Origin of the sequence: Pantoea sp. FN0305, from assembly GCF_050113845.1 — a bacterium.
GTDB lineage: Bacteria > Pseudomonadota > Gammaproteobacteria > Enterobacterales > Enterobacteriaceae > Mixta > Mixta alhagi.
In genome coordinates this window covers 1-55331 of record NZ_JBNJSN010000007.1, presented here as the reverse complement: position 1 = coordinate 55331, position 55331 = coordinate 1, and the positions used below count along the sequence as shown (strand labels likewise).

The following is a 55331-nucleotide window of genomic DNA, read 5'->3' as shown; positions in this document are numbered from 1 at the left end:
GACCGGCGCTGATTCCGGTATTGGCCGTGCCGCCGCTATTGCCTATGCACGTGAAGGTGCGGATGTGGCGATTAACTACCTGCCCGCTGAACAGCGTGACGCAGAAGAAGTGGCCAACTATATCCGCGAGGCAGGCCGCAAAGTTGTGCTGATTCCGGGCGATATCAGTGAAGAGGCGTTTTGTAAACAGCTGGTCGCGCAGGCGCATGAAGAACTGGGCGGGCTGGATATCCTGGCGCTGGTAGCGGGTAAACAGGTGGCGGTTGAACAGATTGCTGAGCTGACCACTGAGCAGTTCCGTAAAACCTATGAGACCAACGTGTTCTCTCTGTTCTGGATCACTCAGGCCGCTATTCCGTTACTGCCGGAAGGCGCCTCAATTATTACCACGTCATCCATTCAGGCTTACCAGCCAAGCCCGCATCTGCTGGACTACGCTTCCACCAAGGCGGCAATCCTTGCCTATACCCGCGCGCTGGCGAAGCAGGTTGCAGAGAAAGGCATTCGCGTTAACAGCGTAGCGCCAGGCCCCATCTGGACCGCATTGCAGATCGCCGGCGGCCAGCCGCAGGAGAAACTACCGGAGTTTGGTAAGCAGACGCCGATGAAGCGAGCTGGTCAGCCAGCCGAGCTGGCAGGCGTTTATGTCTACCTGGCCTCGCAGGAATCCAGCTATGTGACGGCGGAAGTGCATGGCGTGACCGGTGGTGAACATCTGGGCTAAGATTTGATTGGCCTGTGCTCTGGAGGTTTATCTCCAGCGTAGCGAGAGTGCCGCAGCGGATAACGCTGCGGCATTTTTTATGCGCCAACAACCCTTTGGTCTCATATTTGCGCGTAGAGTCACCATAACCATAGCCATAGCCATAGCCATAGCCATAGCCATAGCCATAGCCATAATAGTTTCCTTTCTTTGAAGGTTTTGGCTTATTTTACAGCGACGTTGGTGCAGGCGGGTTTAAAGTGCAGTGGGTTGAAAGCTTAGCGCTATTCATGCGCGTAACAAACAAGCGCGACAAAAAACAGAGGGTGTTTACCGGGGCATACTGCCCCGGTCGGTTACTTTTGCGCGGTTTCCATGCCCATCAGGCCAATCTTGAGATAGCCTGCGCCGCGTAACGCATCCATGGCGCTCATCAGCGTTTCATAATCCACAGACTTATCGGCCTGGAAAAAGATAGTGGTATCTTTTTTGCCTTCGGTCTGTGCATTTAGCACCTCAATTAATTTATCTTTGGTCACTGCTTCATTGCCGATATACATCTGTTTATCTGCCTTAATTGAAAGATAAACCGGCTTTTCGGGACGCGGCTGCGGCGCGCTGGTCGAGGCGGGCAGGTTAACCCGCACATCTACCGTGGCCAGCGGCGCGGCTACCATGAAAATAATCAGCAGCACCAACATCACGTCGATAAACGGCGTCACGTTGATTTCGTGCATTTCGCCGTTACTGTCTAAGTCGTCATTTAACCGCATCGCCATAACGCTTAACCTACCCGCAGTTTATGCGCACTCTGTACCGGCTGCGCGTCGTTTTTGCTGCGCGCCAGGTCAAGATCGCGGCTTTGCAGCAGCAGAACCTGCGCCGCGACATCGCCCAGGCCCGCTTTGTAGCTGGCGATCATGCGCGCAAAGATATTGTAGATGACTACCGCCGGGATAGCGGCAATCAGGCCGATAGCCGTTGCCAGCAGCGCTTCAGCGATGCCCGGCGCGACAACCGCCAGGTTGGTAGTTTGCGTTTGAGCGATGCCGATAAAGCTGTTCATGATGCCCCAGACGGTGCCGAACAGGCCGATAAAGGGTGCCACAGAGCCGATAGTCGCCAGGAAGCCGTTGCCGCGACCGGCGTGACGGCTGATAGCCGCAACGCGTCGTTCCAGGCGGAAACCGGTGCGCTCTTTGATGCCTTCGTTATCATCTGAACCAGCTGAAAGCTCCAGTTCATTCTGCGCTTCCTGTAGCAGCAGCGCGCTCTGGCTGCGTGCATGAAAACTGTCGCTGAGCTCGGCTGCCTGACGCAGCGAACGCGCTTCCGCCAGCGTCTGCTGTTCCTGTTTCAGACGCCGACGCGCTGAGGTCAGTTCAGTGAATTTGCCGAAGAAGATGGTCCAGGTGACAACGGACGCCATAAGCAACCCAATCATTACCGTTTTTACTACGATGTCCGCATGTTCATACATGCCCCAGACAGAGAGATCCGTCTGCATCAGTTCATTGGTCACCACGCTATTTCTCCAACCTTAAGATGAGTCATTCAAACAGTTCCGGATCATACCAAAACAAAAGCGAATTGATACTAGTTCTCATTACTATTTACAAACATTTCTCGCGCTTTTGTGGTTTCCCGGGCGGTGTGGCGGAATGATGTAAGCGGTTAGTTTTTAAATTGTGACGCTGCGTATAAATTTATTAAAACATCGTTTTAATTATGTGATGGGATTCATCCAATTCATCTGCGCCAATTTTTCACCTGCGCAATTTATTTATAGTGAATCAGCCCTGCTGGCCTCTGACCTTTACTCTCCCCTCTTTCAGACCAGAAACCGGGCTCCCTTTAAGCGCAGGAGAACATCATATGAAAATGAAAAAACTGTTGCTGGCATTGTCGCTGGCATCCACCGCGCTGTTTGCTTCTACAGTCGCCTCGGCAAAGGTACTGAAGGTAGCGGAAGTCCAGCCTGCCGGTTATCCCACCGTTGTTGCACTTGAACATATGGGGGAAAAGCTGAAGCAGGCAACCAATGGTCGGCTGGAAATGCGAATTTATGCTGGCGGTACGCTGGGCGATGAAGAGCAAACGCTGCAGCAGGTGCAGCTCGGCGCGATAGATATGATCCGCGTCTCGCTGGCACCGGTCTCGACTATCGCACCGGAAACCGGCGTGTTGACGCTGCCCTATATTTTCCGTGATGAAAATCATATGCACCAGGTGTTGGACGGCGAACCCGGCAAAGCGATTGTGGAAAAGTTTGAGCAGAATCCCCGCTCGCGCATGGTGTTCCTTGGCTGGACCGACGCGGGCGTACGCAACATGATCACCAAAGATCCGGTAACGAAGCCGGAGGATCTGAAAGGGATGAAGATCCGCGTACAGAATAGCGCCATTTCGCTGGCAACGCTGAAGGCGATGGGCGCTAACCCGGTAGCGATGGGCGTCAGCGAAGTATTCAGCGCGATGCAAACTGGCGTGGTGGACGGCACGGAAAATAACCCGCCCACCTTTGTCGCCCATAACTATCTGCCGGTGGCGAAGTATTACACCCTGACCGGGCACTTTATCCAGCCGGAAATGATCCTGTTCTCTAAACGCAGCTGGGACAAACTTTCAGCTGAGGATCAGGCCCTGTTGCGCAAGCTGGGCAAAGAAGCACAGGAAGATGAGCGTAAGCTGTGGGCTGAATATAACCAGCAATCGCTGGATAAAATGAAAGCGGCCGGCGTGACCTTCCAGCAGATCGATCGCGACGGATTTATGAAGGCGACGCAGCCGGTCCGCGATCAATACGGTAAAGACTACCAGGATCTAATGCAGCAAATCGCTGCGGTGAAATAACCTTTTCCTTGCGCCACGTCTCCTCGTGGCGCTGCTAATCAGGTAACACACTATGTCTGCATATTCACGTTTGATGGATGCGGTCTACCTGCTGTGCATGATGATTGCCGCCGTTTCTTTATTATTAATGGTGACCGTGATCCCCATCGGCATTTTTGCCCGCTATGTAATGAACGATTCCCTCTCCTGGCCAGAGCCGGTCGCCATTGTTTGCATGATTATTTTCACCTTTATTGGCGCGCCGGTAGGATTTCGGGCAGGCACCCATATTAGCGTAACAATGGTGACCGATCGTCTTTCAGCGCACGGGCAAAAAATAGCGACGCTGCTCAGTAATCTGCTCATGCTGGTCGCCTGCCTGGTTATTTTTCAGGCCAGCTATGCCCTGTGCGAAGCGATGTGGTATCAGCCTCAGGCTTCGCTGCCCGCTATCACCTTTGGTCAGATGTATCTGCCCATTCCGGTCGGCGCACTGCTGACTATTCTGTTTGTGATTGAACGCCTGCTGTGCGGCGATCAGTCCGAGCGCCCGCTGGTCAGCCTTGGCGGCACCCACTGATTCGGAGCTTATAATGGACGCACTGATCTTAATTGGCAGTCTGATGATCCTGTTGCTGATGGGCTTTCCGGTCGCTTTTGCCGTCGGACTCAGCGCTTTTATTGGCGCGTGGTGGATCGATCTGCCGCTGGAGGCGGTCGTTATCCAGATTACTAATGGCGTTAATAAATTCTCTTTGCTGACCATCCCGTTTTTTATCCTGGCGGGGGCGATTATGGCTGAAGGCGGCATCGCCCGACGGCTGGTTAACTTTGCCTATATTTTTGTCGGCTTTATCCGCGGCGGGCTGTCGTTAGTGAATATCGTTGCCTCAACCTTTTTTGGCGCGATTTCCGGCTCTTCGGTGGCGGATACCGCTTCCATCGGCTCGGTAATGATCCCGCAAATGGAAGAGAAAGGCTATCCGCGTGACTTTGCCGCTGCGGTCACTGCCAGCGGTTCCGTGCAGGCAATACTGACCCCGCCCAGCCACAATTCAGTGATCTACTCGCTGGCCACCGGCGGCGTAGTGACTATCTCTTCACTGTTTGTCGCCGGTATCGTGCCCGGTTTGCTGCTGGGATTATGTCTGATGGTGATGTGCCTTGGCTTTGCGCGTAAACGCGGCTATCCGCGCGGTGAACGAATCCCCTTCCCTCAGGCTATAAAAATCTTTCTTGACGCTTTTTGGGGCCTGTTTACCGTGGTGATTATCCTCGGCGGCATTCTATCCGGTATTTTTACCGCGTCGGAATCAGCGGCCATCGCCTGCGTGTGGGCCTTTTTCGTCACCATGTTTATCTACCGTGACTTTAAATGGAGCCAGTTACATATCCTGCTGTTTCGCACCATTAAAACCGTCACCATTGTCATGGTGCTGATTGCCTTTGCTTCCGGCTTCGGCGCGGTAATGACTTTTATGCAACTGCCACAGCTAATTACCGATTTTTTCACCAGCATTTCCGATAATAAATATGTCATTTTGATGTGCATTAATCTGTTGCTGCTGGTGATTGGTACGCTGATGGATATGGCACCGATTATTCTTATCCTGACGCCGGTGCTGCTGCCCGTGACCTCCGCGTTGGGCATTGATCCGGTGCATTTTGGTATGATTATGATGATTAATCTCGGGATCGGTCTGATTACGCCACCGGTGGGTTCGGTGCTGTTTGTCGCCAGCGCGGTCGGCAAGCAGAAAATGGAGCAGGTGGTAAAGGCAATGCTACCGTTTTACTGCGTGCTGTTTGTCGTGCTGCTGCTGATAACCTATGTCCCGGCCATTTCTCTGTGGCTGCCGCATATGATGGGTGTGATGTAACGCGCGCTTGTTTTGCCGCAACGTTTTTTTGCCGTAGCGGTGACAAGAATAATGCCCGGCTGACGATGAAGGATTGTCGTCAGCCTTTCTCTCTCTGGCTACTGTCTGATAGTGGCAATTCGCTCTCAACCCCGACCCGCTAAACGTGGTAAGTTAACGCCTCACTACAGGTAAGGCAGGACCGCTGGCAGCATGTCGAAAAAAAATATTGAAACCGCACTGATTAGCGCAGGACGACAACCACGTTACACGCAGGGCTCCGTTAACAGCGTTATTCAACGCGCCTCTTCGCTGGTATTTGCTACCGTTGCCGATAAGAAACGCGCCACCGCCGGGCGTGCGCAGGGCGAACTGTTTTATGGCCGCCGTGGCACCCTAACGCATTTCTCGCTCCAGGAGGCAATGTGTGAGCTGGAGGGCGGCGCGGGCTGTGCGCTTTATCCTTGCGGAGCGGCAGCGGTATCCAATGCGATACTGGCATTTGTCGAAGCGGGCGACGAGGTCCTGATGGCCGGTTCGGTTTATGAGCCTACCCAGGATTTCTGCAATAAGCTTCTCGCTAAACTGGGTGTGACGACACGCTATTTCGATCATCTTGCCGGTGCTGATATCGCCGATATGGTGCAGCCTCATACCAAAGTGGTTTTCCTCGAATCGCCCGCTTCGATCACTATGGAAGTGCAGGATGTGCCCGCTATTGTGCAGGCGGTACGCAGCAAAGCGCCCGATGCGATTATTATGCTGGATAATACCTGGGCTGCCGGTTTGCTGTTCCGTCCGCTGGATCACGGCGTGGATATCTCTATTCAGGCAGGCACCAAATATCTGGTGGGTCATTCTGATGCGATGATCGGCACCGCCGTCAGCAATGCGCGCTGCTGGGATCGCCTGCGTGAAAATTCCTATCTGATGGGGCAAATGGTGGATGCGGATACCGCGTATGTTACCAGTCGCGGCCTGCGTACGCTGGCGGTGCGCCTACGCCAGCATCAAGAAAGCGCGCTGGCGGTAGCTGAATGGCTGTCGACACGCCCGGAAGTAGCGCGCGTTAATCATCCGGCGTTGCCGCAGTGTCCTGGCCATCAAGCCTGGAAACGCGATTTTAGCGGCAGCAGTGGTCTGTTTTCTTTTGTGCTGGCGCAAAAACTGAGCGATGAAAAGCTGGCAGAATTCCTCGATGGTTTCCATCACTTCAGCATGGCGTACTCCTGGGGCGGATTCGAGTCACTGATCCTGGCCAATCAGCCAGAAGAACTGGCGGCGATTCGTCCGGTGAACGGCGTGGATTTTAGCGGGACCCTGGTGCGGTTGCATATCGGCCTGGAGCATCTCGACGATCTGATTGACGATTTAGCCGCCGGTTTCGCGCGCATCGCCCAACCATAAGCGGTAAACATCACATTAACCTTAAACGGATACTTAACGGGTTGCCCTTTGTCATGCTTCGGCAGAAGACGGGTGTCCCTTTGCAGTTACAATTAAACGATTACCACAGTCAACGAGGAAGCACATGGGTGTGATACATGAGATTGTTCAGGCGCTCTGGCATCAGGATTTTGCCGCGCTGGCCAATCCAGATGTGGTTTGGATCGTTTACGGCATTATGTTTCTTACGCTGTTTCTGGAAAATGGCCTGTTGCCCGCCTCTTTCCTGCCGGGCGACAGCCTGCTGCTGCTGGCGGGCGCGATGATTGCCAAAGGGGTGATGGATTTTATCCCTACGCTGGTCATTCTGACCACTGCCGCCAGTCTCGGCTGTTGGCTAAGCTATTTGCAGGGTCGCTGGCTGGGTAATACCCGACTGGTGAAAAGCTGGCTGATGCATCTGCCCGCGCAATATCATCAACGCGCCTGGCATCTGTTTAACCGCCACGGCCTGATGGCGTTGCTGGTTGGCCGTTTTCTGGCCTTTGTACGTACGCTGTTGCCCACCATGGCGGGCATCTCTGGCCTGCAAAATGGGCGCTTTCAGCTGTTTAATTGGTTGAGCGGCCTGCTGTGGGTGACGATGGTTACCGCTTTCGGCTACGGTATCAGTCAGGTGCCCTTTATTAAGCGTCATGAAGATCAGGTGATGGCGATTCTGATTATTCTGCCCGTCGCCCTGCTGTTTTTGGGTCTGGCAGGCAGCGTTGCGCTTATCTGGAAAAAGCGCCGTCAGCGCGCCTGAGCATTAGCGGCTGGCGGGCCGGTTAGCCTGCCAGCCGCATTCTTGTGATCTCTTCGCCCGGCGTGACGCCGAAGTAGCGCTTAAATTCGCGCGAGAACTGCGAAGCGCTTTCATAACCCACTTTCATTGCCGCCGCGCTGGCTTTTAAGCCCTCCTGCAACATCATGTTGCGCGCCTGATGCAGCCGATAAGTTTTCAGATATTGTAGCGGCGAGGTGCTGGTTACCGCCTTAAAGTTATGATGAAACGCCGAAACGCTCATGTTCACTTCTGCCGCCAGCAGCTCAACGCTAAGGCTGTCGGTATAGCAGCTTTCAATACGCCTCAGCGCTCGCGCTATCTGGCTGAACTGGGTATGGCGGCTAACCAGCGACAGTAGCGCACCGCCGCAGGGACCGGTCAGAACGTAATAGAGGATTTCCCGCACGATTTGCGGCCCGAGCACGCGCGCATCGCGATCTTTTTGCATTACATCCAGTAGCCGTTCGGTCGCACACAGCAGCTCTTCTGAGAGCAGGGCTGAGTGGATCCCCTGGTTTAACGGCTTAGGCTGGAAGCTTTCGTCATTATTAAGTTCGATGAGCAAATCCTGCAGCTTTGGCATATCCACATGCAGCATAATGCCTGCCAGCGGATGTTCCGGCGTGGCGAAAGTTTCGCATTCAAACGGCAACGGAACGGTCAGCATCAGATATTTGCTGGCATCGTAGTTAAAGGTGGTAGTACCGATATAGCCGACTTTTTTGCCCTGAAACAGAATAACAATGCCAGGCCGGTACATGACCGGCGTGCGGCCCAGGGTATTATCAGCATAAAGCAGCTGCACCTCTGGCAGTTCAGGCAAGGCAGCGCGTTCGGCTTTACGCAGCTGAATCACTTTTTGCGCCAGGCCGGCGCAGATCGCTTCCCGATCCATCTTCTCTACTCACGTCAGTTGACCTTTCAGCAAGTTTGCCCCTGGTCAGCAGAATTCTCCAGCGGCCTGGAGAAACAGGCAAGTTTCCGGCAGAAATGAGCATTGGACTTTTTACCACGTCCCGGACGGCTCTGCCGTTACAGCATATCTCGACTAAACTTAAGCGTTATCGGGTCCAACTCACCATTAAGGAGAAGTTATGGCAGACCAACCAATTATTAAACTGCGTGATGGCAATATGATGCCGCAGCTGGGACTCGGCGTCTGGCAGGCCAGCGTAGAGGAAGCGCGCGATGCGGCGCTGAAGGCGCTTGAAGTGGGTTATCGTTCTATCGATACCGCCGCCATTTATAAAAATGAGGAAGGGATAGGTCAGGCGCTGCAACAAACGGATGTGGCGCGTGAAGATATTTTCGTGACGACAAAATTGTGGAATGAGGATCAGTTGAACTGGCAGCAGGCGATGGAAAGCAGCCTGCAAAAATTACAGCTGGAGTATGTCGATCTCTATCTGATGCACTGGCCTTGCCCCGGGAAGGATGATTATGTTGAGGCCTGGCAAGGAATGATCGCGCTGCAGCAGCAAGGGCTGGCGAAAAGCATTGGCGTCTGTAATTTTCAGGAGAAGCATCTGAAGCGGTTAATTGATGAGACGGGCGTTACGCCGGTAGTGAATCAGATTGAGTTGCATCCGCTGCTTCAGCAGCGTGAGCTGCATGCCTGGAATGCCATGCACCAGATCCAAACCGAATCCTGGAGCCCGCTGGCACAGGGCGGCAAAGGCGTGTTCGATCAGGAGGTGATTAAGCAGCTGGCGAAGAAATATGGCAAGACGCCAGCGCAGGTTGTGATCCGCTGGCATCTGGATTGCGGTCTGGTAGTTATTCCGAAATCCGTAACGCCATCGCGCATTGAGGAAAACTTCCACGTGTTTGATTTCCGCCTGGAGAAAACAGAGATCAGCGAGATTGCGAAAATGGATCGCGGTACGCGTCTGGGGCCACACCCGGATGAGCTGAATTGAGGATGATTGATTTAGCGGCTCGCTGCCGCTGACAGTCGCAGTTGATTCTGATAAAAATCGCGGTTGGGTCTAATGAAAATCGCGGTTAGGTCTGGCGCTCCCGCAGGGAGACCGGACCGATCGTAAAGACGCAAACAACGTCATCCCTGACAGCTCGGCCCGCGCCCTCCCTGGCGCGGGACGCTTTACTCTTCTGCCTGGTCTCCCTGCACTTTGGCTTCAGGCATCGCTTTAGAGGGCGTTCACCTGTAGTGCTGAGTGCTTCTTAACGCGCTTTTAAAATCCAACAGGCTATGCAGATATGCGCTTAGCCAACCTGACTCGGCTGCACCAGCAGCTGCCCCGCCGTACCGCGATCCGCCATCTCCAGCGTCTGGCTGTAATACACAAACGGGAAATGTTCAGACGAAGGCTGATTATAAGCCACCAGCAGTTCTACTTCGCCATCCACCCAAACGGTATCTTTCCAGCCGCGATCTTCGCCGAACGGCTGCGCGCCATTGACGCTTTTCACTAAGAAGGTTACGCCCTGAATATGGAACGCCTGCGGCGTATCGGCATGGACGATCCAGCGTTCGTAGCTGCCCTGCTGCGCCTGAATATCAATACGCGACATATCCCACAGCGCGCCGTTAATACCCGGCTGCGCATCGCCCAGACGCAGTTCTCGGGTGCGAATCGGCGTACCGTCGAGCAGTTGATCGGCCAGCAGACGCATAGGCAGATTATCCGTTACCAGCGGCAACAGGCCGGTAGGCCGCAGGGTTAAAATCAGCGTGGAGGTTAAAATACTGGAGGGTTCAAACAGGCCGCGCAACCGATCCATAACGCCCGCCGCCACGCCTGCGGTGATGGAAACTTCCTCACCCTGCGACATATCCAGCAGCACTTCACGTCGCTCACCGGGTGCCAGTGAAAGCTGTTGCACCGCCACCGGCGCTGGCAAAAAGCCCTGATCGCTGGCAATCACATGGAAAGGACGATTATCACTGAGGACCATCTCATAACGGCGGGCGTTAGAGGCGTTCAGCAACCGCAGACGCACCCAGCCGCGCGATACTTCAACAAATGGGTTCTGGACGCCGTTAACCAGCAGCGTATCGCCCATCAGCCCGCCGTTTTCCGGTGGGTTATAGACCGGCGCGCCAAAGTTATCGAGGCGTTTGTCCTGAATAATCAGCGGAAAATCATCCACGCCGTAGTGTTTGGGAATAGGGAGCGATTTGCTCACCTCGTCCTCAATCAGCCACATGCCCGCCAGACCGTTATAGACATGCTGTGCCATCCGGTTCGGCGTGCTGGCATGATACCAGCAGGTGGCGGCGCGCTGGCGCACCGGCAGCACCGGTGCCCAGTCCACGCCCGGCGATATCATCCGCGGCGCTCCGCCGCTCAGCGCGCCCGGCACCAGCAGGCCGCTGACGCTCATCGCGACCGGCTCATTTAGCCGATTATTGTAAATCAGCTTAACGTCATCACCGCTCCAGACGCGCACCGTTGGCCCCAGATAGAGACCATTGATACCCCATACCGGCACCTTGTTATTATCGCCGGAAAAAGACCAGTGGCTGCGCTGCGCCGTAAGAAACAGCGGCTGCCCCCGGCGTGATTCCAGCAGCGGCGGGATCGGTAATGGCGTTTCATTGCCTGCTGCTCGCGCGCTAACTGGCAACGCGCCCGCGCACAGGGCTATGCCCGAAGCCTGTAGAAATTGACGTCGACTGAAAGACATAACGACTCCATAGCGGTGCGCGCGGTGCCTGGCTGACGCGGTCCGTTTTTTATTGTTGTTCAGGAATTGCTGTGGGGCCACGGCTGTGGCCCGTATGAATTATATCTTGCCGCTGGCTTCCCGCTCGGCAACTTCAGCATCCAGCTCGTTAAGCTTGGCCTGCATCAGTTCACGACAGTGTGTAGCCAGCTTACGCACCGACTCTTTCTCAAAGGCGGCAACATCTACCGGTGGCAGCATTTCGATAATCACCAGGCCGTTTTTCCAGCGGTTGAGTTTAATCTTGTTATGCGTTGTCGAGACCACAATCGGGATAATCGGTACGCCTGCGGCAACGGCGGCATGGAAAGCACCGGTTTTAAACGGCAACAGCCCGCGTCCACGACTGCGGGTCCCTTCCGGGAACATCCAAAAAGAGATGCGCTTTCTTTTAAACTCATTCACCACCTTGCCAATGGTGGTATGCGCCCTGGCGCGATTATCGCGGTCAATCAGCAGGTTCCCCGTCAGCCAGTAAAGCAGGCCAAAGAAAGGGATCCAGAGCAGACTTTTTTTGCCTACGGTAACTGTAGATGGCTGCACGATATTCGCCGCGGTAATCATGTCGTAGTTGTTCTGATGGTTGGCAATGTAGATTGCATTGCCGTAATTTTCAGCCCCTTCAGGCTTACGCATCTCAACCTTGACGCCAAACAGCGGCGCCAGCGCGCCAAACAGATGGCCAAACGTGGCGACATGGCGCGGATTACGCGGAGAAAACAGGCACCAGATGCAGCCAAATACACAAACCAGAATTGAATAAATAACAACCAAAAAGACACGTAAAATTAGCAGCATAACGACCTCATTGTGGCTCCCGCCTAAGTATACCGGCTTTATATGAAAACACACCGGTATTACACCGGAGCGCCGCATGATTAACGGGCGTCGCCTCCGGTTTCCCTGCGCTATCAGGCTTCGCTATCGTCCGAAACGACGCGAGCCGGCGCATCCACCTCAACGCGGTCGATACGCTGCAGGCCACGCGGCAGCAGCGTGCCGCGACGCCCGCGCTCGGCGCGGAATTTCTGTAGCTCTTCCGGACGCAGCGTCAGCTTACGTTTGCCGACATAGAGCGTGATGGCGCTGCCTGGTGGTAACAGGTAGAGCCAGGCAAGACGGTCTTCGCCGCTGCTGGCCTGCGCCGACGGAATAGAGATGATCTTATTCCCCTTGCCTTTGGACAGCTGCGGCAGATCGCCTACCGGGAACATCAGCATACGGCCAGCCGCAGTGATCGCCAGCAGCATATCGTCATCGCTGTAAATCGCCATCGGCGTCATTACTTTGGCGTTTTCCGGCAGCGTCAGCAGCGCTTTACCGGCGCGGTTGCGTGATACCAGATCGGCAAAGGTGCAGACAAAACCATAACCCGCATCAGAGGCCATCAGCAGTCGCTGATCGTCCGCCTCCATCAGCACCTGTTCCATTACCGCGCCCGGCGGCGGCGTGAGCTTGCCGGTGAGCGGCTCGCCCTGGCTGCGCGCTGAAGGCAGCGTAGAGGGATCCAACGTATAGCTGCGGCCAGTGGAATCGATAAAGGCCACCGGCTGATTGCTTTTACCACGGGCGGCGGCCAGATAGCTGTCGCCAGCCTTATAGCTCAGTCCGGCAGGATCGATGTCATGCCCTTTGGCACTGCGTACCCAGCCCATTTGCGACAGCACAACGGTAACCGGTTCAGAAGGCACCAGCTCGTTCTCACTGATCGCTTTCGCCTCTTCACGCTCATGCAGCGGCGAACGGCGTTCATCGCCATAGGCTTCGCTATCGGCCTGCAGTTCTTTCTTCAACAGCGTATTCATACGGCGTTCTGAAGCCAGCGTGGCCTGGAGTTGATCGCGCTCTTTTTCCAGCTCGCTCTGCTCGCCGCGAATTTTCATCTCTTCCAGCTTCGCCAGATGGCGCAGCTTTAATTCAAGGATCGCTTCCGCCTGGGTTTCACTGATATCGAAACGCGACATCAGCACCGGCTTCGGCTGATCTTCGCTGCGGATGATCTCGATCACTTCGTCAATATTAAGGAAAGCGACCAGCAGACCTTCAAGGATATGCAGCCGTTTCATCACTTTATCAAGGCGATACTGCAGACGGCGGCGTACCGTATCGCGTCGGAACACCAGCCATTCGCTGAGGATCTCCAGCAGGTTTTTCACCGCCGGACGGTTATCCAGCCCGATCATGTTCAGGTTGATGCGGTAGCTTTTTTCCAGATCGGTGGTAGCAAACAGATGGTTCATGACCTGCTCAAGATCGACACGGTTTGAGCGCGGCACCAGCACCAGACGCGTTGGGTTCTCGTGATCGGACTCATCACGCAGATCCTCGACCATCGGCAGCTTTTTATTGCGCATCTGCGCGGCGATCTGCTCCAGCACGCGCGCGCCGGAAACCTGATGCGGCAGCGCGGTGATCACCACTTCGCCATCTTCTTTTTTCCATACCGCACGCTGGCGTACCGATCCGCGCCCGTTCTGGTAGATCTTACGGATCTCGGCGCGTGGCGTGATAATCTCCGCTTCGGTCGGAAAATCGGGGCCCTGTACGATATCCAGCAGATCGTCGAGACTGGTTTTGGGATTATCAATCAGCGCAATGGTGGCCTGCGCCACTTCACGCAGGTTATGCGGCGGAATATCGGTCGCCATACCCACGGCAATACCGGTGGTGCCGTTCAGCAGAATATTTGGCAGACGCGCCGGCAGCATTTTCGGCTCGTTTAACGTGCCGTCGAAGTTAGGCACAAAATCAACCGTGCCCTGCCCCAGCTCGCCCAGGAGTACTTCAGCGTAGCGCGACAGGCGTGATTCGGTGTAACGCATGGCGGCGAAGGATTTCGGGTCATCCGGCGCACCCCAGTTACCCTGTCCATCCACCAGCGGATAGCGATAGGAGAACGGTTGTGCCATCAATACCATCGCTTCGTAACAGGCGCTGTCGCCGTGCGGATGGTATTTACCCAGCACGTCACCCACGGTACGCGCCGATTTTTTGAATTTTGCGCTGGCGTTCAGGCCCAGCTCCGACATCGCATAGACGATACGGCGCTGCACCGGCTTCAGGCCATCGCCAATATAGGGAAGCGCCCTGTCCATGATGACGTACATGGAATAGTTCAGGTATGCATTCTCAGTAAATTTATGCAGGGCAAGACGCTCTGCACCATCCTGCGTCAAGTCACTCATTATGATTCCTCACGTTGCGGCGGGCATCAGCGCGCCGCGTGGCGATCTGTTTGGCGAGGATAGTACCTTATCTGATGCGGCGATGTCACAGTTTAGTCGCGGCTGCAACAGCGCATTCTGGAGCGCGAACCGCCAGCGGGATTCAGCCAATTTTGTTTCACATTCTTTGCGGATTATTGCGCTATACGCAAAAGTGTTATGATCAATCGTACATTTTTCTTTGCCTGTGCCGCACGTAAACTGGCTCCAGAAATTTCAACGGAGCGACAACGATAATGAGCAAGATTTTGATTCTTGATGCGGGTAAAGAATTTGCCCATTCCAGGGGTGAACTGAACCATACCATGACTGAAGTGGCAGAGACCTTCTTACGCGATCAGGGCCACGAAGTGCAGGTAACGCGCATTGATGATGGCTACGATATTCAGCAGGAAGTGCAGAAGTACCTTGCTAATGATGTGGTGATTTATCAGATGCCGGGCTGGTGGATGGGCGAGCCGTGGATCCTGAAAAAATATATCGATGAAGTCTTTACCGAAGGTCATGGTTCGCTTTATGCCAGCGATGGCCGCACCCGCTCTGACGCCAGCAAAAAATATGGTTCCGGCGGCTTGCTGCAGGGCAAGAAATATATGCTGTCGTTAACCTGGAACGCGCCGCTGGAAGCCTTTATCGATCCGCAGCAGTTCTTTGAAGGCGTTGGCGTGGACGGGCTTTACCTCCATTTCCATAAGGCTAACCAGTTCCTGGGGATGGAAGGCCTGCCGACCTTTATCTGTAATGACGTGATCAAACAACCTGACGTGCCGCGTGATATTGAACGCTATCGTGAGCACCTCGCTAAGATCTTTGCTTAACTTAAAGCTCTGAAACACTTACCAGGGATCTATTATGCTGACAGTTGTAGCTGAAATTTGCGTTAAGCCGGGCCGTCGGGAAGCGGTACTGGCGGCCATTGATGATCTGACGCCGATCGTTTTAGGGGAAGAAGGCTGTCGTAAATATCAGGCGCTGGTCGATCATCAGGCGCAGGTGCCGTGGAAGCAGAATCTGCCCAACTCCATTTTTATGCTGGAATATTGGGAGTCGCTGCGCCATCTGGAGCAGCATCAGCAGCAGGCGCATATGGAAGCCCATCGCGAACGTATTAAAGACGATGTACTGGATGTGAAGATCTTTGTGATGGAAAAACCGGCGGGCGCTGTGACAGAGCCTGACGTTCTGTAAGCAGGATATAAAATAGCCCAGCCCAAATGAAAACCGCCCGGCCATCGCAAGATGCCCGGGCGGGTTTTTATCGCCGGCTGGCAGCAGTGAACAGCGCGAAGTTACACTTCGATCTCTGCCTTATCGCCTTTCTCCTGCAGCCAGTTACGACGATCTTCAGAACGCTTTTTCGCCAGCAGCATATCCATCATCGCCAGCGTCTGTTCAATGTCCTCTTCATCTATCGTAAGCTGAACCAGGCGACGCGTATTGGGATCGAGCGTGGTTTCGCGCAGCTGCATCGGGTTCATTTCGCCCAACCCTTTAAAGCGCTGGACGTTTGGCTTGCCTTTTTTACGCTTCAGCTGTTCGAGAATGCCATCCTTCTCTTCCTCATCCAGCGCGTACCACACCTCTTTACCCAAATCGATGCGGTATAGCGGCGGCATCGCCACATAAACATGGCCGCCTTTCACCAGCGAGCGGAAGTGTTTAACAAACAGCGCGCACAGCAGCGTGGCGATATGCAGGCCGTCGGAGTCCGCATCCGCAAGGATACAGATTTTGCCGTAGCGCAATTGGGTGAGATCTTCGCTGTCCGGATCGATACCGATGGCAACAGAAATATCATGCACTTCCTGTGAGGCTAACACTTCATCCGAGGAGACTTCCCAGGTATTCAGGATCTTCCCTTTCAGCGGCATAATCGCCTGATATTCGCGATCGCGCGCCTGCTTGGCGGATCCGCCTGCGGAATCCCCTTCCACCAGAAACAGCTCGGTTTTACTTAAATCCTGCGCGGTACAGTCGGCCAGCTTACCGGGCAACGCCGGGCCACTGGTCAGTTTTTTACGCACCACTTTTTTGGCGGCGCGCATACGGCGCTGGGCGCTGGAGATCGCCAGCTCTGCCAGCTGCTCTGCCGCCTGCACGTTCTGGTTCAGCCACAGGCTGAAAGCATCCTTAACCACGCCGGAAACAAACGCAGCGCACTGACGTGAAGAGAGGCGCTCTTTGGTCTGACCGGCAAATTGCGGATCCTGCATTTTCACTGACAGCACGTAAGCGCAGCGATCCCAAATATCTTCCGCCGACAGCTTCACGCCGCGCGGCAGAATATTGCGGTATTCGCAAAAATCGCGCATCGCATCAAGCAGTCCCTGACGCAAACCGTTAACGTGCGTGCCGCCCTGCATGGTGGGGATCAGGTTGACATAGCTTTCCGTTAATAGCTCGCCGCCTTCCGGCAGCCACAGCAACGCCCAGTCCACCGCTTCGACATCGCCCGAAAAACTGCCGACAAACGGCGCTTCCGGTAGCGTAATCAGGCCGTTTACCGCCTCGCTCAGATAATCGGTGAGGCCATCCTGATAGCACCAGCTCTGCTCGGTATTATTGACCTTATCTTTGAAAACGATCTCAACGCCCGGGCAAAGCACCGCTTTCGCTTTCAGCAGATGCGACAGACGCGAAACGGAAAAGCGCGGACTGTCAAAGAAACTGCCGTCGGGCCAGAAATGCACGCGCGTCCCGGTATTGCGCTTGGCGACCGTACCGGTAACGGTCAGTTCCTGTACTTTATCGCCGTTTTCAAAGGCCATTTCGTACACTTCGCCGTTGCGTCGTACTGTGACTTCGACACGTGTCGACAGGGCATTGACCACGGAAATCCCGACGCCGTGCAGACCACCGGAAAACTGGTAGTTTTTGTTGGAGAATTTACCGCCAGCATGCAGGCGGCAGAAGATCAGCTCAACCGCCGGAACGCCCTCTTCGGGGTGAATATCAACCGGCATACCGCGTCCGTCATCGATCACTTCCAGTGACTGATCGGCGTGCAGGATTACTTCCACGCGTTTTGCATGGCCGGCCAACGCTTCATCAACACTGTTATCGATAACTTCCTGACCCAGATGGTTAGGGCGCGAGGTATCGGTGTACATTCCCGGACGACGACGAACGGGTTCGAGGCCGCTGAGTACCTCAATGTCTTTAGCGTTATAGCTGGATTGAGTCATCGTATCGTTCTGAATTGGTGGGTGAAAAAAGAGTTATACGATCCTGCGGCATCAGGCGCGATTCAGACCGATAAAGTCAAGAATCGAAGGGAAAAAGCGTTCGAATCCAGTGAAGGCGTGATTACCGCCCTCTTCGACCGTCTGGCGACAGGCCTGGTAGTAATCCAGTGCCTGACGATAATCGAGCACCTCATCACCCGTCTGCTGCAGTAGCCAAAGCAAATCTGGCGACTCAAGCGGGTCAATCTGCATGACCTTCAGATCGTAAATGTGGCGAGACTCTAACACATATTTTTGACCGGTGTATGGATTCTCGTTGGCACCAAGATAATTGAGCAATAGCTCGTAAGGACGCACCGCCGGGTTGATCACCACTGCCGGTAAGGTAAAACACTGCGACAGCCAGGTGGCGTAATAACCACCAAGCGATGAGCCAACAATACCCAGCGGTTCGCCGGCGCGCGCCATCACCATCTCTTCCAGCATCTGCGCCGCCTCGCCCGGAAAGGCAGGCAGCTGCGGCACCAGCATGGTTATCTGCGGATGATGCATTGTCAGCCAGCGTTGCAGCTGCGTCGCTTTCGCTGAAGCGGGAGAGCTATTAAACCCATGCAGATAGAGCAGCGTCGCCATGCTTAGTAACCTTCGGAATCGAGATCGGGCGTAAAAGCGCGCGTTGAGAGACGCTGAACCTGCGTTTGCACCACGCCGCTGTCGCCCAGCTCCAGCCAGCGCCAGCCCGGCGCGACGGCATCAATGGTAAAGTTGGTGCAGTGCGGCTTGAACTGCACGCAGGTTGAAGGCGTGGCTAACAGGCGCCTGCCATGCCACTCCACATCCATCTCCTGATGGATATGCCCGCAAATCAGTGTCTTTGCCAGCGGCCAGTGCTGAAGAACGGCATCAAGAGCGTGTGAATTCCGCAGGCTATGCTGATCCAGCCAGGTGCAGCCCGACGGCAGCGGATGGTGATGCAGCAGCACCAGCGTATGGCGTTCAGGCGTCTGCGCCAGGGTTTTATCCAGCCATTCAAGCTGATAGTCGCTGAGCATACCGTGCGGCACGCCTGCGACCTGGCTGTCGAGCAGCACCAGTTGCCAGTGCTCGCCCAGCAACACCTGCTTCGCTTCAGCAATGCCTGATTGTGCCAGCGTATCGTACATGGTGGGCTGAAAATCGTGATTGCCCGGCAGCCAGACGCAAGGAGCAGGCAGGCGCGCGATACCCTCAGCAAAGTGCTGATAGGCTTCAGGCGAGTGATCCTGCGCCAGATCGCCGGTGGCGATGATCAGGTCGATCGGCTGCTGCTCGGCCTCAATGGCTTCCAGCACCGCATTAAAACTGGCCCAGGTATTAACGCCCAGCAGCGTTTCATTTTTGCCTGAAAAAAGGTGGGTATCCGTGATTTGTAATATCCTGATATTGGCCCCACTCACCACAGGAAGTTTTAGCAGGCTATCCAAAAAATGTCCTTAATCTCCACGCCATATCAAGGTTATTGCGGCTTACCAGGCCGGGACGGCCATGGCTCCGTGCGACAGACAATAACGCAGCCAGTCTGCAAGAAACTGGTTGATTTGATGCTTTTCATCACGCTGGTGCAATTTTTTATTTGGGTAATCATAACGCGCTTTGAAACGATAGATCTGCTGCGTTGAACACACTTCAGCAACCATCGCATCGTGATATAGCCTGACAGACATTGAAGGCAGACTCCAGTAGCTAACGGCAGGCGCGGTCTGACGAATCTCAACCAGTGTGGTGTAGCGCGTAGATTCACTAATGGTAATGCTGTAGCTGGCGCCGTTTACCTGATAGGTCACCGAGGCCCCCGCTTCGTCATCACGCGGCAGCAGACGACGCAACTGGGCGAAGTTGGTTTCGCTCAACCGCATCATTTCGGGAAAATCAGGGACGTAGCGCTTGATCATGTTGGATTCCACTCTTTTCGCAATTTCTCATAGTGCAGCATCAGCCATTGCAGGGCGATGACGGAGGCCGCGTTATCAATTTTCCCCTCTTCCACCCAGCGGTAAGCCTGTTCGCGGCTTACCACATGAACAAGAATATCCTCATTCTCTTCCTCCAGACCGTGGCATCCTTGCGCCACGCTGGCATCCACTTCTCCCACCAGCACCGACAGGCGCTCGCTGGTACCGCCCGGACTGGCCAGGTAGTTAATCACTGGCTCTACACGTTTAACCGTCAGACCCGCTTCTTCCATCGCCTCGCGACGCACGACCTGCTCAACGTTTTCGCCAGGCTCAATAATGCCGGCCACTAATTCCAGTAGCCAGGGCGTTGAGCTGGTATCATAAGCGGGAATGCGGATCTGTTCGATCAGCACCACTTCATCACGCTGGGGATCATAGGGTAGCAGGACTGCGGCATGTCCGCGCTCAAAAACTTCGCGCACGACTTCTTTGCTCATTTCACCGTTAAACAGGCGGTGACGGAAGCGATAGCGAACTAAAGAAAAAAAACCTTCATACAGTGGCTCGCGTGCAATAATTTCTACATCTTTTTTGCTGAAAGTCACAGGGGATTTTGTGTTTTTAACCATAAAACCGGTGTCCTTTACAGTGGGGGATGCGGTAAACGGTTTCAACCAGACGCCGTCCGCAAGGGTGGTTCTTTCTGAATTATTTACGTAAATTAACGGAAGATGGCACGTTCAGCCAACTTACCACTCTGGCACACTCTGCTAGAATCAGCGCATATTTTTTAGCTTATGTCAGCGCTACCATAGCAACTTTGCTGCACTACAAGGAATGCAAATGAAGAAACTGCTCTCTTTACTTATTGGCCTGAGCCTGGGCGGCTTCAGCGTGGCGAGTCAGGCGGAGAACCTGCTGCAGATTTACCAACAGGCTCGTCTGACTAACCCTGATTTGCGCAGCTCTGCGGCGGACCGTGATGCGGCATTTGAAAAGATTAACGAAGCCCGTAGTCCGTTGCTGCCTCAGTTAGGGCTTGGCGTTGATTATACCTATAACAGCGGCTACCGCGACGCGCGTGATACTCATTCCAATACCACCAGCGGATCTTTGCAGTTAACGCAAATCCTCTTTGATATGGGTAAATGGCGTTTGCTGACAATCCAGGAAAAAACAGCGGGCGTGCAGGACGTTACCTATCAGACGGCGCAGCAGAATCTGATGCTGAACACGGCAACGGCCTATTTCAATGTACTGCGCGCAATCGATGCGCTTTCCTATATTGAAGCGCAGAAACAGTCTATTTATCGTCAGCTTGATCAGACCACGCAGCGCTTTAATGTGGGGCTGGTCGCTATCACTGACGTACAAAACGCCCGTGCGCAGTATGACAACGTGCTGGCGAATGAAGTTTCGGCACGCAACGAGCTGGATAACGCGGTAGAAACCCTGCGTCAGGTGACGGGCAACTACTATCCAACTCTGGCCTCGCTGAATATCGATCGTTTCCGTACGAATAGGCCGCAGCCGGTCAGCGTGCTGCTGAAAGAGGCGGAAAGCCGCAACCTGAGCCTGTTATCCGCACGCCTGTCGCAGGATCTGGCGCGTGAGCAGATCCGCTATAGTGAATCGGGACATATGCCGACGCTGGGTTTAAACGCTTCTACCGGCCTGTCCAACAATAAATATGGCGGCAGCCGCGCCACACAAAACGACAATATCACCGGCAGTAATCAGGTTGGCCTGAGCTTTAATCTACCGTTGTATAGCGGCGGCGCGGTGACTTCGCAGGTGAAACAGGCGCAGTACGCCTTCGTCAGCGCCAGCGAGCAGCTGGAAAGTGCGCATCGCTCTACGGTACAAACCGTGCGCTCCTCCTTTAATAACGTGAACGCCTCTATCAGCAGCATTGAAGCTTACAAGCAGGCAGTGGTTTCCGCTCAAAGCTCTCTGGATGCGATGGAAGCGGGCTATCAGGTTGGTACACGTACTATTGTTGACGTGCTGAATGCCACCACGACGCTGTACAACGCCAAACAGCAGCTTTCTGATGCCCGTTACGATTACCTGATCAATCAGCTGAACATCAAATCTGCGCTGGGTACGCTGAACGAACAGGATCTGTCTGAGCTTAATGCCAGCCTGGGCAAAGAAATTCCAACGTCGCCTGAAACGGTAGCGCCAGAAAATGCACAGCAGGATGCAGCCGCCGATCGGGGAACCGGGATGCAGGCAGCAGCCAGCCAGAGCGGCACCAACGCCGCTGCTGCAGCGCGCCCTGCCGCAGCGCGTCAGAACGGTAATCCGTTTAGCCATTAAGTTAAAAACCAGGCCACGAAGTTCATGAATTTCGTGGCCGTAACACCGCGTTTGCAGCTGTTTCCTTCCGCTTTTAATCCTTTCTCGCATTTGAACGTATAGCTAAGTAAATATACAGACACAGCGCTGTGTGTTGCTTCATTTTTAGACCGGTTTCACCTATCCTTTGCGCTACCTTTGGGCAGAGGACTATCCCCATGAAACGGACAAAAAATATCAATCGCGACGCTTTCCGTAAGAGTTGGCGCGCTCGTCACCTGACGCCGGTGGCGTTGGCTGTCACCGCCGTTTTTATGCTGGCCGGCTGTGAACAAGCAGACGAAACGGTTTCGCTTTATCAAAACGCCGACGACTGTACTAAAGCCAATCCGGGCCAGAGCGAACAGTGCACCACCGCTTACAATAACGCGCTGAAAGAGGCGGAAAAAACCGCGCCTAAATATGCCTCGCGTGAAGATTGCGTAGCCGAATTTGGCGAAGCTCAGTGCCAGCAGGCTCCGGCTCAGGCTGGCACCAATGCAGAAGCGCATCAAAGCGGCAGTTTCTGGATGCCGTTGATGGCAGGTTATATGATGGGCCGCATGATGGGCGGCGGCGCAGGGTTTGCCGCGCAGCCGCTGTTTAGCTCGAAAAATCCCGCTAGCCCGATGAACGGTAAGTTCGTTGACGCCAGCGGCCGAAACTATGGCACCGCGACGCCAGGCCGCACCATGACCGTGCCGAAAACGGCGCTGGCGCCGAAACCAGCCACCACCAGCACCGTTACGCGCGGCGGCTTTGGTGAGACCGTAGCGAAGCAGACCAGCATGCAGCGCAGCAGCGCGACCGGCACCAGCAACCGCTCGCTGGGGGGCTAACGCGCCCTATGAAACGTATTGCTATTGCCGAACGTCCTGACTGGCGCGCCCGCGCCACCGAATACGGCTTTGGTTTTCATACCATGTATGACGAGCCGTACTGGTGCGAGGATGCTTATTACCAGTTTACGTTGGCGCAGGTTGATTATCTGGAAGAAACCACCGCTGAACTGCATCAGATGTGTTTGCAGGTGGTGGATAAAGTGGTTAACAGCGAAGAGCTGCTGGCTAAATTCCGTATTCCTAAACATACGTGGGATTTTGTTCGCACTTCGTGGAAAACGTCGCAGCCTTCGCTCTATTCACGTCTCGATTTGGCCTGGGACGGCAGCGGCGACGCCATGCTATTAGAAAACAATGCCGATACGCCAACATCGCTGTATGAAGCCGCTTTCTTTCAGTGGCTCTGGCTGGAAGATCAGCTGAAAGCGGGCAATTTGCCGGCAGGCAGCGATCAGTTCAACAGCCTGCAGGAAAAATTGATTGCGCGTTTCGCCGCACTGCATCAGCAGCATGGTTTTAGTCTGCTGCACTTTACCTGCTATCGGGACAGCATTGAAGATCGCGGCACGGTACAGTATCTGCAGGATTGCGCCAGCGAGGCGGGATTGCCGAGCGAATTCTTGTTTATTGATGATATTGGGCTGGGCGAGCGGGGTCAGTTTACCGATCTCAACGATCAGGTCATCAGTAACCTGTTTAAGCTCTATCCGTGGGAATTTATGCTGCGCGAGATCTTCTCAACCAAGCTGAATGATGCTGGCGTGCGTTGGCTGGAACCAGCCTGGAAGAGCATTCTTTCGAATAAAGCGCTGCTGCCTATGCTCTGGCAGATGTTCCCCAATCACCCTAACCTGCTGCCAGCCTACTTTGCTGAAGACAATGTGCCCGCCATGGAAAAATATGTGGTGAAGCCGCTGTTTTCTCGTGAAGGCGCGAATATCCGTATTGTGGAAAAAGGACAGGAAATCGCACGCGTTGATGGTCCTTATGGCGAAGAAGGCATGATCGTGCAGCAGTTCCATCCGCTGGCGCAGTTTGGCGACAGCTACGCGTTGATCGGCAGCTGGCTGGTGGACGATCAGGCAGCGGGTATTGGTGTACGTGAGGATCGAGCGTTAATCACGCAGGATCTGTCGCGTTTCTATCCGCACGCTTTTATCGATTAACGGAAACGGGCAGCCCACGGCTGCTCTTATTACTCTTCGGGTTTACTCTATCTGTACGGATAACATGCTCAGCACACCCATAACGATGTCCTTTAATCAACATTCAAATTTTTTGAGCGTCAGTCAGACAAAACTTTACCTAATCCCCTCTCGCTTTTTGTCTAAATTTAAATAGTCTTAATAAGAATTATTATCATTCGAGGGTCTGTAATGTCGGTTCCGTTACTTCTGACTATTTTGGCTGGCGCTGCGACTTTTGTCGGCGCGTTTTTAGGCGTAATAGGCCAGAAACCATCCAACCGTATGCTGGCATTTGCGCTGGGATTTGCCGCAGGCATTATGTTGTTAATTTCTCTGATGGAAATGCTGCCTGCCGCCCTGCATACGCCAGGTATGTCGCCGCTATTAGGCTACGGAATGTTTCTGCTGGGCCTGCTCGGTTACTTTGCTCTCGATCGCCTGCTGCCCCATCAGCATCCGCAGGATTTAATGGTGCCTAACCAGCCGCCACGCAGCCTGCGACGTACGGCGATTTTACTGACGCTGGGGATCAGTTTACATAACTTCCCTGAGGGGATTGCTACTTTTGTTACTGCCAGCAGTGATTTAGAACTGGGGCTGGGCATTGCCTTAGCGGTAGCCATTCACAATATTCCGGAAGGTCTGGCGGTTGCCGGTCCCATGTATGCCGCCACCGGTTCGAAAGCGCGCGCCCTCTTCTGGGCCTGTATTTCCGGTATGGCGGAAATTCTTGGCGGCGTACTGGCATTCTTGCTGCTCGGCCCGGCGATTTCACCGGTGTTGATTGCGGCAATTATGGCTGCCGTGGCCGGTATTATGGTTGCGCTTTCTGTTGATGAACTCATGCCGCTGGCGCGTGATATTGATCCACACAGTAACCCAAGCTATGGCGTTTTATGCGGCATGACGGTGATGGGTTTTAGCCTGACATTGCTACAAAGCAGCGGGATTGGCTAATGCTATTTATCTGAAAATATTCATACAGGCATCTATATATCAATAACTTATCGCAAACAGGGGATTTTCAAGACCTGTCTGCTGTTTTTACTTTTTACCGCTTCGTAAACTCCCGTCATCTCTGCTTAATGACGGAATTACTATGCTGGTTCAGGGTGCCATTCTTTGTCTGGCTATGAATATATATCACGAAGCACGCGGGGAACCGCTAAAAGGACAAATCGCCGTCGCATCGGTAACGATGAATCGGGCTAACTGGGACGTTACGCAAATCTGTCCGGTTGTTTACGCACCAAAACAGTTTTCATGGACTCACTTAAAAAATAACGCGTTCAGCTATCCAGCCAAAGAAGATAAAAGCTGGCAGCGGGCACAACAGATAGCTCACCAGATTGTTAACGGCGAGCTTTCTGATGTGACTAATGGCGCAACCTACTATCATAATCAAACGGTAACGCCCGCCTGGAGCAGCGCATTCGCGCAAACGGCAGCCATTGGCAATCATATCTTCTATGCAAAGCGATAAAAAAAGCCGGGATTATCCCGGCTTTTTTATTGTTATCAGCAGCAGCGCATTTTAGCTTGCCTGGCGCGTTTCCTGATTGCGTCGATAAGCGATCAGATCTTCAATCGTTACCAGTGGCATATTATGCTGTTTGGCGAAGACAATAGCCTCTGGCGCATGAGCCATGGTGCCATCGTCGTTGGTCAGCTCACACAGCACGCCGGCCGGTTTAAACCCTGCCAGTGAAACCAAATCGATCGTCGCCTCAGTATGACCGCCACGGGTCAATACGCCGCCGTCGCGCGCGCGCAGAGGGAAGACATGGCCCGGACGATTTAAATCGCTGGGACGGGCATTATCGGCGATAGCGGTACGGATGGTGGTCAGGCGATCCTGGGCAGAAACGCCAGTGGTTACGCCCTGAGCAGCCTCGATGGTAACGGTAAAGCCGGTGCCAAAAGAGCTGGTATTGTTCTCTACCATCATCGGCAGATCCAGCTGCTGGCGTTGCTGCTCAGTGATGCACAGGCAGACAATGCCGCTGCCGTGACGAATGGTTAAAGCCATTTGCTCAACGGTCATGGTTTCAGCGGCGAAAATCATGTCAGCTTCATTTTCACGATTTTCGTCATCCAGCACCATTACACCGCGCCCTTCGCGCAAAGCGGCGATGGCGCGTTCTACACGCTGTTCCGGCGTGCCAAATTCAGAAAGTAGCGTCTGATTCATGGTAAATAAACCTTATCAATATTGTGGTTACCAGAATCAGGGCGTGCTTGAGGAGTGCATAAAAATAACGCGCGGCGAGCCTGGGCTCGACAGAACCGTTATCCTCTCCCATCCGGACTTTAACCGTCGGCCCCGGAATTACACCGGATCTGCTGACCTTTCCGTCGCAAAACGGGAAGCGCTCGCGGGCTTTCAGCGAATGCTGATTTACCGCCGGTGGGGAATTTCGCCCCGCCCTGAGAATAAGCGAATTTACTATAGCGCCAAACATCTTCTCCGGCAACGCACAATAGCAGCATATGCTTATGCTGTGCAGGCAAATGCCATTTTAGGTTTATCCTTTTCCAGACAGGGATTACACTTAAGTTAACTTTGTTGCGACCAGGAAACGGCCATGATTGACCCGAAAAAAATTGAACAACTTGCTCGTCAGGTACATGAAGCAATGCCGAAAGGTATTCGCGAATTTGGCGATGACGTTGAGAAGAAAATCCGCCAGGTCCTGCAGGCGCAGCTGACGCGTATGGATCTGGTAAACCGCGAAGAGTTTGATGTGCAGACGCAGGTACTGCTACGTACCCGTGAAAAGCTGGCGGTGCTGGAGCAGCGCCTGGCTGCGCTGGAAAGCCAGAGCGGGAATGCTTCAACGCCAGCCACGTCCAGCGCTTCGGTCACGCCTGCACAGGCCACACCGTCAACGGCAGCTAATACGTTCTCCACACCGGCAACGCAGACAAATACCGTTACTGCGCCGCCAACTTCCCCTGCTGCAACGCCGGCATCAGCTGCAACGCCTGCAGCAACACCGACATCAACCGCCGCAACGCCTGTGTCAGAGGATGTGGTTAAAACGGAAGATCCGAAAAGCTAATAAGCCCGGCAGGTTAAACTTTCTTAGCCTGCCGTTCTGTTTGTTGCCCGTGTTCAGGAACGAATCCGCTTAATGATATTGGTAGTTGAAATACCGTCCTCAAAGTTCAGCACGCGTACTTCGCCTCCGTTAGCCCAAACCTCTTCGCTACCGGCGATCTCTTCTGGCTTATAGTCGCCGCCTTTCACCAGCAGATCGGGCAGAATGCCCGCAATCAGCCGTTGCGGCGTATCCTCTTCAAAAGAGACTACCCAGTCGACCGACTCCAGTGCTCCCAGCACAATCATGCGATTTTCCAGCGGATTGACCGGGCGGCTGTCGCCTTTCAGGCGTCGGGTCGACGCATCGCTGTTAACCGCCACAATCAGCCGATCGCCCAGCTTACGCGCATTTGATAAATAGGAGACGTGACCGGCATGCAGAATGTCAAATACGCCGTTGGTCATAACCACTTTTTCACCGCGCTGACGAGCCAACGCAACCGCTTCTCTGAGCTGGGCTTCATTCATAATACCGAAGCCGCTTTCCGGACGTGCATGAATGGCGTTTTCCAGCTCAACGGGCGATACGGTTGAGGTACCCAATTTGCCTACCACCACACCAGCCGCAGCGTTAGCCAGGAAACAGGCGGCCTCAAGATCGTCACCTGACGCCAGCGAGGCGGCCAGCACGCCAATCACGGTATCGCCTGCGCCGGTCACATCATAAACTTCCTGCGCCTGCGTTGGTAAATGCAGCGGGGCTTTGCCCGGCTGTAACAGCGTCATGCCGTTTTCAGAGCGGGTTACCAGTAGCGCCGACAGCTCATAGTCCGCCACCAGCTGCATGCCGCGCTCAACAATCTGCGCCTCATTCTGACATTTACCCACCACGGCTTCGAACTCAGAGAGGTTCGGCGTCAGCAGCGTCGCGCCACGGTAGCGTTCAAAATCGGTGCCTTTGGGATCCACCAGCACCGGCACGTTTGCCGCACGCGCCAGCTGGATCATCTGCTGCACGCTGGCCAGCGCCCCTTTAGCGTAATCGGAGAGCACCAGCGCCCCGGAACGTGGCAGCGCCGCAGCAATACGCTGATGAAGCGGCTCAGGATCGATATCGGCAAATCCCTCTTCAAAATCAAGGCGAATTAGCTGCTGGTTCCGGGAAAGAACACGCAGTTTGGTAATAGTAGGATGCGTTGGCAGCGCCACAAAATCGCATTTTACATTGACGTTTTGCAGGCTGACGCCCAGAGCACGGGCGGCATCATCAATGCCCGTCAGGCCGATAAGACGCGACGACGCACCCAGCGCGGCGATGTTCATCGCTACGTTAGCCGCCCCGCCAGGACGCTCTTCGACGTTGTCCACTTTCACTACCGGCACCGGCGCTTCCGGTGAAATACGGCTGGTAGGACCATACCAGTAGCGATCCAGCATCACATCGCCGACGACCAGCACTTCTGCACGGTTAAATTCGGGCAGTGTCACTTTCATTACAGAGACTCCAGACTGCAGTAAAAATATTGCGCGCGATAATAACACAGCTCGGTTAAAACGCTGCGCCGCCAGTGGCGCCTCTTTCAGCGCTCAGCTGGCAAGGTTTGCAGCCAGCGCTGCCAGCTCTCCTGAACCGTCTGCCGCTCGCGCATAAAAGATTCCATCGCGACGTGCCCCGCCTGCTCCTGCAGCGCCAGATGATGCAGCTCATCACGCAACGTAACGTAAGCCAGGGTAAGCGCTTGCGCTTCCTGTGGCGTTATTTTGTTATGCCGCGCCAGCAGTTCCAGGATGCGTACATTATCAGACCAACCGGTCAGCTTAGGCTCCTGCGCCGCATAGCGCAGCACCAGATATTGCGTAATAAATTCAATATCAGTAATGCCGCCCTCATCCGCTTTAATGTCCCATCGGCCTTTGTGCTTATGACTCAGGTGAGCATACATTTTTTCACGCATTTCGCGTACTTCGGTTTGTAACGTTGCGGCATCGCGCGGTAAACAGAGCGTTTCCCGGCGGATTGTCTCAAAGCGCTGGCTTAGTCCCGGTTCGCCATAGACGATTCGGGCCCTGACCAGCGCCTGATGCTCCCACGTCCAGGCATCGTTACGCTGATACTCTTCAAACGCGTCCAGCGTGCTTACCAGCATGCCAGCCGAGCCGGAAGGCCGCAGACGCGCATCCACTTCATACAATATTCCGGATGCGGTGCGGGTACTGAAAAGATGCATGATCCGCTGCGCCAGACGTAAGTAAAACTGGCGACCATCAATAGCGCGTTCGCCATCGGTAACCGCATCAGCCGGACAGTCATGCAAAAACACCAGATCAAGATCGGAGCTGTAGCCCAGTTCCCAGCCGCCCAGCTTGCCGTAACCAACCACGGCGAAGCCGCGATCGCCCTGTTGTAAATGTGAGGGGCGTCCGTAGCGCTGCTCCATCATATTCCACGCCTGCTGTACGACCGCCTGAATAATCGCCTCGGCCAGCCAGGTCAGGTGATCGCTTACTTTCATTACCGGCAGCGTTCCTGCTATATCCGCTGCGGCAATACGCAGATGCTGTACCTGTTTAAACTGACGCAGCGCTTCCAGTTGCTGCTCTTCATCATCTTCCGGGATACGCAGCAGATACTGCCGCAGCTCATCACGATAGGCATCCGTTGCGGTGGGCTGATAAAGCGTGGCGGGATCGAGCAGTTCATCCAGCAGAAGCGGATAGCGAGCCAGTTTGCTGGCAATCATTGGCGAGGCGGCGCACAACCGGATAAGCTGCTTGAGCGCGCCAGGCGACTCTGTCAGCAATTCAAGATAGGTGGTTCGCGTCACCACGCCCAGCAGCAATGGAATCAACCGCTGCAGAGTCATATCCGCATCGGCACGGGCGCAAACTTCATGCAGCAAACGCGGCATCAACTGATCGAGCGCCAGGCGGCCACGCGGGCCAATAGTGCGTTTATCCACATCCTGACGAAACGCATTCAGCGTGCGTGAAAGATGCTGGCGGCCAGGCTCATCAAGATGGGCCAGCAAAGCTTCCAGATCGCTTTGCTCGAGCTTATCAAGCCAAAGCTCGGTCATGCCCTGGTTTTCACTTTCTTCCGCACTGTCCGGCGTATCCTCACCGATCAGCTCATTAAAAATAAGCCGCACCTGCGCCATCTGCTCTTCCAGCGCCTGATGCAACGCCGTCCAGGATTCAAAGCCCATTGCCCAGGCAAGCCGCGCCTGATTTAACGCATCTGTCGGCAGCGTTTGCGTTTGCTCATCGGCGATGCTCTGTAACAGGTTCTCTAAGCGGCGTAAAAACAGATAGGCTTCACGTAGCGCGCTAACCTGCGGCTGCGTCAATAGATGCAGTTCTTCAATGGCGCAAAGCGTTGGCAGTAGCGAACGTTGTTGAAGCGTGCGCTCACGTCCGCCGCGAATCAGCTGGAATACCTGTACGATAAACTCGCTTTCCCGAATTCCACCGGCTCCCAGTTTGATATTGTCTTTCAGGCCGCGTCGACGCACTTCACGGGCAATCATGCCTTTCATATTACGCAACGACTGAATAACGCTGAAATCGATGTAGCGGCGATAGATAAAAGGCCGCAGCATCTGCTGCAGCTCCTGGCTCCAGCGATCCTCACTGTTGCCCATCAGCCGCGCCTTCACCATCGCATAACGTTCCCAGTCGCGTCCCTGTTCCTGGTAATAATCCTCCAGCGCCGCGAAGCTAAGCACCAGCGGTCCACTGTCGCCGAAAGGCCGCAGCCGCATATCGACCCGATAAACAAAGCCATCCGCCGTGGGCTGATCGAGCACTTTAATTAAGCGCTGGCCCAGACGGGTAAAAAATTGTGCGTTGTCCAGCTCACGCCGTCCGCCACGGGTCGATCCATTTTCCGGCCAGACAAAAATCAGATCGATATCGGAAGAGAAATTCAGCTCGCCGCCGCCCAATTTCCCCATGCCCAAAATCAGCAGCGGCTGCGGTTCACCCGCCGCGTTGCATGGGGTGCCGAAATCTTTGCAGCAGGCCTGCCACAGCCAGTCTCGCGCGGCAACAATCAGCGTTTCAGCCAGTACGCTTAACTGTTGAAGCGTGGCTTCCGTAGCGCTTTCCCCCGTGGTCTGCATCCAGGCGATACGGACCATCATCCAGCGTCGGAACAGACGTAGCTGGCGCATTAGCGCTGCTTCATCCGTTACCGTTTGCAACTGCTCATTGAGCCAGTCGGCATAGTGTTGCCATTCATCCGGCTGCGGGGGCTGCTGCGTTAGCTGCTGCCACCACTCCGGATGCTGTTGCAGGCTATCCACGATAAAATCGCTGAAGGCCAGCACCGCCTGCTGTTGCAAAGTGAGTGAGGTCAGCGGGCGTTCCAGCCGCTCCGCCGTTTTCTCTGCCTGTTGCTGCAGCAGCTCGGGCAGCGGTCCGGTTAAGGTTGGCAGCATAGCTTCTCCCTGAAAATAATCAGACGTTGCCGTTAAGCCAAAATGCGGGCTGTCTCAGCGCCTGGCGGCACAGCATATCCAGTTCGTGATAGCGATCTGCATGAATCGCCTGCGCCAGCTGTTGCCAGGGCTGTAGCCAGTTTTCTACCTCATGCTGCGGGTAAGCCCCTGCCAGCAGGCGAACGGCCAGCATCTGGCGCGACAGACGCGCCAGTTTATCCAGATACTCGTTATGCTGGCGGATCGTGATGAAGGTTTCTTTCAGATCGGCTGTCACGCGTCCCAGCATAATATCAGCGAAGCGCTTAAAAGAACCCTGAAGGCGCGCGGCGTTTTTCGGCTCAATAAAGGGACGCCAGCCGGCGTTAATCAACCAGCCGGAAAAAGTCAATTGGGCATCCAGCCATTGCGGGCGGTAACAAAAGGCTTGCGCTGTTGGCTGCTCATTTTCCAGCGTTTCAATCAGACTGGTCAGTTTTTGACGCAGCGCATTGCTGGCCTTACGCGGCACCAGCGCGCCGAATAGCGACAAGGCCTGGCGGACAGTTTCCAGCGCTTCCAGAATCGCATCACGCGCCGCTGGCTCATCGCGCAGCCATAGCTCCTCATGATACTGCCATTGCTTTAGCGCCAACGTTAATGCTGCCTGCATGCCCTCTTCAACCGTGGCTTTGGGTTTCACCTGCAGGATCGGCAGCGAGCGCACTGGCTGCTGCGGTTTCCCCTGCGCCAGCCAGTAGCCGCGCGCCGCTTTGCTCAGGCTGCCGAGCCGTAACCCTTCAGCCTTACCCAGCTCAGCGGCCAGCGCCAGCACATCAGCCAGATCGCCCTGTTTCAGCTCCAGTTCGATCTCTTGTAACGGTTCGCTGAGGTCACCTGCGCTCACCTCGCCGCGATCGAGAGCGACCTCAATTTGGCTGTTTCCATAGGTAACCAGCCAACGTTCGCGGTTGAAATGGGTGGTAAACAACGGTTTAAGTTGCTGCTGCAAGGCACTGAGATCGCACTCTTCGGGCCAGATCTCTGCCGGAAGACGTGCGATATCCAGTTCGGGTTGGGTTAGCTCAACGTTGTATTCCGGGCGCTGATGCAGACCGCCGATTGTCTTTCCAGCCGCTTTCAGCGTCATTTCATATTTTTCGCCGATGCCGCGGATGCGCAGGCCCATATCCCAGCGCCTTAACTGGTTATCCGGCGTTTCATAATAGATGTTGGTCAAGGCCAACGGGGCACTGTATTGGTGAGGCCAGGCAGCCAGCTGGCTACCCAGGCGATCCGCCGCCTGCGGCGTGGCAATGAACTTTAACTCGATTTCAATGGTCATAATTTTTCATTCAATCTTTCACTGGCACAGATATCAGGTATAAACCGAAGAGTAATGCAGATAACCTGCTGCTGTCTCTGCTTTATTATGCTTTCGCGAGCCTGGCCGCATCAGTCTGAGACCAGGATAGTTCTCATTCAGATTTTTGCGCAGCCTATCCAGACTGTGCCCTAAAATTTTTCCGGAACAGATGAAAAAACGACATCGAATGAAAAAATCACACTTTATTGGCCTGACTTTGCTGGCTTTCAGCGTTACAGCTCCCGCCCACGCCGAAGAAAAACGGTATATTTCTGATGAATTATCGACCTGGGTTCGTAGCGGTCCGGGCGATCAATATCGCCTGGTTGGCAAACTCAACGCGGGTGAGCAGGTCACTCTACTGCAAACCAATAACGCGACTCAGTATGGCCAGATTCGCGACGCAGAGGGTAAAACCAACTGGATCCCGCTGGCGCAGCTAAGCATCGAACCCAGCCTGCGTACGCGCGTGCCGCAGCTGGAACAACAGGTAAAAGATCTTACCGATAAGCTGGCTAACATCGACGGAAGCTGGAACCAGCGCACGGCGGATATGCAAAAAAAAGTAGCGGCCAGCGATACCGTAATTAACGGTCTGAAGGAAGAAAATCAGCAGCTGCGCAACCAGCTGATCGTGGCGCAGAAAAAGGTTAACGCCGCCAACGTGCAGCTTGATGACAAACAGCGCACCATCATTATGCAGTGGTTTATGTATGGCGGTGGCGTAGCGGGCGTAGGCCTGCTGCTGGGTCTGCTGTTGCCGCATATGATCCCACGTCGCAAACAAAATAATCGCTGGATGAACTAGCAAGCCGCCGCGCTTTCTTTTGCCAGCCATAACCGCAGCAGGGTGAATAACGCGCCCTGCTGCTGTCGTGTCCGTAATTCTGCTATTGTTGTGCCAGAATATTCCTGCTGGACATCTCTTTTTGCCGGTCTGAATGGTTGATACCGGCACGCCTGATAATTAATTTTCTGAACTCTGGAGAAACCCCGTAGTGAAAACATACCTTGTCGGTGGCGCGGTTCGTGATGGTTTGCTGAAGCTGCCGGTCAAAGACAAAGATTGGGTAGTAGTAGGCGCCACGCCTGACATGATGCTGGAGCAGGGTTACCAACAGGTCGGGCGCGATTTTCCGGTCTTTTTGCATCCGGCAAGCCGCGAAGAATATGCTTTAGCTCGCACCGAACGTAAATCGGGCAGCGGCTATACCGGTTTTGTCACCTGGTTTGCGCCGGACGTGACGCTGGAGCAGGATCTGCAACGGCGCGATCTGACCATTAATGCGATCGCACAGGATGAGGCTGGCAATTATATCGACCCTTACCAGGGCCGGTTAGATCTGGAGAAACGCCTGCTGCGCCACGTCTCCGCTGCCTTTATTGAAGATCCGCTACGCGTGCTGCGCGTAGCGCGCTTCGCCGCCCGCTACGCACACTTAAGCTTTCGCATTGCCGATGAAACCATGGCGTTGATGCGGGCGATGGCCGCCAGCGGCGAGCTGGCCCACCTGACCGCCGAGCGTGTCTGGAAAGAGACAGAAAATGCGTTATCCACGCCCAATCCGCACGTCTACTTTCAGGTGCTTCGTGACTGCGGCGCGCTGGCGGTTTTGTTCCCGGAAATCGACAATCTTTTCGGCGTACCCGCGCCGGCCAAATGGCATCCGGAAATCGATACCGGCATTCATACGCTGATGACTGTCGCTATCGCGGCTCAGCTGACGCCAGAAGTGGATGTGCGTTTTTCCACGCTTTGTCATGATGTCGGGAAGGGCCTGACGCCGCCGGAAAAATGGCCCAGCCATCCGGGCCACGGTCCTGCTGGCGTGCCGCTGGTAGAGAATATTTGCCGTCGTTTGCGCGTGCCAAATCATATCCGCGATCTGGCCGTGCTGGTGGCGGAGTTTCATGATGTAGTACATACCATTGAAAACCAGACGGCGGAGCGGCTGGTGGCCCTGTTCGATCGCATGGACGCCTGGCGTAAACCGCAGCGCATTAACCAGCTGGCGCAAACCAGCGAGGCGGATGCGCGTGGCCGTGCCGGATGGGAAAGCAATCCCTATCCGCAGGGAGAGTATCTGAATCAGGCGTTTCGCATCGTACAGGCTGTTCCCACTAAAGCTGTGGTAGAGTCCGGTTTCAAAGGCGTGCAGGTTCGTGAAGAGCTGACTCGCCGTCGCATTGCAGCGCTGCAGCAGTGGCAAATGGATCAGGCCCACCCGGCTTAAGCAATAAAAAAGGAGGCGCAGGCGCCTCCTTTTTTTCGTGCTAGTGATGGCGTTATACAAACACCATATAAACAGCTGCCGCTACGATAAAACGGTAGATGGCGAAAGGCACGAAAGAGATACGTTTGATGAGATGCAGGAACAGTTTGATGGCGATCAACGCCACGATAAAGGCGGTGACAAACCCCACCGCAAACATCGGCAGATCATCCATCGTCAGGAACCCTCTGCTTTTATAGAGATCCAGCACGGTGGCGCCCATCATCATCGGTACGGCCAGGATAAAAGAGAATTCAGAAGCCGCATAGCGACTTACGCCCATCAGCATCCCACCGGAAATGGTCGCGCCCGAACGGGAAAAGCCAGGCCAGAGAGCAAGACATTGAAAGCAGCCAATCATAAATGCCTGCAGATAGGTAATATCATCGATACCCGGCGCTTTTGGCTGTTTTGGCTTAAAGAACTCCGCCACCAGCAGCAGCACGCCGCCGACGATTAACGCATACATTACGTTGATAGGGTTAAACAGCGTTTTGATTTGATCGTGAAAGATCAGGCCGACAGCAACCGCCGGAATCATACCCAGCAGGATGTGGATCAAAGTGAGATGCCCGGTTCCCACGCCTTCATGCTTAACTTCGCCGAAATGGATTCCGATTAAGCCGAACAGCCGACGCCAGAACATAAAGACCACGGCGAGAATAGAGCCAAGCTGAATCACCACTTCAAACGTTTCTGCTTTATCTCCCTCAAAGCCCAGCAGATGCCCAACAATGATCATATGTCCCGTGGATGAAACTGGGAGAAACTCCGTCAATCCTTCAACAATGCCAAGGATTGCAGCCACCCAAAGCTGATGAATATCTGCCATCAAATGTCCTCTACCCTAATGTTTAAACCATTAAAAAAGCGGACGTCGGGAACGTAGCCGCCAGAAAATGCGCCAACTCAGCGTAACGCCGCGTTTTTGACAGCCATAATGTGGTTCGGTTTCATTGTGATAGCAATCACATTGGATCTATTTCAGAATTGTCCCCGCTGGTGCTGACGCGTTCCGCGCTCGATGATCACGCCAACCTGAGCCGCCTGCGCTACGGCACCAGGCTTGCTGAGCTTAATGCGCACCCACGGCGAAGCAAAGCGGGCCATCAGCAGCGTGGCGACTTCTTCTGCCACCCTTTCCACCAGCGCAAAACGTCCCTGCCCGACATGCTCGATAATTGCCGTAGCCACATCCGCATAGCTCAGACAATCATTAACATCATCACTGGCTGCCGCTTTGCGGTTATCCCAGGCCAGCTCGACATCGAAAACCAGCTTCTGCTGGATGGTCTGTTCCCAGTCATAAACGCCAATCGTGGTAATCACCGACAGCTGTTCAATAAATACGATATCCATGAGGGCACTCTCTGTTTTTGCGTTAACCGGATACCACTTCCGGCGAATTATGCGTATTATCCACAGATGATGAGAATAAAACGACCCTTACGAAACGGAACGGTGTTATGAGTGCAATCGCGCTTGGTATGATTATTTTCGCGTATCTGTGCGGCTCCATTTCCAGCGCTATTTTAGTTTGTCGCCTCGCGGGCCTGCCCGATCCACGCCATAACGGCTCCGGTAATCCTGGTGCCACAAATGTGCTGAGGATAGGCGGTAAAGGCGCTGCGGCAACCGTACTGGTTTTCGACGTTCTTAAAGGCATGTTGCCCGTCTGGCTTGCCTGGGCGCTGGGCATTTCGCCTATCTATCTTGGCCTGACCGCCATTGCCGCCTGCCTTGGGCATATCTATCCGGTGTTTTTCCGTTTTCGCGGCGGTAAAGGCGTCGCCACTGCCTTTGGCGCTATTGCGCCCATCGGCTGGGATTTGACCGGTTTGATGACCGGCACCTGGCTGCTCACCGTGTTGCTGAGCGGCTACTCTTCATTAGGCGCGATAGTCAGCGCGCTTATCGCACCTTTCTATGTCTGGTGGTTTAAACCCCAGTTTACCTTCCCGGTCGCCATGCTTTCCTGCCTGATCCTGTTACGTCATCACGATAATATCCAACGGTTATGGCGTGGACAGGAGAAGAAAATATGGAAAAATAAAAAACGTTCTTAATAAATTAATTATTAGGAGGTTAATTATTCCTGTTTCAAGTGAGATCCCAGTTTAATAAATTAAATGCTGCCACGTTACGTCATTCTCCTGATGATTTTATTACTTTCATATTCATCATTTTATCTTTAACCAAAAAGACAACAACGCTTTTTCTATGATTGTTAACATCTAACCGGTGAAAGGAAAAATCTCGCATGCAGCAAGCAATATTCATCCCGGAAGCCAGGCATGTTATTTCCCTTCGTGCTCGGGGTTAACCACCATTGTGCTATTCATCAATTTTTTATAACATCACGTGGCAATTTATTGCTTCCACTCGTGGGAAAATACTCTGCAAAATATTAAAGGATTAACTAATGAGAGAGTTAACGCAAGTTGAATATAGTGCGATAAGCGGTGCAGGCTATATTTCTCAAATCGGCGGTTCGATTGGCAACTTTATTGGCGAGGCGATCTACTCCTTTTTACCGGAACTACCGGTGCAGTTACCGATTATCGGTAAGCTTAATTTTAAAGAATACTTTCCTGAACTCGGTGGTAATGTGGGTAAAAACCTGGGAAAACAAATTGGCAACGGCATTGAAAATGTACTCAGTAGAATTCCGGTGATCGGTGGCATCTTGGGTAAAGTGCTCGGCAATTAATCCGTATGCTGGACGGAGCGTCTCTTATATTGGTTTGCCGACTCGCTGGCCTTCCCGCTCCGCGACATAACGGCTCAGGAAATCCCAACGCCACTAATATTCAGCAGCTGTGGCGTGGGCAAAAGACGAACATCTGGAAGAGAAAGCATAAATCACGAAGTTAATTTTACCTTCTGGCATATGTCATTTCAGTTGGCAGATAAGTTGGCCGGAAATCTGCACCAGGCCACGATCAATTAACGTATAAAATATCTTCTGAATTTTATTAATCAGCTTCAACCGGTAACTGGAAAAGGATAAAAAACACAAAGGAAACTAGTTATTTCTCATAAGATCAGGCTATTAGATTGACGTTTAATTTATTTTCGTTTTAAAGTAGGATTATACAATGGCAAAATCGAGCAACGTGAGCGCGCTACGTCGCATCCCTGTTCTACCGTTCATTGTATAAAGTAACCTTGCTTTATAAGCAATTCACTACCATTTTATAAGGGACTTAAAATGAGAAATCTTACTATACGTGAAATCAACCATGTCAGCGGCGGTCTTTACTTGGGCGAAGATGGAGAATTACATAATGCAGTACCTGAATGGCAACAAGTTTTAGATAACGTTAAAAACGCAGTTTATCAATTTCTAAACCCAATAGCTAAATTGTTTGGCGTCGAACTGACACATCCTGGCTACATGGTAGGCATCGGCAAACCTTAAAGCCAACGTATTGGTATTTTTTACACGGCCTCGTTTATTACCACTATATACGAGGCCGATACGGTTATATATTCCATCCTTTAAAAAGATGGTTAGAACAGAAATTAATCGGACTGACGCCGACAACTGATTAAATCAAGCGATACGAATGGTCACTCGTCTGATATTACTAAGCAACGTTATGAGAAAATGGCCTTGTTAACCGGAGCGACTTATACGCTCCGGTAATCGAACCAGCACTAATAAACGCTTACTTTCCTGAATCAGCCAGCCCTCTAGATCAAAATGACTCCGTCGTGACAGAAACACTCTTCTCAGGCAATGGCCGGCAGCTCAGCCAGCGGCCAGCGAGGGCGCACGCTAACGCCAAGCTCTCCGCGCGTTCCCCCTTTTAAACGCACCATACCGGCATAGGCGATCATCGCCCCGTTATCGGTACAAAACTCAGGTCGCGCATAAAACACTTCGCCGCCACGCGCCTGCATCACTTCAGCCAGCTTCGCACGCAGCGTACGGTTAGCACTGACGCCGCCAGCCATGACCAGACGCTTAAATCCGGTTTGATCCAGGGCCCGCTTGCATTTAATCGCCAGCGTATCAACCACCGCATCCTCAAAAGCGCGCGCAATATCAGCCTGCGTCTGCGCATCATTGCTGTTTTCACGGATGGTGTTCGCTGCAAAGGTTTTTAAACCTGAAAAGCTAAAATCCAGCCCGGGGCGATCGGTCATGGGACGCGGGAAGGTGAAGCGGCCAGCAATGCCCTGCTGCGCCATACGCGACAGCATCGGGCCGCCGGGATAATCCAGACCAAGCAGCTTCGCGGTTTTATCAAACGCCTCACCGGCGGCATCATCAATCGATTCGCCCAATAGCGTGTATTCACCAATGCCGGTTACGCCGATCAGCTGCGTATGGCCGCCTGAAACCAGCAGCGCAACAAAAGGAAACTCTGGCGGATTATCTTCCAGCATCGGCGCAAGCAGATGCCCTTCCATATGGTGTACCGGCACGGCAGGCACCTGCCAGGCGAACGCCAGCGAGCGGCCAATCGTTGCGCCCACTAACAGAGCCCCCACCAGACCTGGCCCGGCGGTATAGGCTACCGCATCTATATCTTTGCCCTGCAGACCGGCCTCTTTCAGCGCTGCCTGAATTAACGGCACCGTTTTACGCACATGATCGCGCGAAGCCAGTTCCGGCACCACCCCGCCATAATCGGCATGGACTTTCACCTGACTATAGAGTTGATTAGCGAGCAAACCGGCTTCATCGTCATAAATGGCAATACCGGTTTCATCACAGGATGTTTCAATACCCAGAACGCGCATGGTTGCTTTACCTCTCAGTTGCGGCGCGCAGTGTACCATAGCCAGCCAGCACTCCGGGGCGATTTTCTGGAACGAGCGCCGGTTTTATGAGCAGGAAATCAAAAAAGAGTAAACGCAGCTCTGTGCTATACGGTATACTCCTTCGCCTGCAAAAAACCGGCAGCCGCCTGGGGCTCTGTTGGTTTGAAAAGCGCAATGTTGCTTTACAACGCAGCCGCGATTGTTGTAAAATTCCGCACCATTTTGAAATGAGCTGACGCTGACGTCAGCAAAAGACCGAATTTATCGAGGTGAGAGTTACATGCCGGTAATTAAAGTACGTGAAAACGAGCCGTTCGACGTAGCACTGCGTCGCTTCAAGCGTTCCTGCGAGAAAGCAGGCGTTCTGGCTGAAGTTCGTCGTCGTGAGTTTTATGAAAAACCGACTACTGAACGTAAGCGCGCTAAAGCGTCTGCTGTTAAGCGTCATGCCAAGAAACTGGCTCGCGAAAACGCACGCCGCACTCGTCTGTACTAATTTCCTTCGGAGGCTTCGCGCTTCCACCGCGTGTTAAACGCAGACAGAGTCAAGTTAGAGGCCGTGCTTTCCGGAAGGAAGCGCGGCTTATTTTCGTTTATGAGCGAAGAAAACGGGGCTTATGGCCGGACGAATTCCACGCGTTTTTATTAATGACTTACTTGCCCGCACGGACATTGTGGATCTTATTGATGCCCGCGTTAAGTTGAAAAAACAGGGTAAGAATTTCCATGCGTGCTGTCCTTTCCATAACGAAAAAACCCCTTCTTTCACCGTAAACGGTGAGAAACAATTTTATCACTGCTTTGGCTGTGGCGCCCACGGCAACGCTATCGATTTCCTGATGAATTACGATCGTCTGGAATTTGTCGAAAGCATTGAAGAGTTGGCGACGCAACATGGACTGGAAGTGCCCTATGAAGCGGGCAGCGGTCCCAGTCAGCTGGAACGTCATCAGCGCCAAAGTTTATATCAGCTCATGACGGGTCTGGCCGAATTCTACCAACAGGCGCTAACTCAGCCACAGGCAGTCGCAGCACGCACGTATCTCAATCAGCGCGGATTAAGCGATGAGGTTATTGCGCATTTTGCTATCGGTTTCGCACCGCCCGGCTGGGATAATGCCCTGAAGCGCTTTGGCCGCAATCCTGACGATCGTCAGTCGTTGACGGATGCAGGCATGCTGGTCACTAACGATCAGGGTCGCAGCTACGATCGCTTCCGCGATCGCGTGATGTTTCCCATCCGCGATAAACGTGGCCGCGTTATCGGTTTCGGCGGACGTGTGTTAGGTGACGGCACGCCAAAGTATCTGAACTCGCCGGAAACCGATATTTTTCATAAGGGCCGCCAGCTGTATGGCCTGTATGAAGCGCAAAGACAGCATCCTGAACCGGCAAAGCTGTTGGTTGTCGAAGGCTATATGGATGTGGTGGCGCTGGCGCAGTTTGGCATTGACTATGCCGTTGCCTCATTAGGCACCTCAACAACCGCGGACCATATCCAGCTGCTGTTTCGCAGTACCGATACCGTGGTTTGTTGCTATGACGGCGATCGAGCTGGTCGTGAAGCGGCCTGGCGCGCATTAGAAACCGCGCTGCCTTACATGAATGACGGGCGTCAGCTACGCTTTATGTTTCTGCCTGACGGTGAAGATCCCGATACGCTGATACGTAAAGAGGGCAAAGCGGCGTTTGAAGCGCGGATGGAGCAGGCCATGCCGCTCTCCAGCTTCCTGTTCGATACGTTGCTGCCGCAGGTCGATTTGAGCACCCGCGACGGTCGGACGCGTTTAAGCACTCTGGCGCTGCCATTGATTGGTCAGATCCCGGGCGAAACGCTGCGGATTTATCTGCGACAGGAGTTGGGTAACATGCTCGGCATTCTGGATGACAGCCAGCTGGAAAAGCTGCTGCCTAAACAGGCCGAAAGCAGCGCCCAGCCTGCGGCTCCACAGCTAAAACGCACAACTATGCGTATACTTGTGGGGTTGCTGGTACAGAATCCCAGGCTGGCGGCGATGGTTCCCTCGCTGCAGGGGCTGGAACAGCTCAATATGCCGGGATTATCGCTTTTTATGGAGCTGGTAAAGAGTTGCATGGCAAATCCTGGCCTGACCACTGGCCAGCTACTAGAGTTATATCGCGGAACAAATTTTAGCCAGCACCTTGAAACTCTGGCGACATGGAACCACATGATCGTTGATGAAGAAGTAGAGGCAATGTTCCAGGATTCCCTGGCAAAAATGTATGACTCTGCGCTGGAGCAGCGTCTGGAAATCCTGATCGCGCGCTCCAGAACGCATGGCCTTAGCCCTGAGGAGCGAGAAGAAGTTCGCTCATTAAGCCAGGCGCTGGCAAAAAAATAGTTAAGCGATCGCGCCAGTATTAAGAGACGTGCTGGTGCAGCCGACGCATTTCATTCTGCCCGATGCGGCGAGAATGTATTAATCAGGTCGGAATGCAAAAGGACAAGCATGACAGTCTCAACAGTAAATTCAGCGGCTTAAGTGCCGATTTATACTCAGGCAGACCCTGACAGCCGCTACGAGGGCAGCGGCAATAATCCAAACGCCCTCACTGTTATTGTTGGCTCTTATAGCCGACCCGACACCAATCAAATTAACAGAAGTGTGGATACCGTCTTATGGAGCAAAACCCGCAGTCACAGCTTAAGCTACTTGTCACCCGTGGTAAGGAGCAAGGCTATCTGACCTATGCCGAGGTCAATGACCATCTGCCGGAAGATATCGTCGACTCCGATCAGATCGAAGACATCATCCAGATGATCAACGACATGGGCATCCAGGTGGTAGAAGAAGCGCCTGATGCCGATGATCTGATGCTGAACGAAAACAGCGCCGACACGGACGAAGATGCGGCTGAAGCGGCAGCTCAAGTGTTATCCAGCGTAGAATCTGAAATCGGACGCACCACCGATCCTGTCCGCATGTATATGCGTGAAATGGGTACCGTAGAACTTCTGACGCGTGAAGGCGAAATTGACATCGCCAAACGTATTGAAGACGGTATCAACCAGGTGCAGTGTTCCGTAGCTGAATATCCGGAAGCGATCACCTATTTGCTGGAACAGTACGATCGCGTCGAAGCGGGAGAATCACGCCTCTCCGACCTGATCACTGGCTTTGTCGATCCTAACGCAGAAGAAGATCTGGCGCCTACCGCGACGCATGTTGGCTCTGAGCTGTCTGAAGAAGAGCGCGCCGATGAAGATGACGAAGATGAAGATGATGATGACAGCGACAGCAGCGATGATGACAACAGCATCGATCCTGAACTGGCGCGTGAAAAATTCATCGAGCTACGCGATCAGTATGAAGCGACGCGTCTGACCATCAAAGCGAAAGGTCGCAGCCACGCGGATGCGGTTGAAGAGATCCAGAAGCTGTCAGAAGTCTTTAAACAGTTCCGTCTGGTGCCGAAGCAGTTTGACTATCTGGTCAACAACATGCGTGAAATGATGGAGCGCGTGCGTACGCAAGAGCGCATCATCATGAAGCTGTGTGTTGAACTGTGCAAAATGCCGAAGAAAAACTTCATTACGCTGTTTACCGGTAATGAAACCAGCCCAACCTGGTTCCAGGCGGCGCTGGCGATGAACAAACCCTGGTCTGAAAAACTGCGCGACGTTGAAGACGATGTGCAGCGCAGCATGCAAAAGCTGATGCAGATTGAGGAAGAGACCGGCCTGACGATTGAGCAGGTGAAAGATATCAACCGTCGTATGTCGATCGGCGAAGCGAAAGCGCGTCGTGCGAAGAAAGAGATGGTCGAGGCTAACCTGCGTCTGGTTATCTCCATCGCTAAAAAATATACCAACCGTGGCCTGCAGTTCCTGGATCTGATTCAGGAAGGCAACATCGGCCTGATGAAAGCAGTAGATAAGTTTGAATATCGCCGTGGCTATAAGTTCTCAACTTACGCCACCTGGTGGATCCGTCAGGCAATTACCCGCTCTATCGCGGATCAGGCGCGCACCATCCGTATTCCGGTGCATATGATTGAGACCATTAACAAGCTCAACCGTATTTCTCGCCAGATGCTGCAGGAGATGGGCCGCGAACCGACGCCGGAAGAGCTGGCCGAGCGTATGCTGATGCCGGAAGATAAAATCCGTAAGGTGCTGAAAATCGCTAAAGAGCCGATCTCTATGGAGACGCCGATTGGTGATGATGAAGATTCGCATCTGGGTGATTTTATCGAAGATACCACGCTGGAGCTGCCGCTGGACTCCGCCACCTCAGAAAGCCTGCGTTCAGCAACGCATGACGTTCTGGCTGGCCTGACCGCGCGTGAAGCGAAGGTGCTGCGTATGCGTTTCGGTATCGATATGAACACTGACCACACGCTGGAAGAAGTGGGTAAACAGTTTGACGTTACCCGTGAGCGTATTCGTCAGATTGAGGCGAAAGCGCTGCGTAAGCTGCGTCATCCAAGCCGTTCTGAAGTGCTGCGTAGCTTCCTGGACGACTAAGCACGCTGATGGCAAAAAAGGCTTCCCAACGGGAGGCCTTTTTTATTGGGCGGCATTGCAGCCAGCGGGTAAACCAACGCGTTTAAACAGAGCTGACAGTGTGCCTGACGCCCTGTACCTGTCAGCATATAATTACTGCCCACGTACTGCCAGCGCTTGCTCCAGATCCTTATAGGCTTCCGTGAGTTTCTCCTGGGTTGCACGATTAAGCCCGCTGGGATTCGGTAGTACCCATATTTCTGTTTCACCCACGGTGATCTCCTGCCTGCCCCACTCTACCTTGCTTTGGCGGAACGCCTTTTTAAACGCCTCCTTGCCCAGTACCGCCAGCGCGGCAGGCTGATAGTGCTGAATTTTCTCAATCAATGATTTGCCGCCTTCCCGCAGCTCTTCCGACGAAAGCTCGCTGGCCTCTTTAGTTGGCCTTTCTACCAGCATGGTAATACCGCAGCGGGTATCCAGCAGCTTAAGCTCTTCTTCCGGTTTTAACTGACGCTCGGTAAAACCGGCCAGCCAGAGCGTTTTCCAGAAACGGTTACCGGGATAAGCAAAGTGATAACCGGTATGAGCCGAAGATTTACCTGGATTGATGCCGCAGAAGACCACCCGCAGGCCGGGCGCAATAATATCGGTAATGGTGTGTTCACTCATCCCTGCTCTCCTGTAGTTCATGAGTACCCGCTTATTGTGGCTCATTATTATCAACAAGGCCTGTAACAGGTACTCTTTTGCGACGCATCTTGTAGCATCATTGACAAGAGAAGAAATGAAGATATTTCAATCGATTGAATTGCTGCAAAAAGCGCCAACCGGTTAGCGATTGCTGGATTGCCCCGCCAAGTTCCTTTATAATCCCGCTCCACAGGCCCCTTAGCTCAGTGGTTAGAGCAGGCGACTCATAATCGCTTGGTCGCTGGTTCAAGTCCAGCAGGGGCCACCAAATTTTAGCTGTTAAATCAGCTAGTTAAGCCACCTCGCAAGGGTGGCTTTTTTGTTGTCTCGGCAGTCATTGGCAGCAAAATGGCAGCAGAAATTTTGCATGGATCTTCGATAGAGGCCCTTTTCATGAAGAAAACTCTCTTTGCACTTTCACTTCTGATGACATTTAACGTCTTTGCTGAAGAAATTCCTCAGCCCATTTTAGAAGTGATGAACGTCTATCAGCATGGTTCTTTCGGTCTTGATGAGGGCGTTCTGTCGATGGCAGTTAAGAAGCCCAGCGTAAACGAAGATATGGCCGTACTATTTTTTCGGGGCATATGCGACACGCAATACGTTGGCAAGACGTGGAATCCCGCCCTGATAAAAAAGGTAGTGATGTTAAATGCGTCAAGTGATCAGCAGATAACGCTTAACGGCGGCGGCCAGGAATGCAAAAAGTTAGGTCCTATGAATATGGATGAGTCAGATAAATACATAAAATCGCTTATTCAAAAATAAAACCCGCCTGAGCGGGTTCTGATGAAAGGCTATAACCAAAGCGTGCCCTGTGGCGATCGGTCCGGATGCGGGGGAACAGGCTTCACTGTACCGGGTTTCGAGATAATTTCAGCGACAGTTTCGTGAGATTTGAAAGTACAGCTGCAATTAATATTCTGGCACTGGTTATAGCGTTCCTTCGTTGTCTTTGAAACCTGAAAACTACTGCGAGTATGTGCTGCGCTTCCACACAGCGGGCAATTCATCATAGCGGCGCACTCCATTCCCATTTGAGATGAATAATACACAAAACAATCATATTGAGATAGTAATCATCTCATTTCGAGAATATCAATCTTCACTTCCAGATCCAGACTGGTTGTAAAACCGCCGTCACTGCTCAGGCTGTGCGTCAGCGTGGTGATAATCCAGCTACTGCCGTCTACCTGCTTTTTGAAGCCGCTGACTTTCACCGGCATTTCCGTGTAGAGATCCGCCCGCCCCCGCGCCAGCTGAATGGAGAATGTCGCCACACCGCGCTGCAGTCGCTCCCACTGCATTTTAGCCGCCCGCTCTGCATTGCTGCGGTTAGCATAGGTCCGGCTCAGTACCAGCACGTTTTCATCCGTGCCTATCAGGTAATCGCCCTGTTTCGCTTCCGGCTCCTTATTCTTCGTGATGCTTTTCCGCCTGCGTTTAACTTTTGCGGTTTCCTTTTTGGCCGGTTCGCGGGTGTGCAGCCAGCTGGCAATCACGCCGGTGTAAGCGTCACGGTCCGCCAGGGTAAAGCGGTGACTGTCACCCGCCGAGCGGGTCAGCGTGACAGCCGGCAGAGCCTTGCCGCTGGCGGTTTTACCCTGTCCCTGCCGGATAAACAGCAATTTTCCGTTCTTCACGCAGGCCAGCGCCCCGCACTGGCGCGCCAGGCGCATCAGAAAACTGGCATCTGACTCGTTGGTCTGGTCCAGGTGATCGACCGCCATCTTTGCCATATCCTCACCCAGCGCCGGGTCCAGCTTGTGCCTGGCGGCAATCTCTTTCACCATGTCGCCCACGGTGGTTTTATGCCATGACTTTTCGCGCCGGGTATTGAGTGTTTCGCGGAAATCGGCACTGCGGGCGCGCAGCACCAGCTTGTCCGGTGCGCCGGTGTGTTCGATTTCGTCCACGGTGTAGGAACCTTTTGAAATCAGCGGCTCGCCCTGCCAGCCCAGCGCCAGATTAAGCTGAACGCCCCGGCGCGGCAGCTGCAGCTGGCCGTCCGCGTCGTCCAGCTCGATGTCCAGCTGGTCCGCCTCAAAGCCACGGTTATCGGTAAGCGTCAGGCTAATCAGTCGCTTTTCGATGCGCTGCGTGATGTCGGCGCCGTCCATCGTCAGGCGAAAGGCGGGCGCGCTGGCCGTGCCGGTTATCCATTGTATTGCGCTCACTGGAACAGCCCTCCCACGGCGGCAGCCGCTTTTCCTGCTGCGCCGGTCGCGGCTTTTTGCATGGCTGCCAGCTGGTCACTCAGGCTGCCGAACATCTCGCCCAGCGACTCGTCCACCCGTTTCAGCGTCAGCGTGAACTCGATGCGTCGGCACGCGCCGTTACTGAAAAATTCTGCCCGCGTCTGGTTCAGGCTCTCGATCACGAACATACCGAAGATGGTGCCGCTGCCCTCAATCAGCGGCCACGCCTTGCCCAGCTCCGCCATCTGCTCCAGCACAAACAGCGACAGCCTGCCGCCGGTAATTTCCGGCAGCAGCGTGCCGGTCAGCGTCAGCGTGTCGGTGTCAGGCCCCAGAAACTGCGCGGACGGCCGCAGCCCCACGCGGCTGTTGGTGGGAAAGCGCCAGCTGCGCTGATACTGCAGCTCCTGATACGGCACCGTTTTCAGCATGAAAACAAACAAACCCAGCGTCATCATCATTCGTCAAATCCTCCCCGGTCACGGTAACTGCTGCGGGCGCGGGCCTGCGCCTGCCGCTCTTTTGCCTCCAGCTGGCGCATCACCTCCGCCACCACGTCCTGTGCGCTCTGCCCTGGCTGCTGCACAATGGTAATCGGGGCGTGAATGGTCACGGCGGGCGCCGGGCTGCTTCCGGCATTGACTGCTTTTACCGTTGCCCCGGACTTTACCGGCAGGCTCATCGGATGCAGCGGGCGTGCGGTTGCAGGCGTGGCAGCAGCGCCCATAGCCAGCGCCGCCGTGGCGGCCAGCGCGGCGGTGCGCCTGCGACTGGTAATGCGGGCGGGACCGTTTACCAGCTCCGGGCCGTTTTCACCCACAATGCCGAACTGCCCGGACGGGATAAACCCGCCGTTGTCAAACAGCCCGGCAAAGCCTGTTTTCTTCGGTGCCGCAGGCTTGCCCGCAGGGCCGTTGCCGCCTGCGGTATCCGGCTTCATCCAGTCCGGCAGGTAGCTGTTCAGCGACGTCAGCTTACTTTTCAGCGCCTCCCATTTCTGACTGATGCCCGCCATCAGGCCGTCAATCATCTGCGCCCCGGCCTCCTGAAAACGGGCCGGCAGTGCTTGCACGCCTGCCACGATTTCATTCCACTTTGTACTGATGTACGTGGTGATCGCATTCCATGCGCCGCTTACGCCGCCCCGGATGGTGGCCCAGAGCGCAGCGAATTTTGGGCCCAGCGTCTCCCAGTTCTGCCAGATATACAGCGCTGCCATCGCAATCAGCCCCACCACGGCCAGAATCGGGTTTGCCAGCATCAGCCGCCCCAGCCACAGCACGCCCTTGCCCACGATGCCCAGCGCATTACGGATAAGCCCGAAAGCGCCGGGCACCTTCAGCCCCAGCATACTGAAGCTCAGGCGCATCAGGGCCAGCGGGCCGAGAATGGACGCCGCTGCCAGCGACAGCGCCCCGATGGCCGTCATGGCAATGGCAAACCCGGCGGCCATTTTGAACAGCGCGGCGGTCAGCTGCGGATGCGCCTTTACAAAATTTCCCAGCGCCGAGGCCAGATCGCCCAGCCAGTCGGCCATCTCCTTCAGCACTGGCGCAACGGTTTCACCGATGGCAGCCATTGCGTTGGTGAATGAACCGCTGGCAGCGTCCCATTTGTTGCCAAGTGTGTTCAGTGACGCGTCCACACGCTCACGCAGGGATGCCTGATTTTCCAGTTTGGCCGCCGTTTCCTTATAGCCTGCCAGTCCTTTGGTGATCATGTTGTTCAGGACCTGCAGGGTTTCCGCATCATCACCAAACATATCCTTCAGGGTCCGCAGGCGCTTCTCCGTACTCAGCGTTTTCAGCTGGTCCAGCTGCGCATACATCTTTTCAATCCCGGCAAATTCCCCCTTACCGTTGGTAAAATCGAACTTCACGCCGGTGCCCTTCAGATCCTTGTTCACGCTGCTGATTTTCTTACTGTCCATCATGGCCTGCAGCACCTTGCGGTAGGCGTTCCCCGCCGAGCCGCCGTCCATACCCTGCTGGTCCGCCATAACCAGCAGCGGCGCAAAGGCTTTCGCCGCATCCAGCCCCTTCATCTTGATAATGTCCATGGCGCTGCCAATTTTGGCGTAGCCCTGCAGCATGTTTTCCGAATCCACCCCGGCGTAGAAGCCTTTCTGGATGATGTCGGTCAGTGCCATCATGTCTTTTTCCGAGGTCTGCGTGGCATCCTGCAGCTTGGCGGCAAACTCCGCCGCCTCCGTGGGCGCCATCTTCAGCTGCACGCCCAGATAGGCGGTGGCTTCACCCAGCCCGCCCAGGATGGACTGCGCGGACATTCCCTGACGGCGCAGCATGGTCATCATGTTCTGGAAGTCCGCCGTGGTGCCGGGCAGCTTGTCGCCCAGGCTGACGGCCAGCCGGTTTATTTTTTCAAACTCCGGTGAGACCTTCGCCCCCGGCCCCATCATAGAGGCGGCCAGCTGCGTGGCGGCGTCCTCCGACTGTGCGTAGGCGCTGACCGGCGCCATCATCGTCATGCCCGCAGCCACACCGGACGCCACCATACCGGCGCCGTTCCCGGCCAGGTTATTGCGCAGTTCCTGCGTTTTCTCCCGGCGCGCCCGGATGGCGTTCAGTTTCTGCTGCCGTTCGCCCAGCTTTTTCAGCGCCGCCTGCTGGCGTTCAAGGGCGCCGCTGGCGGCTTCCGCGTCGGTTTTCAGGCGGCGCTGCGCGGCGCTCAGCTGTTTTGTATCGATACCGGCGGCGTTCAGCGCCTCACGCTGGCGCTGCACGGACAGGCGCAGCCCGTTATATTTCTGCTGCAGTTCGCTGGCGCGGTTTTTGGCCTGCTCCAGAAGCCGGGCCTGCTGTGCAGTGGGGCGGTTGGTGGCGGCAAACTGCGTTGCCAGCGCCGCCGCCTCCTGCCGGGCACCGGCCAGATTCTTTTCGGTGATGGCAAGCTGCGATCGGGTTTTGCGGAACCCGTCGATTTTTCCGGCCTGCTCGTTCAGGGATTTCAGGGTGTCTTTACTGGCTTTCAGCGCGGCGGCCAGCTCCTTGGAACCGGCCTGCGCGTTTCGGAAAGGACGGGTGATTTTATCCACCGCGTTTAAAACCACCTGCAGCCGCAGGTTTGTGTTACTCATCGTCACCGGCTCCGCTTCGCAGTATCGCTTTATGCCGCCACTCCAGCACTTCGGTAAGCGGCATCACGTCAGTGACGGACGGCGGCCAGTGAAAAATGGTGGCGATGTCCGCCACCAGGTCATCCACCGTCAGTTCGTCGGGAAATCCGACAGCACCGACTTCGGCAACAAAAAAGTGACCACCTCCACCGACAGCGAAAGCAGGTCGGCAGGGTCCATTTCGGCAATCTCATGCGGCTGCAGCGCGGGCTGGCTGATGCGCGGGATAACCGTCATCATGGCGTTCACGTCCATATCCATCAGCGCCTGCAGGCGGGTGCCACGCAGCGCGCCGGACTGCGGCTTGCGCAGGGTCACGCTGGTGATCTGCTCCTTGCCGCGCGTCACTGGCGTGTCCAGGGTGATGATTTTCTGCTGCGGCTGCGGTACGGCGTCATTTTTAATCTCAGTCATCGTTTTACGTCCTGAAAAAAAGTTGTTCAGCGGCAGGGCTTTCCCTGCCGGGGGTATCAGAGGCCAAGGGCGCTTTTGTGTTTTTCCATCAGGTCCGTGCCGCCCACGATTTCGACCATGTTCACCAGGTCAACCTCGTACAGCACCTCGCCGTTAATGGTCAGCTTCGCGTAGCTGTTGGTGCCGGACACTTTGGTGCTGTTGCTCTCACCGGTTTTCCACTCGCCGGAGTCCACTTCCTTATGGCGACCGCGCACGACCAGCTCCACCGCCTGCACCTCGCCGGTGCTGTCCGTCTGGATGGAGCCGGTAAAGCGCAGCTGAATGGCGTCCGCTTTGACTGCGCCCATCTGCTTAAACAGCAGCAGCTCCGTGCCGCCGATGGAAAATTCGGTGTCCAGCGCGCCGTCATCCAGCCCCATATCAATGTCCACCGCGCCCGGCATCCCGCCGCCACGGTATTTTTCAAACTTGCGGGTAAACTTCGGCAGGGTCAGCGACTCCACGATACCCATCCAGTTGTTCCCGTCGTTAAACAGGTTCAGGTGCTTCAGCTTGCGGGGTAATGCCATCTGTTTTTCTCCTTACGCGCTGACCTGGCTGGCAAAATTCACCAGATACTGGTCCGTGATGCGCTGGCGCAGCATCAGGTTTTCCAGCGGCGGCACCGGCGTGTAGTCATAATCAATGGTGAGTTTGCCCGCCTTGAGCGTGTCCTTGTCGTTCACGCTCTCATCCAGCCAGCAGTCGGCGCCGATGAGATAGCCCTGGCTGACCAGGCTGCGCAGTTTGGCGCGAATGCTTTCAATGATGTCGCGGGCCAGCGACGGGTTCAGGGCGCCGTCCACCGCCCACATCTGCGCCTCTGCCATCGTGTCCATCAGCACCTGCGCGGTACGGGTGTAGTTCTCAAACGCAAACAGCGGATCGTCGCTCAGGCAGCGGGAACCCCAGAAGCGGAAGCCGTCCTGGCGGATCAGCGTGGTGACGTCGTTCTGGTTCAGCAGACCCGCATCGGTTGCCGGATCCTGCAGGTCCCAGAAGACGTCTGCAGAAATGCCGGTGACGCCGTTCACGCCCACGTTGGACAGGGTTTTGTGCCAGCCAGTCTGCTGGTCGATCCTGGCGCGCAGGCCCAGCGCACGGGCGGTGGCATAGGCCGTGGCGTCCGCGTTCAGCACGGTGTCAAAGTTGATGAAATCCGGCCAGATAAGCATCCCTTCGCGCTGGCTGAAGTTGGCGCGGTACGCGATCGCCTCCTCCACGGTCTTGCAGCCGTAAGCGGACAGGTAGGCAAAGCCGCGCAGGCTCTGCGCCACGCTCAGCAGTTCCGTTGCCACCGCCTGCGTGTCGTGTCCGGGCACGCCGAGGATGCGCGGCTTAACGCCGCATTTGGCCTGTGCGGTCAGCAGCGCTTTCATGCCGGTGCGTTTGCCGTCTGCGGTCACGCCGCCGATAATGTTGGACGTGGTTTCCGCTTCGGTTTCGCCCTGCGCCACGCGCACAACCACGGTAACGGGTTTGGCCTGGTCACCGATCGCATCAAGCGAACGCGCCAGCGTGCCGGACTCCCCGGCTTTGCCGCTGGCGGTCAGCACGTCTGTGAGTAAAACGGGGGTATTCAGCGGGAAGGTTGCCGCGTCGGCATCGTCTGCGGTACAGACCATGCCCACAATCGCGGTGCTTATCGTTGAAATGGTGCGGGTGCCTTCGTTAATTTCCGTAACGCGCACGCCGTGATGATAATCGTCTGCCATGTAGCAAATCTCCGGTTAAGGGGTTTTGCTATGGTGTTATGTGGCTCCGATGGATTCACGTTCTTGCTGTTGTATGAGGTCTGACACAACGGAAGACTGGCTTTTTTTCAGCGCCTTTTGCTCAGCTGCCGGGATGTAGCGATACAGTGTCTTAACTGAAACATCCAGAACCAGCGCCACCTGATGCAGGGTCGCACCGTTACGTAACATCCGCCTGGCTCTTTCGGTCACATCTTCTGTCATTATCCTGCGGCGCCCGCCTATGCGGCCTTTCTCACGCGCCGCCGCCAGCCCGGCGCGGGTACGCTCCACAATCAGCTCGCGCTCCATTTCCGCCAGAGCGCCCATCACATGAAAGAAAAAACGGCCCATCGGTGTGCTGGTATCAATACTGTCGGTCAGGCTGCGGAAGTTTATTCCTTTTTCGCGCAGTTCCTCAGTCAGCATAACCAGATGGCGCATGCTGCGGCCAAGACGATCCAGCTTCCACACCACCAGTGTGTCGCCCTCCTGCAGACAGCGCAGCGCCTTTTTCAGTCCTGGTCTGTCTGACTTTTTTCCGCTTATTCTGTCTTCAAAAATCAGTTCACAATTTGCACTTTGCAGCGCGTTACGCTGCAAATCGGTGTTCTGGTCATTTGTTGACACCCTGATGTAGCCAATCAGCACAGTAAACCTCGCATAAATGGCGTGGAGTGTGCCAGCCTGGCGCTTTTCAGTGCCAGGGATTTCTTTTTGTTTTGGGTTGGTACGTCGAAAGGAGCCAAATCCAGCAGGCTACAGCCGTGAGAATGATAGAGATCTTGCCACTAAAATGTGTCTGCTTTGAGCGAAAAGCGGACCTTGTTCACGCTTATGCTTATGCCTTAGAGGATGAAAGTCTGCTACAAAATGTGCATTATTGATATGCAATCGGGACAGGCAAATCAGGAGAAAATTCATGGACAAGAGCACACTAGTTACACTCTTAAAATTCAAGCGTTGGATTGATGCCGAAACTCTAAAAACAATTAAAGGCATCAGCGAATCTGCTTATGCAGAAAAACGTCATCTGATGCTAAGACTGATGAACCATATTCATGTGGTAGACATGATTTTTAGAGCCAATATTTCGGGACAGCAGCATGGTTATACTGCCCTGAATACCCCTGAAACACCCTCTGTAGATGAGCTTGAGGTCAAAATGGACGTCTGTACAAACTGGTATATCCAGCGAGTCAGCTCAATGGCTCCAGCCGATTTAGAAGAAACTATTAAGTTCAGTTTCGTCGATGGTGGTGAGGGAAAAATGACTGCCACAGATATGCTAAATCATATGCTTTTTCATGGAACCTACCACCGTGGGGCAGTAGGCTGGTTAATTTCTGAGTGCGGAGGTGTTCCTCCGAAAGATGTGCTGACAGTTTTTCTGAGGGATCATAATCACTGACAGGTAGTTCTTCTGCTAATTACCTATCCAGCGGCTTCGATAGCCGCTTTGAGCAAAAAGCAGATGTTTAGCTCATGGCGTTTGAGTATGTCCATTACATCGAACATAACATCCCGGCAACGGAATCTATCTCTAACGTTCCTGGGCATTCAGCGCCAGCCGTAGGTGATGCTCTATAAAGTTCGCTTTAAGCGCGCTATAGCGATGAACATCGTTTTTACTGAGTAATGCTGCCGAGAGTTTTATCTCAGCATACTCCCCAGCAATAACTCTGTTTTTTCTTAGGTAATCACGGAAAGCAAGATGTCTTACTACCTGCATGTCTCCAACAGCAAATGCGTGCACTTGATGACTACGCTGATCACCGCCCTTAATGAAATATCTTCGCCCCGAAATCCCGTTCTCACCGCGAGCAACATACCCGGCGCGGGTCATTGCAGAGTTGTATGTATCCAGTTCATTGATGTCGGAGACTTCCAGCAGTATGTCAATTACGGGCTTTGCTGAAAGACCCGGCACAGATGTACTGCCAATATGATGGATACTTTTAGCTACTCCACCGAGCAATGTCTTTATCAGTAAACTTTCAGCTTCAAACATCTCAGGCCATTTATCATCGTATGGCACAACAATAATCGTCCGCATATACACCTCTTCCTGGCTCTGAGTATTTAACATTCGATTTCGTTTACGAATCACACCTCCCTCCACACTATGTTATGTTTAAAACCTTTCCAGAACATATGGGTAGAAACATGATTGTAAGAACATGGCATGGATGCGTACCAGTCAGGCATGCAGAAGGCTTTGCAAAACATTTGCAAAAAACCGGTGTTGAACATTCAGAAAGGACACCGGGAAATATGGGGGCATATGTACGAAGAGAGACGCAGGGTGAATGGGAGCATTTCTTCCTGGCAACTTACTGGAAAGATCTTGAGGCAGTAAAAGCATTCGCAGGCGAACAGTACCAGATTGCAGTTACCTATCCGGATGACGAGCAATTTCAGTTGCTATCCGATCCTTATGTTTTCCAGCATAACGTCCAAACCGTCTCCCCTTTGTAATAATTTGCGGGCTGATGCCATGAGGCGGCGTCTTCCCCTTTGGGGGTGCCCAGTACTCATATTTTACATAGCAGTGTGGGTGCCTACAGTTGATGTGAAGGTCCGCTTCTGGCACATAGCGGACTGAGGACGCCAAGACATTGCTATTTATCTCTTTAACGTTGGTTTAAGCGAAGCGGCAAAAAGAGAGGTTGGAACAGGCAGCAATCAGATTCCTGATATGTCTGCATTCGCTTTCACGAAAGGCAATCCGCTTAGCTACCAGTTGCCGGGAGGTCTGATTCTGAA

General features: G+C 54.2%; 56 protein-coding genes, 1 tRNA gene, 1 pseudogene and 1 riboswitch (1 of these 59 running past the window's edge). Of the genes and pseudogenes, 29 read left to right on the top strand and 29 right to left on the bottom strand.

The genetic code is table 11. The features are described from left to right. On the top strand, positions 1–724 hold the 3' portion of the coding sequence (locus ACQE3Y_RS14585; RefSeq protein WP_085070080.1) for an SDR family oxidoreductase. It extends 170 nt beyond the left edge of the window; 724 of the gene's 894 nt are visible here — the last part of the coding sequence; the start codon falls outside the window, past its left edge; its stop codon occupies positions 722–724. A gap of 335 nt (positions 725–1059) precedes the next feature. Here the strand turns inward: ACQE3Y_RS14585 and exbD are convergent, their stop codons facing one another. Together exbD and exbB are read right to left on the bottom strand one after the other, a co-directional pair. Continuing rightward, positions 1060–1482, bottom strand: coding sequence for a TonB system transport protein ExbD (exbD, locus tag ACQE3Y_RS14580; RefSeq protein WP_085070078.1), 423 nt, complete (start codon positions 1480–1482; stop codon positions 1060–1062). A 5-nt stretch (positions 1483–1487) separates the two neighbouring features. Beyond that, positions 1488–2225, bottom strand: coding sequence for a tol-pal system-associated acyl-CoA thioesterase (gene exbB / locus ACQE3Y_RS14575; RefSeq protein ID WP_426973744.1), 738 nt, complete (start codon positions 2223–2225; stop codon positions 1488–1490). Between the two features lie 353 nt (positions 2226–2578). On the opposite strand from exbB, the gene ACQE3Y_RS14570 reads away from it, so the two are divergent. The 5 genes from ACQE3Y_RS14570 (at position 2579) to ACQE3Y_RS14550 (ending at position 7585) form a co-directional block, all read left to right on the top strand. Then, on the top strand, positions 2579–3556 hold the full coding sequence (locus ACQE3Y_RS14570) for a TRAP transporter substrate-binding protein (protein WP_426973508.1): 978 nt from the start codon (positions 2579–2581) through the stop codon (positions 3554–3556). A gap of 52 nt (positions 3557–3608) precedes the next feature. Beyond that, entirely contained in the window at positions 3609–4115 is a 507-nt protein-coding gene (locus tag ACQE3Y_RS14565) for a TRAP transporter small permease (RefSeq protein ID WP_426973506.1), read from the top strand. A 13-nt stretch (positions 4116–4128) separates the two neighbouring features. Then, positions 4129–5415 carry a TRAP transporter large permease gene (locus ACQE3Y_RS14560; RefSeq protein ID WP_426973504.1) on the top strand — a complete coding sequence of 429 codons (1287 nt, stop codon included), beginning with the start codon at positions 4129–4131 and terminating at the stop codon, positions 5413–5415. Between the two features lie 192 nt (positions 5416–5607). Continuing rightward, positions 5608–6801, top strand: a complete 1194-nt coding sequence (metC, locus tag ACQE3Y_RS14555; RefSeq protein WP_426973502.1) for a cystathionine beta-lyase — start codon at positions 5608–5610, stop codon at positions 6799–6801. A gap of 124 nt (positions 6802–6925) precedes the next feature. Beyond that, positions 6926–7585 (top strand): DedA family protein, encoded by a 660-nt coding sequence (locus tag ACQE3Y_RS14550; RefSeq protein WP_426973500.1) that lies wholly within the window; start codon positions 6926–6928, stop codon positions 7583–7585. 22 nt (positions 7586–7607) lie between these two features. On the opposite strand, the gene ACQE3Y_RS14545 is transcribed toward ACQE3Y_RS14550, so the two are convergent. Beyond that, positions 7608–8501, bottom strand: a complete 894-nt coding sequence (locus tag ACQE3Y_RS14545; RefSeq protein ID WP_250650885.1) for an AraC family transcriptional regulator — start codon at positions 8499–8501, stop codon at positions 7608–7610. A 199-nt stretch (positions 8502–8700) separates the two neighbouring features. On the opposite strand from ACQE3Y_RS14545, the gene dkgA reads away from it, so the two are divergent. Next, entirely contained in the window at positions 8701–9525 is an 825-nt protein-coding gene (gene dkgA, locus ACQE3Y_RS14540; RefSeq protein ID WP_426973497.1) for a 2,5-didehydrogluconate reductase DkgA, read from the top strand. Positions 9526–9832: 307 nt separating this feature from the next. Here dkgA and ftsP read toward each other — a convergent pair whose 3' ends face one another. From ftsP to parC, 3 genes are all read right to left on the bottom strand, one after another. Next, the gene (gene ftsP / locus ACQE3Y_RS14535; RefSeq protein WP_426973496.1) at positions 9833–11257 is read right to left on the bottom strand and encodes a cell division protein FtsP; all 1425 of its coding nucleotides are present in this window, start codon (positions 11255–11257) and stop codon (positions 9833–9835) included. Positions 11258–11356: 99 nt separating this feature from the next. Next, a complete protein-coding gene (locus ACQE3Y_RS14530) occupies positions 11357–12094 on the bottom strand; it encodes a 1-acylglycerol-3-phosphate O-acyltransferase (protein ID WP_426973495.1) in 738 nt (245 codons plus the stop codon). Between the two features lie 113 nt (positions 12095–12207). Then, entirely contained in the window at positions 12208–14481 is a 2274-nt protein-coding gene (gene parC / locus ACQE3Y_RS14525; protein ID WP_426973493.1) for a DNA topoisomerase IV subunit A, read from the bottom strand. A gap of 1 nt (position 14482) precedes the next feature. Here parC and ACQE3Y_RS14520 point away from each other — a divergent pair, with 1 nt between their 5' ends. From ACQE3Y_RS14520 to ACQE3Y_RS14510, 3 genes are all read left to right on the top strand, one after another. Then, complete coding sequence (locus ACQE3Y_RS14520) at positions 14483–14683, top strand: hypothetical protein (protein WP_426981961.1); 201 nt, start codon at positions 14483–14485, stop codon at positions 14681–14683. Between the two features lie 73 nt (positions 14684–14756). Continuing rightward, the gene (locus tag ACQE3Y_RS14515) at positions 14757–15338 is read left to right on the top strand and encodes an NAD(P)H-dependent oxidoreductase (RefSeq protein WP_426973492.1); all 582 of its coding nucleotides are present in this window, start codon (positions 14757–14759) and stop codon (positions 15336–15338) included. Positions 15339–15372: 34 nt separating this feature from the next. Beyond that, the gene (locus ACQE3Y_RS14510; RefSeq protein WP_426973491.1) at positions 15373–15708 is read left to right on the top strand and encodes a putative quinol monooxygenase; all 336 of its coding nucleotides are present in this window, start codon (positions 15373–15375) and stop codon (positions 15706–15708) included. A gap of 101 nt (positions 15709–15809) precedes the next feature. On the opposite strand, the gene parE is transcribed toward ACQE3Y_RS14510, so the two are convergent. From parE to nudF, 5 genes are read right to left on the bottom strand one after another with little or no spacing between them, the layout of a single operon-like run. Continuing rightward, a complete protein-coding gene (gene parE / locus ACQE3Y_RS14505) occupies positions 15810–17705 on the bottom strand; it encodes a DNA topoisomerase IV subunit B (RefSeq protein ID WP_250650892.1) in 1896 nt (631 codons plus the stop codon). Positions 17706–17756: 51 nt separating this feature from the next. Then, positions 17757–18338: an esterase YqiA gene (yqiA, locus tag ACQE3Y_RS14500; RefSeq protein ID WP_250650893.1), complete on the bottom strand. Its 582-nt coding sequence runs from the start codon at positions 18336–18338 to the stop codon at positions 17757–17759. 2 nt (positions 18339–18340) lie between these two features. Beyond that, entirely contained in the window at positions 18341–19168 is an 828-nt protein-coding gene (gene cpdA / locus ACQE3Y_RS14495; protein WP_426973489.1) for a 3',5'-cyclic-AMP phosphodiesterase, read from the bottom strand. A 42-nt stretch (positions 19169–19210) separates the two neighbouring features. Beyond that, the gene (locus ACQE3Y_RS14490; RefSeq protein WP_426973488.1) at positions 19211–19636 is read right to left on the bottom strand and encodes a DUF1249 family protein; all 426 of its coding nucleotides are present in this window, start codon (positions 19634–19636) and stop codon (positions 19211–19213) included. Continuing rightward, positions 19633–20268: an ADP-ribose diphosphatase gene (gene nudF, locus ACQE3Y_RS14485; protein WP_250650896.1), complete on the bottom strand. Its 636-nt coding sequence runs from the start codon at positions 20266–20268 to the stop codon at positions 19633–19635. Before nudF ends, ACQE3Y_RS14490 begins: the two co-directional genes overlap by 4 nt. A gap of 214 nt (positions 20269–20482) precedes the next feature. Between nudF and tolC the strand changes: the two genes are divergently transcribed. The 5 genes from tolC (at position 20483) to ACQE3Y_RS14460 (ending at position 25491) form a co-directional block, all read left to right on the top strand. Further along, entirely contained in the window at positions 20483–21961 is a 1479-nt protein-coding gene (gene tolC, locus ACQE3Y_RS14480; protein WP_426981960.1) for an outer membrane channel protein TolC, read from the top strand. 197 nt (positions 21962–22158) lie between these two features. Next, entirely contained in the window at positions 22159–22818 is a 660-nt protein-coding gene (locus tag ACQE3Y_RS14475) for a DUF1190 family protein (protein WP_085070042.1), read from the top strand. Between the two features lie 8 nt (positions 22819–22826). Then, positions 22827–23987: a glutathionylspermidine synthase family protein gene (locus tag ACQE3Y_RS14470; RefSeq protein WP_426981959.1), complete on the top strand. Its 1161-nt coding sequence runs from the start codon at positions 22827–22829 to the stop codon at positions 23985–23987. A gap of 210 nt (positions 23988–24197) precedes the next feature. Then, the gene (zupT, locus tag ACQE3Y_RS14465) at positions 24198–24965 is read left to right on the top strand and encodes a zinc transporter ZupT (RefSeq protein ID WP_426973485.1); all 768 of its coding nucleotides are present in this window, start codon (positions 24198–24200) and stop codon (positions 24963–24965) included. Between the two features lie 142 nt (positions 24966–25107). Continuing rightward, complete coding sequence (locus ACQE3Y_RS14460; protein ID WP_426973484.1) at positions 25108–25491, top strand: cell wall hydrolase; 384 nt, start codon at positions 25108–25110, stop codon at positions 25489–25491. A gap of 51 nt (positions 25492–25542) precedes the next feature. Here the strand turns inward: ACQE3Y_RS14460 and ribB are convergent, their stop codons facing one another. Next, positions 25543–26199, bottom strand: a complete 657-nt coding sequence (gene ribB, locus ACQE3Y_RS14455) for a 3,4-dihydroxy-2-butanone-4-phosphate synthase (RefSeq protein WP_250650902.1) — start codon at positions 26197–26199, stop codon at positions 25543–25545. A 96-nt stretch (positions 26200–26295) separates the two neighbouring features. Next, positions 26296–26447, bottom strand: a riboswitch (FMN riboswitch). Between the two features lie 146 nt (positions 26448–26593). Between ribB and ubiK the strand changes: the two genes are divergently transcribed. Next, on the top strand, positions 26594–27070 hold the full coding sequence (gene ubiK / locus ACQE3Y_RS14450) for a ubiquinone biosynthesis accessory factor UbiK (RefSeq protein ID WP_426973482.1): 477 nt from the start codon (positions 26594–26596) through the stop codon (positions 27068–27070). Positions 27071–27123: 53 nt separating this feature from the next. Here the strand turns inward: ubiK and hldE are convergent, their stop codons facing one another. The 3 genes from hldE to ACQE3Y_RS14435 all read right to left on the bottom strand — a co-directional run bounded on the left by hldE (position 27124) and on the right by ACQE3Y_RS14435 (position 32814). After that, positions 27124–28545 (bottom strand): bifunctional D-glycero-beta-D-manno-heptose-7-phosphate kinase/D-glycero-beta-D-manno-heptose 1-phosphate adenylyltransferase HldE, encoded by a 1422-nt coding sequence (gene hldE, locus ACQE3Y_RS14445; RefSeq protein ID WP_426973480.1) that lies wholly within the window; start codon positions 28543–28545, stop codon positions 27124–27126. A gap of 86 nt (positions 28546–28631) precedes the next feature. Beyond that, positions 28632–31490, bottom strand: a complete 2859-nt coding sequence (glnE, locus tag ACQE3Y_RS14440; RefSeq protein ID WP_426981958.1) for a bifunctional [glutamate--ammonia ligase]-adenylyl-L-tyrosine phosphorylase/[glutamate--ammonia-ligase] adenylyltransferase — start codon at positions 31488–31490, stop codon at positions 28632–28634. 19 nt (positions 31491–31509) lie between these two features. Continuing rightward, entirely contained in the window at positions 31510–32814 is a 1305-nt protein-coding gene (locus ACQE3Y_RS14435) for an inorganic triphosphatase (RefSeq protein WP_426973477.1), read from the bottom strand. A 208-nt stretch (positions 32815–33022) separates the two neighbouring features. Between ACQE3Y_RS14435 and ACQE3Y_RS14430 the strand changes: the two genes are divergently transcribed. Then, complete coding sequence (locus ACQE3Y_RS14430) at positions 33023–33643, top strand: TIGR04211 family SH3 domain-containing protein (RefSeq protein WP_085070024.1); 621 nt, start codon at positions 33023–33025, stop codon at positions 33641–33643. A gap of 190 nt (positions 33644–33833) precedes the next feature. Next, positions 33834–35069, top strand: a complete 1236-nt coding sequence (locus tag ACQE3Y_RS14425; RefSeq protein WP_426973475.1) for a multifunctional CCA addition/repair protein — start codon at positions 33834–33836, stop codon at positions 35067–35069. Between the two features lie 52 nt (positions 35070–35121). Here the strand turns inward: ACQE3Y_RS14425 and bacA are convergent, their stop codons facing one another. Then, positions 35122–35940, bottom strand: a complete 819-nt coding sequence (gene bacA / locus ACQE3Y_RS14420) for an undecaprenyl-diphosphate phosphatase (protein WP_426981957.1) — start codon at positions 35938–35940, stop codon at positions 35122–35124. A 152-nt stretch (positions 35941–36092) separates the two neighbouring features. Then, positions 36093–36467 (bottom strand): bifunctional dihydroneopterin aldolase/7,8-dihydroneopterin epimerase, encoded by a 375-nt coding sequence (gene folB / locus ACQE3Y_RS14415; RefSeq protein ID WP_085070019.1) that lies wholly within the window; start codon positions 36465–36467, stop codon positions 36093–36095. A gap of 107 nt (positions 36468–36574) precedes the next feature. Between folB and plsY the strand changes: the two genes are divergently transcribed. From plsY to ACQE3Y_RS14395, 4 genes and pseudogenes are all read left to right on the top strand, one after another. Further along, positions 36575–37174 (top strand): glycerol-3-phosphate 1-O-acyltransferase PlsY, encoded by a 600-nt coding sequence (plsY, locus tag ACQE3Y_RS14410; RefSeq protein ID WP_426973471.1) that lies wholly within the window; start codon positions 36575–36577, stop codon positions 37172–37174. A 356-nt stretch (positions 37175–37530) separates the two neighbouring features. Continuing rightward, a complete protein-coding gene (locus ACQE3Y_RS14405) occupies positions 37531–37818 on the top strand; it encodes a hypothetical protein (RefSeq protein WP_426973469.1) in 288 nt (95 codons plus the stop codon). 5 nt (positions 37819–37823) lie between these two features. Next, positions 37824–37928, top strand: a pseudogene (locus tag ACQE3Y_RS14400) (hypothetical protein); the annotation flags it as partial. 391 nt (positions 37929–38319) lie between these two features. Further along, positions 38320–38529 carry a hypothetical protein gene (locus ACQE3Y_RS14395; protein WP_426973467.1) on the top strand — a complete coding sequence of 70 codons (210 nt, stop codon included), beginning with the start codon at positions 38320–38322 and terminating at the stop codon, positions 38527–38529. Between the two features lie 314 nt (positions 38530–38843). Here the strand turns inward: ACQE3Y_RS14395 and tsaD are convergent, their stop codons facing one another. Beyond that, complete coding sequence (gene tsaD, locus ACQE3Y_RS14390; protein WP_426981956.1) at positions 38844–39860, bottom strand: tRNA (adenosine(37)-N6)-threonylcarbamoyltransferase complex transferase subunit TsaD; 1017 nt, start codon at positions 39858–39860, stop codon at positions 38844–38846. Positions 39861–40161: 301 nt separating this feature from the next. Between tsaD and rpsU the strand changes: the two genes are divergently transcribed. From rpsU to rpoD, 3 genes are all read left to right on the top strand, one after another. Beyond that, the gene (gene rpsU, locus ACQE3Y_RS14385) at positions 40162–40377 is read left to right on the top strand and encodes a 30S ribosomal protein S21 (RefSeq protein WP_001144069.1); all 216 of its coding nucleotides are present in this window, start codon (positions 40162–40164) and stop codon (positions 40375–40377) included. Positions 40378–40498: 121 nt separating this feature from the next. Next, positions 40499–42244, top strand: coding sequence for a DNA primase (dnaG, locus tag ACQE3Y_RS14380; protein WP_426981955.1), 1746 nt, complete (start codon positions 40499–40501; stop codon positions 42242–42244). Between the two features lie 278 nt (positions 42245–42522). After that, positions 42523–44370 (top strand): RNA polymerase sigma factor RpoD, encoded by a 1848-nt coding sequence (gene rpoD / locus ACQE3Y_RS14375; protein ID WP_426981954.1) that lies wholly within the window; start codon positions 42523–42525, stop codon positions 44368–44370. A gap of 132 nt (positions 44371–44502) precedes the next feature. On the opposite strand, the gene mug is transcribed toward rpoD, so the two are convergent. Beyond that, a complete protein-coding gene (gene mug / locus ACQE3Y_RS14370; RefSeq protein WP_426973452.1) occupies positions 44503–45021 on the bottom strand; it encodes a G/U mismatch-specific DNA glycosylase in 519 nt (172 codons plus the stop codon). A gap of 213 nt (positions 45022–45234) precedes the next feature. Between mug and ACQE3Y_RS14365 the strand changes: the two genes are divergently transcribed. Both ACQE3Y_RS14365 and ACQE3Y_RS14360 read left to right on the top strand, forming a co-directional pair. Further along, positions 45235–45310: transfer RNA gene (locus tag ACQE3Y_RS14365), tRNA-Ile, on the top strand. A 125-nt stretch (positions 45311–45435) separates the two neighbouring features. Then, positions 45436–45810, top strand: a complete 375-nt coding sequence (locus ACQE3Y_RS14360; protein ID WP_426981953.1) for a hypothetical protein — start codon at positions 45436–45438, stop codon at positions 45808–45810. Between the two features lie 29 nt (positions 45811–45839). On the opposite strand, the gene ACQE3Y_RS14355 is transcribed toward ACQE3Y_RS14360, so the two are convergent. From ACQE3Y_RS14355 to ACQE3Y_RS14315, 9 genes are all read right to left on the bottom strand, one after another. Continuing rightward, a complete protein-coding gene (locus tag ACQE3Y_RS14355; protein WP_426981952.1) occupies positions 45840–46058 on the bottom strand; it encodes an ogr/Delta-like zinc finger family protein in 219 nt (72 codons plus the stop codon). Between the two features lie 63 nt (positions 46059–46121). After that, entirely contained in the window at positions 46122–47219 is a 1098-nt protein-coding gene (locus ACQE3Y_RS14350) for a phage late control D family protein (protein WP_426981951.1), read from the bottom strand. Then, positions 47216–47701, bottom strand: coding sequence for a phage tail protein (locus tag ACQE3Y_RS14345; protein WP_426981950.1), 486 nt, complete (start codon positions 47699–47701; stop codon positions 47216–47218). The genes ACQE3Y_RS14350 and ACQE3Y_RS14345 overlap by 4 nt, the downstream gene beginning before the upstream one ends. Beyond that, complete coding sequence (locus ACQE3Y_RS14340; protein ID WP_426981949.1) at positions 47698–50337, bottom strand: phage tail tape measure protein; 2640 nt, start codon at positions 50335–50337, stop codon at positions 47698–47700. Before ACQE3Y_RS14340 ends, ACQE3Y_RS14345 begins: the two co-directional genes overlap by 4 nt. Continuing rightward, positions 50330–50452, bottom strand: a complete 123-nt coding sequence (locus ACQE3Y_RS14335; RefSeq protein ID WP_084971544.1) for a GpE family phage tail protein — start codon at positions 50450–50452, stop codon at positions 50330–50332. The genes ACQE3Y_RS14340 and ACQE3Y_RS14335 overlap by 8 nt, the downstream gene beginning before the upstream one ends. A gap of 14 nt (positions 50453–50466) precedes the next feature. Then, positions 50467–50790: a phage tail assembly protein gene (locus ACQE3Y_RS14330; protein WP_426981948.1), complete on the bottom strand. Its 324-nt coding sequence runs from the start codon at positions 50788–50790 to the stop codon at positions 50467–50469. Positions 50791–50846: 56 nt separating this feature from the next. After that, positions 50847–51362 carry a phage major tail tube protein gene (locus ACQE3Y_RS14325; protein WP_426981947.1) on the bottom strand — a complete coding sequence of 172 codons (516 nt, stop codon included), beginning with the start codon at positions 51360–51362 and terminating at the stop codon, positions 50847–50849. Positions 51363–51374: 12 nt separating this feature from the next. Next, positions 51375–52547, bottom strand: coding sequence for a phage tail sheath protein (locus tag ACQE3Y_RS14320; RefSeq protein WP_426981946.1), 1173 nt, complete (start codon positions 52545–52547; stop codon positions 51375–51377). Positions 52548–52583: 36 nt separating this feature from the next. Then, positions 52584–53216, bottom strand: a complete 633-nt coding sequence (locus ACQE3Y_RS14315; protein WP_426981945.1) for a recombinase family protein — start codon at positions 53214–53216, stop codon at positions 52584–52586. 271 nt (positions 53217–53487) lie between these two features. Between ACQE3Y_RS14315 and ACQE3Y_RS14310 the strand changes: the two genes are divergently transcribed. Then, entirely contained in the window at positions 53488–53976 is a 489-nt protein-coding gene (locus ACQE3Y_RS14310) for a DinB family protein (RefSeq protein ID WP_250650638.1), read from the top strand. 132 nt (positions 53977–54108) lie between these two features. Here ACQE3Y_RS14310 and ACQE3Y_RS14305 read toward each other — a convergent pair whose 3' ends face one another. After that, a complete protein-coding gene (locus ACQE3Y_RS14305) occupies positions 54109–54621 on the bottom strand; it encodes a GrpB family protein (RefSeq protein ID WP_426982043.1) in 513 nt (170 codons plus the stop codon). A 110-nt stretch (positions 54622–54731) separates the two neighbouring features. Here ACQE3Y_RS14305 and ACQE3Y_RS14300 point away from each other — a divergent pair, with 110 nt between their 5' ends. Further along, complete coding sequence (locus ACQE3Y_RS14300) at positions 54732–55043, top strand: hypothetical protein (RefSeq protein ID WP_250650640.1); 312 nt, start codon at positions 54732–54734, stop codon at positions 55041–55043. The last annotated feature ends 288 nt before the right edge of the window (positions 55044–55331 follow it).

What these genes read in the sequence shown, in the direction of transcription:
- exbD (WP_085070078.1), bottom strand. Translation starts at nt 1,482, where the DNA reads ATGGCGATGCGGTTAAATGACGACTTAGACAGTAACGGCGAAATGCAC.
- ACQE3Y_RS14570 (WP_426973508.1), top strand. Translation starts at nt 2,579, where the DNA reads ATGAAAATGAAAAAACTGTTGCTGGCATTGTCGCTGGCATCCACCGCG.
- ACQE3Y_RS14565 (WP_426973506.1), top strand. Translation starts at nt 3,609, where the DNA reads ATGTCTGCATATTCACGTTTGATGGATGCGGTCTACCTGCTGTGCATG.
- ACQE3Y_RS14560 (WP_426973504.1), top strand. Translation starts at nt 4,129, where the DNA reads ATGGACGCACTGATCTTAATTGGCAGTCTGATGATCCTGTTGCTGATG.
- metC (WP_426973502.1), top strand. Translation starts at nt 5,608, where the DNA reads ATGTCGAAAAAAAATATTGAAACCGCACTGATTAGCGCAGGACGACAA.
- ACQE3Y_RS14550 (WP_426973500.1), top strand. Translation starts at nt 6,926, where the DNA reads ATGGGTGTGATACATGAGATTGTTCAGGCGCTCTGGCATCAGGATTTT.
- ACQE3Y_RS14545 (WP_250650885.1), bottom strand. Translation starts at nt 8,501, where the DNA reads ATGGATCGGGAAGCGATCTGCGCCGGCCTGGCGCAAAAAGTGATTCAG.
- dkgA (WP_426973497.1), top strand. Translation starts at nt 8,701, where the DNA reads ATGGCAGACCAACCAATTATTAAACTGCGTGATGGCAATATGATGCCG.
- ftsP (WP_426973496.1), bottom strand. Translation starts at nt 11,257, where the DNA reads ATGTCTTTCAGTCGACGTCAATTTCTACAGGCTTCGGGCATAGCCCTG.
- ACQE3Y_RS14530 (WP_426973495.1), bottom strand. Translation starts at nt 12,094, where the DNA reads ATGCTGCTAATTTTACGTGTCTTTTTGGTTGTTATTTATTCAATTCTG.
- parC (WP_426973493.1), bottom strand. Translation starts at nt 14,481, where the DNA reads ATGAGTGACTTGACGCAGGATGGTGCAGAGCGTCTTGCCCTGCATAAA.
- ACQE3Y_RS14520 (WP_426981961.1), top strand. Translation starts at nt 14,483, where the DNA reads ATGATTCCTCACGTTGCGGCGGGCATCAGCGCGCCGCGTGGCGATCTG.
- ACQE3Y_RS14515 (WP_426973492.1), top strand. Translation starts at nt 14,757, where the DNA reads ATGAGCAAGATTTTGATTCTTGATGCGGGTAAAGAATTTGCCCATTCC.
- ACQE3Y_RS14510 (WP_426973491.1), top strand. Translation starts at nt 15,373, where the DNA reads ATGCTGACAGTTGTAGCTGAAATTTGCGTTAAGCCGGGCCGTCGGGAA.
- parE (WP_250650892.1), bottom strand. Translation starts at nt 17,705, where the DNA reads ATGACTCAATCCAGCTATAACGCTAAAGACATTGAGGTACTCAGCGGC.
- yqiA (WP_250650893.1), bottom strand. Translation starts at nt 18,338, where the DNA reads ATGGCGACGCTGCTCTATCTGCATGGGTTTAATAGCTCTCCCGCTTCA.
- ACQE3Y_RS14490 (WP_426973488.1), bottom strand. Translation starts at nt 19,636, where the DNA reads ATGATCAAGCGCTACGTCCCTGATTTTCCCGAAATGATGCGGTTGAGC.
- nudF (WP_250650896.1), bottom strand. Translation starts at nt 20,268, where the DNA reads ATGGTTAAAAACACAAAATCCCCTGTGACTTTCAGCAAAAAAGATGTA.
- tolC (WP_426981960.1), top strand. Translation starts at nt 20,483, where the DNA reads ATGAAGAAACTGCTCTCTTTACTTATTGGCCTGAGCCTGGGCGGCTTC.
- ACQE3Y_RS14475 (WP_085070042.1), top strand. Translation starts at nt 22,159, where the DNA reads ATGAAACGGACAAAAAATATCAATCGCGACGCTTTCCGTAAGAGTTGG.
- ACQE3Y_RS14470 (WP_426981959.1), top strand. Translation starts at nt 22,827, where the DNA reads ATGAAACGTATTGCTATTGCCGAACGTCCTGACTGGCGCGCCCGCGCC.
- zupT (WP_426973485.1), top strand. Translation starts at nt 24,198, where the DNA reads ATGTCGGTTCCGTTACTTCTGACTATTTTGGCTGGCGCTGCGACTTTT.
- ACQE3Y_RS14460 (WP_426973484.1), top strand. Translation starts at nt 25,108, where the DNA reads ATGCTGGTTCAGGGTGCCATTCTTTGTCTGGCTATGAATATATATCAC.
- ribB (WP_250650902.1), bottom strand. Translation starts at nt 26,199, where the DNA reads ATGAATCAGACGCTACTTTCTGAATTTGGCACGCCGGAACAGCGTGTA.
- ubiK (WP_426973482.1), top strand. Translation starts at nt 26,594, where the DNA reads ATGATTGACCCGAAAAAAATTGAACAACTTGCTCGTCAGGTACATGAA.
- hldE (WP_426973480.1), bottom strand. Translation starts at nt 28,545, where the DNA reads ATGAAAGTGACACTGCCCGAATTTAACCGTGCAGAAGTGCTGGTCGTC.
- glnE (WP_426981958.1), bottom strand. Translation starts at nt 31,490, where the DNA reads ATGCTGCCAACCTTAACCGGACCGCTGCCCGAGCTGCTGCAGCAACAG.
- ACQE3Y_RS14435 (WP_426973477.1), bottom strand. Translation starts at nt 32,814, where the DNA reads ATGACCATTGAAATCGAGTTAAAGTTCATTGCCACGCCGCAGGCGGCG.
- ACQE3Y_RS14430 (WP_085070024.1), top strand. Translation starts at nt 33,023, where the DNA reads ATGAAAAAATCACACTTTATTGGCCTGACTTTGCTGGCTTTCAGCGTT.
- bacA (WP_426981957.1), bottom strand. Translation starts at nt 35,940, where the DNA reads ATGGCAGATATTCATCAGCTTTGGGTGGCTGCAATCCTTGGCATTGTT.
- folB (WP_085070019.1), bottom strand. Translation starts at nt 36,467, where the DNA reads ATGGATATCGTATTTATTGAACAGCTGTCGGTGATTACCACGATTGGC.
- plsY (WP_426973471.1), top strand. Translation starts at nt 36,575, where the DNA reads ATGAGTGCAATCGCGCTTGGTATGATTATTTTCGCGTATCTGTGCGGC.
- ACQE3Y_RS14405 (WP_426973469.1), top strand. Translation starts at nt 37,531, where the DNA reads ATGAGAGAGTTAACGCAAGTTGAATATAGTGCGATAAGCGGTGCAGGC.
- ACQE3Y_RS14395 (WP_426973467.1), top strand. Translation starts at nt 38,320, where the DNA reads ATGAGAAATCTTACTATACGTGAAATCAACCATGTCAGCGGCGGTCTT.
- tsaD (WP_426981956.1), bottom strand. Translation starts at nt 39,860, where the DNA reads ATGCGCGTTCTGGGTATTGAAACATCCTGTGATGAAACCGGTATTGCC.
- rpsU (WP_001144069.1), top strand. Translation starts at nt 40,162, where the DNA reads ATGCCGGTAATTAAAGTACGTGAAAACGAGCCGTTCGACGTAGCACTG.
- dnaG (WP_426981955.1), top strand. Translation starts at nt 40,499, where the DNA reads ATGGCCGGACGAATTCCACGCGTTTTTATTAATGACTTACTTGCCCGC.
- rpoD (WP_426981954.1), top strand. Translation starts at nt 42,523, where the DNA reads ATGGAGCAAAACCCGCAGTCACAGCTTAAGCTACTTGTCACCCGTGGT.
- mug (WP_426973452.1), bottom strand. Translation starts at nt 45,021, where the DNA reads ATGAGTGAACACACCATTACCGATATTATTGCGCCCGGCCTGCGGGTG.
- ACQE3Y_RS14360 (WP_426981953.1), top strand. Translation starts at nt 45,436, where the DNA reads ATGAAGAAAACTCTCTTTGCACTTTCACTTCTGATGACATTTAACGTC.
- ACQE3Y_RS14355 (WP_426981952.1), bottom strand. Translation starts at nt 46,058, where the DNA reads ATGATGAATTGCCCGCTGTGTGGAAGCGCAGCACATACTCGCAGTAGT.
- ACQE3Y_RS14345 (WP_426981950.1), bottom strand. Translation starts at nt 47,701, where the DNA reads ATGATGATGACGCTGGGTTTGTTTGTTTTCATGCTGAAAACGGTGCCG.
- ACQE3Y_RS14340 (WP_426981949.1), bottom strand. Translation starts at nt 50,337, where the DNA reads ATGAGTAACACAAACCTGCGGCTGCAGGTGGTTTTAAACGCGGTGGAT.
- ACQE3Y_RS14330 (WP_426981948.1), bottom strand. Translation starts at nt 50,790, where the DNA reads ATGACTGAGATTAAAAATGACGCCGTACCGCAGCCGCAGCAGAAAATC.
- ACQE3Y_RS14325 (WP_426981947.1), bottom strand. Translation starts at nt 51,362, where the DNA reads ATGGCATTACCCCGCAAGCTGAAGCACCTGAACCTGTTTAACGACGGG.
- ACQE3Y_RS14320 (WP_426981946.1), bottom strand. Translation starts at nt 52,547, where the DNA reads ATGGCAGACGATTATCATCACGGCGTGCGCGTTACGGAAATTAACGAA.
- ACQE3Y_RS14310 (WP_250650638.1), top strand. Translation starts at nt 53,488, where the DNA reads ATGGACAAGAGCACACTAGTTACACTCTTAAAATTCAAGCGTTGGATT.
- ACQE3Y_RS14305 (WP_426982043.1), bottom strand. Translation starts at nt 54,621, where the DNA reads ATGCGGACGATTATTGTTGTGCCATACGATGATAAATGGCCTGAGATG.
- ACQE3Y_RS14300 (WP_250650640.1), top strand. Translation starts at nt 54,732, where the DNA reads ATGATTGTAAGAACATGGCATGGATGCGTACCAGTCAGGCATGCAGAA.